At 58.0% G+C, this 56233-nt stretch carries 58 protein-coding genes, 1 tRNA gene, 1 pseudogene and 1 riboswitch (1 of these 61 cut by a window edge); of the genes and pseudogenes, 35 read left to right on the top strand and 25 right to left on the bottom strand.

All coding sequences use genetic code 11. The annotated features are described in order from the left end of the window. From LRK71_RS14885 to LRK71_RS14875, 3 genes are all read right to left on the bottom strand, one after another. On the bottom strand, nucleotides 1-1843 hold the 5' portion of the coding sequence (locus tag LRK71_RS14885; RefSeq protein ID WP_232404615.1) for a bifunctional diguanylate cyclase/phosphodiesterase. It extends 218 nt beyond the left edge of the window; 1843 of the gene's 2061 nt are visible here — the first part of the coding sequence; the start codon lies at nucleotides 1841-1843; the stop codon falls past the left edge of the window. A gap of 307 nt (nucleotides 1844-2150) precedes the next feature. After that, nucleotides 2151-3602: a cryptochrome/photolyase family protein gene (locus tag LRK71_RS14880; protein WP_232404614.1), complete on the bottom strand. Its 1452-nt coding sequence runs from the start codon at nucleotides 3600-3602 to the stop codon at nucleotides 2151-2153. Nucleotides 3603-3933: 331 nt separating this feature from the next. Beyond that, nucleotides 3934-4392, bottom strand: a complete 459-nt coding sequence (locus LRK71_RS14875; protein WP_232404613.1) for an Lrp/AsnC family transcriptional regulator — start codon at nucleotides 4390-4392, stop codon at nucleotides 3934-3936. Between the two features lie 114 nt (nucleotides 4393-4506). Here LRK71_RS14875 and LRK71_RS14870 point away from each other — a divergent pair, with 114 nt between their 5' ends. From LRK71_RS14870 to LRK71_RS14850, 5 genes are all read left to right on the top strand, one after another. Further along, nucleotides 4507-5709, top strand: a complete 1203-nt coding sequence (locus LRK71_RS14870) for a methionine gamma-lyase (RefSeq protein ID WP_232404612.1) — start codon at nucleotides 4507-4509, stop codon at nucleotides 5707-5709. Nucleotides 5710-5730: 21 nt separating this feature from the next. After that, a complete protein-coding gene (locus LRK71_RS14865) occupies nucleotides 5731-8133 on the top strand; it encodes a thiamine pyrophosphate-binding protein (protein WP_232404611.1) in 2403 nt (800 codons plus the stop codon). 270 nt (nucleotides 8134-8403) lie between these two features. Continuing rightward, nucleotides 8404-8605, top strand: a riboswitch (cobalamin riboswitch). A 112-nt stretch (nucleotides 8606-8717) separates the two neighbouring features. Next, entirely contained in the window at nucleotides 8718-9941 is a 1224-nt protein-coding gene (locus LRK71_RS14860) for an aromatic ring-hydroxylating oxygenase subunit alpha (RefSeq protein WP_232404610.1), read from the top strand. A 5-nt stretch (nucleotides 9942-9946) separates the two neighbouring features. Next, nucleotides 9947-11026, top strand: coding sequence for an FAD-binding oxidoreductase (locus LRK71_RS14855; protein WP_232404609.1), 1080 nt, complete (start codon nucleotides 9947-9949; stop codon nucleotides 11024-11026). A gap of 118 nt (nucleotides 11027-11144) precedes the next feature. Then, complete coding sequence (locus LRK71_RS14850; RefSeq protein WP_232404608.1) at nucleotides 11145-11471, top strand: hypothetical protein; 327 nt, start codon at nucleotides 11145-11147, stop codon at nucleotides 11469-11471. A 76-nt stretch (nucleotides 11472-11547) separates the two neighbouring features. Here the strand turns inward: LRK71_RS14850 and LRK71_RS14845 are convergent, their stop codons facing one another. The 8 genes and pseudogenes from LRK71_RS14845 to LRK71_RS14815 all read right to left on the bottom strand — a co-directional run. Beyond that, complete coding sequence (locus LRK71_RS14845; protein ID WP_232404607.1) at nucleotides 11548-11991, bottom strand: c-type cytochrome; 444 nt, start codon at nucleotides 11989-11991, stop codon at nucleotides 11548-11550. 199 nt (nucleotides 11992-12190) lie between these two features. Continuing rightward, nucleotides 12191-12475: a copper-binding protein gene (locus LRK71_RS20575; protein WP_408636014.1), complete on the bottom strand. Its 285-nt coding sequence runs from the start codon at nucleotides 12473-12475 to the stop codon at nucleotides 12191-12193. A gap of 26 nt (nucleotides 12476-12501) precedes the next feature. Continuing rightward, on the bottom strand, nucleotides 12502-12975 hold the full coding sequence (locus LRK71_RS20570; RefSeq protein WP_408636013.1) for a cupredoxin domain-containing protein: 474 nt from the start codon (nucleotides 12973-12975) through the stop codon (nucleotides 12502-12504). 37 nt (nucleotides 12976-13012) lie between these two features. Continuing rightward, the gene (locus LRK71_RS14835; protein ID WP_232404606.1) at nucleotides 13013-14371 is read right to left on the bottom strand and encodes a multicopper oxidase family protein; all 1359 of its coding nucleotides are present in this window, start codon (nucleotides 14369-14371) and stop codon (nucleotides 13013-13015) included. Between the two features lie 12 nt (nucleotides 14372-14383). Continuing rightward, nucleotides 14384-15844, bottom strand: coding sequence for a TolC family protein (locus tag LRK71_RS14830; RefSeq protein ID WP_232404605.1), 1461 nt, complete (start codon nucleotides 15842-15844; stop codon nucleotides 14384-14386). Further along, complete coding sequence (locus LRK71_RS14825; RefSeq protein WP_232404604.1) at nucleotides 15841-16068, bottom strand: hypothetical protein; 228 nt, start codon at nucleotides 16066-16068, stop codon at nucleotides 15841-15843. Before LRK71_RS14825 ends, LRK71_RS14830 begins: the two co-directional genes overlap by 4 nt. A gap of 413 nt (nucleotides 16069-16481) precedes the next feature. Further along, a complete protein-coding gene (locus LRK71_RS14820; RefSeq protein ID WP_232404603.1) occupies nucleotides 16482-17135 on the bottom strand; it encodes a hypothetical protein in 654 nt (217 codons plus the stop codon). Between the two features lie 203 nt (nucleotides 17136-17338). Further along, nucleotides 17339-17613, bottom strand: a pseudogene (locus LRK71_RS14815) (transposase); the annotation flags it as partial. A 317-nt stretch (nucleotides 17614-17930) separates the two neighbouring features. Between LRK71_RS14815 and LRK71_RS14810 the strand changes: the two are divergent. The 17 genes from LRK71_RS14810 (at nucleotide 17931) to LRK71_RS14735 (ending at nucleotide 32199) form a co-directional block, all read left to right on the top strand. Beyond that, nucleotides 17931-19169, top strand: coding sequence for a DUF2254 domain-containing protein (locus LRK71_RS14810; protein WP_232404602.1), 1239 nt, complete (start codon nucleotides 17931-17933; stop codon nucleotides 19167-19169). Nucleotides 19170-19185: 16 nt separating this feature from the next. Continuing rightward, entirely contained in the window at nucleotides 19186-19848 is a 663-nt protein-coding gene (locus tag LRK71_RS14805; RefSeq protein WP_232404601.1) for a hypothetical protein, read from the top strand. Nucleotides 19849-20008: 160 nt separating this feature from the next. Continuing rightward, nucleotides 20009-20764 carry a phage portal protein family protein gene (locus LRK71_RS14800; protein WP_232404600.1) on the top strand — a complete coding sequence of 252 codons (756 nt, stop codon included), beginning with the start codon at nucleotides 20009-20011 and terminating at the stop codon, nucleotides 20762-20764. After that, nucleotides 20697-21062 (top strand): GNAT family N-acetyltransferase, encoded by a 366-nt coding sequence (locus tag LRK71_RS14795; RefSeq protein ID WP_232404599.1) that lies wholly within the window; start codon nucleotides 20697-20699, stop codon nucleotides 21060-21062. The genes LRK71_RS14800 and LRK71_RS14795 overlap by 68 nt, the downstream gene beginning before the upstream one ends. A 204-nt stretch (nucleotides 21063-21266) precedes the next feature. After that, complete coding sequence (locus LRK71_RS20565) at nucleotides 21267-21524, top strand: Com family DNA-binding transcriptional regulator (protein WP_408636012.1); 258 nt, start codon at nucleotides 21267-21269, stop codon at nucleotides 21522-21524. Further along, nucleotides 21448-21630, top strand: coding sequence for a hypothetical protein (locus LRK71_RS14790; RefSeq protein ID WP_232404598.1), 183 nt, complete (start codon nucleotides 21448-21450; stop codon nucleotides 21628-21630). The genes LRK71_RS20565 and LRK71_RS14790 overlap by 77 nt, the downstream gene beginning before the upstream one ends. Next, nucleotides 21627-22703 carry a GNAT family N-acetyltransferase gene (locus tag LRK71_RS14785; protein ID WP_232404597.1) on the top strand — a complete coding sequence of 359 codons (1077 nt, stop codon included), beginning with the start codon at nucleotides 21627-21629 and terminating at the stop codon, nucleotides 22701-22703. Before LRK71_RS14790 ends, LRK71_RS14785 begins: the two co-directional genes overlap by 4 nt. Then, complete coding sequence (locus LRK71_RS14780; RefSeq protein WP_232404596.1) at nucleotides 22690-23253, top strand: formyltransferase family protein; 564 nt, start codon at nucleotides 22690-22692, stop codon at nucleotides 23251-23253. The genes LRK71_RS14785 and LRK71_RS14780 overlap by 14 nt, the downstream gene beginning before the upstream one ends. Before the next feature lie 81 nt (nucleotides 23254-23334). Then, nucleotides 23335-23964 (top strand): hypothetical protein, encoded by a 630-nt coding sequence (locus tag LRK71_RS14775; protein ID WP_232404595.1) that lies wholly within the window; start codon nucleotides 23335-23337, stop codon nucleotides 23962-23964. 305 nt (nucleotides 23965-24269) lie between these two features. Continuing rightward, complete coding sequence (locus LRK71_RS14770; protein WP_232404594.1) at nucleotides 24270-26003, top strand: ABC transporter substrate-binding protein; 1734 nt, start codon at nucleotides 24270-24272, stop codon at nucleotides 26001-26003. Between the two features lie 180 nt (nucleotides 26004-26183). Continuing rightward, nucleotides 26184-27275, top strand: coding sequence for an ABC transporter ATP-binding protein (locus LRK71_RS14765; protein WP_232404593.1), 1092 nt, complete (start codon nucleotides 26184-26186; stop codon nucleotides 27273-27275). A gap of 9 nt (nucleotides 27276-27284) precedes the next feature. Next, complete coding sequence (locus tag LRK71_RS14760) at nucleotides 27285-28379, top strand: ABC transporter ATP-binding protein (protein WP_232404592.1); 1095 nt, start codon at nucleotides 27285-27287, stop codon at nucleotides 28377-28379. Further along, nucleotides 28376-29239 (top strand): carbohydrate ABC transporter permease, encoded by an 864-nt coding sequence (locus LRK71_RS14755; RefSeq protein ID WP_232404591.1) that lies wholly within the window; start codon nucleotides 28376-28378, stop codon nucleotides 29237-29239. Before LRK71_RS14760 ends, LRK71_RS14755 begins: the two co-directional genes overlap by 4 nt. Before the next feature lie 13 nt (nucleotides 29240-29252). Then, nucleotides 29253-30050, top strand: coding sequence for a carbohydrate ABC transporter permease (locus LRK71_RS14750; protein WP_232404590.1), 798 nt, complete (start codon nucleotides 29253-29255; stop codon nucleotides 30048-30050). Further along, on the top strand, nucleotides 30050-30328 hold the full coding sequence (locus tag LRK71_RS14745; protein ID WP_232404589.1) for a DUF2160 domain-containing protein: 279 nt from the start codon (nucleotides 30050-30052) through the stop codon (nucleotides 30326-30328). Before LRK71_RS14750 ends, LRK71_RS14745 begins: the two co-directional genes overlap by 1 nt. Nucleotides 30329-30653: 325 nt before the next feature. Then, nucleotides 30654-31049: a BlaI/MecI/CopY family transcriptional regulator gene (locus LRK71_RS14740; RefSeq protein ID WP_232404588.1), complete on the top strand. Its 396-nt coding sequence runs from the start codon at nucleotides 30654-30656 to the stop codon at nucleotides 31047-31049. Next, complete coding sequence (locus tag LRK71_RS14735; protein WP_232404587.1) at nucleotides 31039-32199, top strand: M56 family metallopeptidase; 1161 nt, start codon at nucleotides 31039-31041, stop codon at nucleotides 32197-32199. Before LRK71_RS14740 ends, LRK71_RS14735 begins: the two co-directional genes overlap by 11 nt. Before the next feature lie 128 nt (nucleotides 32200-32327). Here the strand turns inward: LRK71_RS14735 and LRK71_RS14730 are convergent, their stop codons facing one another. From LRK71_RS14730 to LRK71_RS14720, 3 genes are all read right to left on the bottom strand, one after another. Next, nucleotides 32328-34625, bottom strand: a complete 2298-nt coding sequence (locus LRK71_RS14730; protein WP_232404586.1) for a methyl-accepting chemotaxis protein — start codon at nucleotides 34623-34625, stop codon at nucleotides 32328-32330. 374 nt (nucleotides 34626-34999) lie between these two features. After that, nucleotides 35000-35932: a 4-hydroxyproline epimerase gene (locus tag LRK71_RS14725; protein WP_232404585.1), complete on the bottom strand. Its 933-nt coding sequence runs from the start codon at nucleotides 35930-35932 to the stop codon at nucleotides 35000-35002. 2 nt (nucleotides 35933-35934) lie between these two features. Further along, nucleotides 35935-36885 (bottom strand): dihydrodipicolinate synthase family protein, encoded by a 951-nt coding sequence (locus LRK71_RS14720; RefSeq protein ID WP_232404584.1) that lies wholly within the window; start codon nucleotides 36883-36885, stop codon nucleotides 35935-35937. A gap of 225 nt (nucleotides 36886-37110) precedes the next feature. Here LRK71_RS14720 and LRK71_RS14715 point away from each other — a divergent pair, with 225 nt between their 5' ends. Further along, entirely contained in the window at nucleotides 37111-37773 is a 663-nt protein-coding gene (locus LRK71_RS14715) for a GntR family transcriptional regulator (protein ID WP_232404583.1), read from the top strand. Between the two features lie 202 nt (nucleotides 37774-37975). Here LRK71_RS14715 and LRK71_RS14710 read toward each other — a convergent pair whose 3' ends face one another. Beyond that, entirely contained in the window at nucleotides 37976-38182 is a 207-nt protein-coding gene (locus LRK71_RS14710; RefSeq protein WP_232404582.1) for a cold-shock protein, read from the bottom strand. Nucleotides 38183-38512: 330 nt separating this feature from the next. Between LRK71_RS14710 and LRK71_RS14705 the strand changes: the two genes are divergently transcribed. Then, the gene (locus LRK71_RS14705; RefSeq protein ID WP_232404581.1) at nucleotides 38513-39541 is read left to right on the top strand and encodes a glycosyltransferase; all 1029 of its coding nucleotides are present in this window, start codon (nucleotides 38513-38515) and stop codon (nucleotides 39539-39541) included. 164 nt (nucleotides 39542-39705) lie between these two features. Beyond that, the gene (locus tag LRK71_RS14700) at nucleotides 39706-40023 is read left to right on the top strand and encodes an excinuclease ABC subunit A (protein WP_232404580.1); all 318 of its coding nucleotides are present in this window, start codon (nucleotides 39706-39708) and stop codon (nucleotides 40021-40023) included. A 194-nt stretch (nucleotides 40024-40217) separates the two neighbouring features. Here LRK71_RS14700 and LRK71_RS14695 read toward each other — a convergent pair whose 3' ends face one another. The 6 genes from LRK71_RS14695 to ytfQ form a co-directional block, all read right to left on the bottom strand. Continuing rightward, nucleotides 40218-40499, bottom strand: coding sequence for a hypothetical protein (locus LRK71_RS14695; protein ID WP_232404579.1), 282 nt, complete (start codon nucleotides 40497-40499; stop codon nucleotides 40218-40220). A gap of 205 nt (nucleotides 40500-40704) precedes the next feature. Continuing rightward, nucleotides 40705-41430, bottom strand: coding sequence for a FadR/GntR family transcriptional regulator (locus LRK71_RS14690; protein WP_232404578.1), 726 nt, complete (start codon nucleotides 41428-41430; stop codon nucleotides 40705-40707). Beyond that, on the bottom strand, nucleotides 41427-42419 hold the full coding sequence (gene yjfF / locus LRK71_RS14685) for a galactofuranose ABC transporter, permease protein YjfF (RefSeq protein WP_232404577.1): 993 nt from the start codon (nucleotides 42417-42419) through the stop codon (nucleotides 41427-41429). The genes LRK71_RS14690 and yjfF overlap by 4 nt, the downstream gene beginning before the upstream one ends. Beyond that, nucleotides 42416-43450: an ABC transporter permease gene (locus tag LRK71_RS14680; RefSeq protein ID WP_232404576.1), complete on the bottom strand. Its 1035-nt coding sequence runs from the start codon at nucleotides 43448-43450 to the stop codon at nucleotides 42416-42418. Before LRK71_RS14680 ends, yjfF begins: the two co-directional genes overlap by 4 nt. Then, nucleotides 43447-44964, bottom strand: a complete 1518-nt coding sequence (locus LRK71_RS14675) for a sugar ABC transporter ATP-binding protein (protein WP_232404575.1) — start codon at nucleotides 44962-44964, stop codon at nucleotides 43447-43449. The genes LRK71_RS14680 and LRK71_RS14675 overlap by 4 nt, the downstream gene beginning before the upstream one ends. A 99-nt stretch (nucleotides 44965-45063) precedes the next feature. Beyond that, complete coding sequence (ytfQ, locus tag LRK71_RS14670) at nucleotides 45064-46017, bottom strand: galactofuranose ABC transporter, galactofuranose-binding protein YtfQ (RefSeq protein ID WP_232404574.1); 954 nt, start codon at nucleotides 46015-46017, stop codon at nucleotides 45064-45066. A 475-nt stretch (nucleotides 46018-46492) separates the two neighbouring features. Here ytfQ and LRK71_RS14665 point away from each other — a divergent pair, with 475 nt between their 5' ends. Further along, nucleotides 46493-46981 carry a DUF6841 family protein gene (locus LRK71_RS14665; protein WP_232404573.1) on the top strand — a complete coding sequence of 163 codons (489 nt, stop codon included), beginning with the start codon at nucleotides 46493-46495 and terminating at the stop codon, nucleotides 46979-46981. Nucleotides 46982-46997: 16 nt separating this feature from the next. Here LRK71_RS14665 and LRK71_RS14660 read toward each other — a convergent pair whose 3' ends face one another. After that, nucleotides 46998-47411 (bottom strand): Rrf2 family transcriptional regulator, encoded by a 414-nt coding sequence (locus tag LRK71_RS14660; RefSeq protein ID WP_232404572.1) that lies wholly within the window; start codon nucleotides 47409-47411, stop codon nucleotides 46998-47000. A gap of 197 nt (nucleotides 47412-47608) precedes the next feature. Between LRK71_RS14660 and LRK71_RS14655 the strand changes: the two genes are divergently transcribed. The 6 genes from LRK71_RS14655 to LRK71_RS14630 are packed head-to-tail and all read left to right on the top strand — an operon-like array spanning nucleotide 47609 to nucleotide 52303. After that, nucleotides 47609-48142 (top strand): DUF2478 domain-containing protein, encoded by a 534-nt coding sequence (locus LRK71_RS14655; RefSeq protein WP_232404571.1) that lies wholly within the window; start codon nucleotides 47609-47611, stop codon nucleotides 48140-48142. Then, nucleotides 48143-48631 carry a hemerythrin domain-containing protein gene (locus LRK71_RS14650; protein WP_232404570.1) on the top strand — a complete coding sequence of 163 codons (489 nt, stop codon included), beginning with the start codon at nucleotides 48143-48145 and terminating at the stop codon, nucleotides 48629-48631. Between the two features lie 28 nt (nucleotides 48632-48659). Continuing rightward, on the top strand, nucleotides 48660-49181 hold the full coding sequence (gene ubiT / locus LRK71_RS14645) for a ubiquinone anaerobic biosynthesis accessory factor UbiT (protein WP_232404754.1): 522 nt from the start codon (nucleotides 48660-48662) through the stop codon (nucleotides 49179-49181). Next, nucleotides 49178-50176 carry a ubiquinone anaerobic biosynthesis protein UbiU gene (gene ubiU / locus LRK71_RS14640; RefSeq protein WP_232404569.1) on the top strand — a complete coding sequence of 333 codons (999 nt, stop codon included), beginning with the start codon at nucleotides 49178-49180 and terminating at the stop codon, nucleotides 50174-50176. The genes ubiT and ubiU overlap by 4 nt, the downstream gene beginning before the upstream one ends. Continuing rightward, entirely contained in the window at nucleotides 50173-51093 is a 921-nt protein-coding gene (gene ubiV, locus LRK71_RS14635; RefSeq protein ID WP_232404568.1) for a ubiquinone anaerobic biosynthesis protein UbiV, read from the top strand. The genes ubiU and ubiV overlap by 4 nt, the downstream gene beginning before the upstream one ends. A gap of 19 nt (nucleotides 51094-51112) precedes the next feature. Beyond that, nucleotides 51113-52303 carry an NnrS family protein gene (locus LRK71_RS14630; RefSeq protein ID WP_232404567.1) on the top strand — a complete coding sequence of 397 codons (1191 nt, stop codon included), beginning with the start codon at nucleotides 51113-51115 and terminating at the stop codon, nucleotides 52301-52303. A gap of 558 nt (nucleotides 52304-52861) precedes the next feature. Here the strand turns inward: LRK71_RS14630 and LRK71_RS14625 are convergent. Both LRK71_RS14625 and LRK71_RS14620 read right to left on the bottom strand, forming a co-directional pair. Next, on the bottom strand, nucleotides 52862-53389 hold the full coding sequence (locus tag LRK71_RS14625; RefSeq protein WP_232404566.1) for a hypothetical protein: 528 nt from the start codon (nucleotides 53387-53389) through the stop codon (nucleotides 52862-52864). A gap of 10 nt (nucleotides 53390-53399) precedes the next feature. Continuing rightward, a complete protein-coding gene (locus LRK71_RS14620) occupies nucleotides 53400-53726 on the bottom strand; it encodes a helix-turn-helix domain-containing protein (RefSeq protein ID WP_232404565.1) in 327 nt (108 codons plus the stop codon). A 124-nt stretch (nucleotides 53727-53850) separates the two neighbouring features. On the opposite strand from LRK71_RS14620, the gene LRK71_RS14615 reads away from it, so the two are divergent. From LRK71_RS14615 to LRK71_RS14605, 3 genes are all read left to right on the top strand, one after another. Then, the gene (locus tag LRK71_RS14615; protein WP_232404753.1) at nucleotides 53851-55077 is read left to right on the top strand and encodes a metallophosphoesterase family protein; all 1227 of its coding nucleotides are present in this window, start codon (nucleotides 53851-53853) and stop codon (nucleotides 55075-55077) included. After that, on the top strand, nucleotides 55077-55373 hold the full coding sequence (locus LRK71_RS14610) for an AAA family ATPase (protein WP_232404564.1): 297 nt from the start codon (nucleotides 55077-55079) through the stop codon (nucleotides 55371-55373). Before LRK71_RS14615 ends, LRK71_RS14610 begins: the two co-directional genes overlap by 1 nt. A gap of 385 nt (nucleotides 55374-55758) precedes the next feature. Then, nucleotides 55759-55947: a hypothetical protein gene (locus tag LRK71_RS14605; protein ID WP_232404563.1), complete on the top strand. Its 189-nt coding sequence runs from the start codon at nucleotides 55759-55761 to the stop codon at nucleotides 55945-55947. A 166-nt stretch (nucleotides 55948-56113) separates the two neighbouring features. On the opposite strand, the gene LRK71_RS14600 is transcribed toward LRK71_RS14605, so the two are convergent. Next, a tRNA-Met gene (locus LRK71_RS14600) sits at nucleotides 56114-56190 on the bottom strand. Nucleotides 56191-56233: the final 43 nt, after the last annotated feature.

Below are 56233 nucleotides of genomic sequence, written 5' to 3'. Positions count from 1 at the left end.
GTTCATTCTGATGCACACCACGCACAAAGCTCTGATCAATCTTGATCTTGTCGAAGGGGAAGGTCTGCAAGGTTGCAAGAGAAGAATACCCGGTGCCGAAATCGTCCATCGCAATGCGCACACCATAGTTTTTCAGCTGATGCATCACCTTCAAGGTATGAACCTTGTCGTCGATGATGCTGGATTCGGTGATTTCCAGCTCCAGCCTTTCCGGTGCCAAACCGGTCTCGAACAAGACATCCATCACGTCTTCGACAAAGGAGGGCTGCACCAACTGTTGCGGCGCGACATTGACCGCCACCTGAAAGGGGCGCGTCCATCCGGCGGCTTCTTTGCAGGCCGTTTTCAGAACCCAATAGCCGATCTCGCGGATCAGCCCGGTCTCTTCGGCGATTGGGATGAACTCATCCGGTTTCACCCGGCCACGTGTGGGATGGTTCCAGCGCAACAGCACCTCAAAGCCGACTGGCTCTAGCGAATTCAGATCATTTTGAAATTGGTAGGCCAGCTCAAACTCGCCAGCAGCACAAGCACGGCGCAGATCCTGGATCAGTTGGAGTTTTTCACGGCTTTGACGAACCATTTCTTCGCTGAACTGACAGATGTCGCAGATCATATCCGCTTTCGCCCGGTACATCGCCAGGTCAGATTTATGCAAGAGGTCTAACGGGTCGCGACCATCCTTAAGACTGGTCGCGATGCCAATGGCGGCCCCCACCCGCAGCGATTGGTGCTCTAGGTCGATAGGATCAACAACAATCGAGGCGTGCAAACGTTCCGCATAGGCGTGAACCTCTTCTATCCGCCGAAACCCCAGCTTCACCGCAACAAATTCGTCGCCACCCACCCGCGCAATATATTCATCCGCGCCCTGCTGCCGGATCAGACGCCCGGACACTGCCTGCAGGACCTTGTCGCCCACAGCATGACCGTAGAGGTCGTTCACCTCTTTGAACAGGTTCAAGTCAATGGTCAAAACGGCAGCGCGCTCGGTTTCGTCCTGCTGCAAGCGACGCTGCAGCCCCGACAAAAACTGCGTCAGCCACATCCGGTTCGCCATAGAGGTGAGCGGATCATGCAGCGCGGCATGGGCCAGTTGTCTACGGGCTACGCTTTCGACATTTTGTTCAATGTTGGCCGAGGCAAATCCGAGAAGCAAAATAACCCCCGTGATCCCAAAGATCACGGTGCCCAACGTCGCATCTGAGATAACCTGCGTCGGCACATCCACCAAGGGGCTAAGCCGCACGTCAATTGCGCTCATGCCGATGAAATGCATGCCACAGATGGCGCTGACCAGCAGCCCCGTTGCAGCCGCCCAGTTTTTCACGCCTAGCTTTTGTTTGACTGCAATAGAATAGCCGCAGGCCCCCAGGCCGACCCCGAACACAACCGAGAGCACAAGATACCCCAGTGACAATTCAAGGGCCCCCGGCACCAGATAGGCCTGCATGCCGGTGTAGTGCATTGTCGAAACCGTAACCCCGAACAGCGCCCCTGCGACATAGGGCACCTGCCGCCCGGAGGTGAAGACAAGCACCACATTGACCCCGCAGACGCCCAGAATGGCAATTAGCAGCGACAGGCCCGTCACAATCGGTTCATATCCGTGCTCAAAACCCGGCTCGTAGGCTAGCATCGCAATGAAATGCGTCGACCAGATCGTCGCGCCTGCAATCATACTGGACAGCACCAGCGGCACCAGCCGCCGCCGCTCTGCAGTACCCACAAGCCGGTTGGTCAGAAGAACCGATAGACTGACCCCCACCAAACAGACAAACGCAGCCACCACGACAAGCGTGTAATTGTGCTGCTGCGTCAAACAATCCAAAATTCGGTACATAGGGGGTCTCAACCTGCCAGTTGTTGCAACCTCCACCAAAGCGACAAAAGCTTAACGAATGGCGAAGCCCCCAGGACTTCGCGGCCAATTCGGGCAGATATTCACCGCGCGGGCGCATGCTTTTCGTTAAAATCAAATACAAACCTGGTAACCTTTGCGCCCCCCCCTCTCCCGGTCGGGCACGCCCTTTTGCAACCTGAAAAACCTGCAGTGCTTGGGCTGCGCAACCTTGATCAGCAAATATAGCCACCTGCCGCAGGGAAAAACGAGCATATGCGCGACCTTTCCCAGCAGTCCGGTCAGCCCATCATGACAGAGCGTCGCCACGCCCCTCTGAGCGCGTTTTCATCTGTTCATAGGCCGCAAGAGCCCGCCGTCTTCCGCTACCAAGATCAATCATCTGTTCAGGATAGGCATCGTCCGGGGCCAGCCGCCAGCAACGCGGGCAGGCCTGGTAAAAATCCAGTGCATCGCGGCCCGGATCCTCTGACAATTCAGCCAAATATCTGTGTATATATACCTTTTTTCCATCGAACTTCTCTGCCTGTGTTTGCGGATTGAAGATCCGGAAAAACGGCGAAGCATCCGGCCCAGAACCGGCTACCCACTGCCATCCCATGGCGTTTGCGGCAGGGTCCCAATCAATCAGGCAGTCTTCGAACCACTGCTGGCCAATACGCCAGTGTTTCAGCAAATGCTTGGTCAGGTAGGATCCGGCGATCATTCTGCAGCGGTTGTGCATGTAGCCCGTCACATAGAGCTGGCGCATCGCGGCATCGACAAGCGGCACACCTGTGCGCCCCATTTTCCACCGCAAGACCGCCTCGTCCGCGTCTTCCTGCCAAGGAAAACCGCTCCAGTCCGGACGCCAGTTTGACGATATGATTTCCGGCGAGTGATAGGCAAGATGGTATGAGAACTCACGCCAGACAAGCTCTTTCAGGAAGTGTTCGGCCCCCGGTTTTCCGTCGTTCATCGCCTGCACCCCGGCATGCCAGATCGTCCGGGGGCCGATCTCTCCCCAGGCCAGGTTTTCCGAAAGACGGGAAGTCGCCTCCTCGGCGGGGAAATCCCGGCGTTCCTTGTAGCCCATGACCGGACCATCGAGGAAATGCTCAAGACGGTCTAATGCGCGGGCTTCACCGACACAGGCATGCCGCGCCAGGATATCCCCGCCACGGTTCATTGCCACCTGCAAACCCCAGCTTTCAAGCTGGTCGCTGTCCGGCCAACTGCCGGGCGATAGAACCTGTTGCGGTGCGGGCTCTGCGCGCTCTACCGGCCGATCTCGCACGGCGCGCCACATTGGGGTGTAGACCTTGAAAAACCCGCCCTGCTTGGTCTTGACGTTCCAGGGTTCAAACAGAAGATGCCCGGCAAAGCTGCGGGCGTCATATCCCGCCGAAGCCAGACTGGATTTCACCGAGGTATCGCGGGCTTTTGCATCCGGGTCATAGGCGCGCGTCCACCAAATGGCACCAGCACCGGTGTCCTTTGCCAGGGACGCCAAAACATCCGCCGCCCGCCCCCGGCGAAGGATAAGCCGCGAACCGAGGGATTTCAGCCGCTCACCAAACAGGCGCAAGGCCGCATCCAATCGCCATTTTGGGGCAGCCCCGTAGGTTTCAACCACTTCGTCCAGAATAAAAACCGGAACGATGGGGCGGCCGGATCGGACCGCCTCGGACAAGGCCACATGCTCTGCCAACCTAAGATCCCGCCTGAACCATAGGATTATCGGCGACTTGGTCTCTGACATGGCGTTTCCCTTTCTGGCCCTGGCCCTGGCACATTGGGCATGGTGCGTGGGGCATGACCCTTGTTGCTGCGCTCAGGCCTCAAAGCAATGAAACATTGCTGTGATGATGGGCGTTTTCTGTTCTGTCCCGATATTTTTTCAGGCCTCGGCATCGCCCCGCACTGCGCCTTCAACAAGTATATTCGCTATGTCCTTTTCAACGCAGAGCTTCACCTACCTGCCCGTCAGGCCCTTACAACTGCGTGGTCTTGGCCGCAGAACGCGCGTGCCGCATCTTGCTGGTTCGGGTCCTACAGATAGAATCGGACAGTGGCATTCGGCAAGACAGGGATCATAGTCTTGCCGGGAACACGGCCGTTTTCTTCACTGTTCCATAGACAAAACTGGTGTCGATCGAGGCTATGCCGCCAATGGGGTGAATGCAATTTCGAATGAAATTTTCATAGGCTTCCAGGTCAGGGACCAGCACCCGAAGCTGATAATCCATTGCCCCGGTCATGACATGGCATTCCAGAACTTCGTCGATCAGCCGGACCCGCTTTTCAAAAATCTGCACATCCGCCTGGTTGTGCCGTTCCAGTTTGATGCGCACAAAAACGGTAATGGAAAGGCCATAGGCAGCAGGATCAACATCCGCGCTATAGCCCTGGATGATCCCCTTGGTCTCCAGGTTTCTGACCCGGCGCAAACACGGCGAGGGCGACAGGTTCACCGCATTGGCGAGATCCTGGTTGGTCATGCGCCCATCACGCTGAAGGGTGCGAATGATTTGCTTGTCTTTGCTGTCCACGGGGGCCTCATATTAGCATGATATGCCAATATATATCGCCATGATGGCAATATTGGCAATCCTCTGATCTGCTTTCTGGCGTAAGATAGCTCAAAATAGGATCAGGAGTTCACAATGTCCCACCCCACTGGTTTTGCCACCCGCGCCATCCACCACGCCTACGACCCGCAAGAAAATGAGGGCGCGCTGACCCCGCCGCTGCATTTGACCTCTACCTTCGCCTTTGAAACCACCGAGGCCGGCGGCGAGATGTTCGCAGGCGAACGTCAGGGGCATATCTACAGCCGTATTTCCAACCCGACTTGCGATCTGCTGGAACGCCGCATCGCCACGCTGGAGGGGGCCGAGGCCGGGCTGGCGCTGTCGAGCGGCATGGGCGCGATTACCGCCGTATTGTGGACCCTGCTGTCACCGGGGGACGAGGTGATCGTGGACAAAACACTGTATGGCTGCACCTTCGCTTTCATGCAGCACGGCTTGGCTAAATGGGGGGTTACCATCACCCATGTGGACATGACCAACCCAGACACGCTGCGCGCTGCCATCTCTGATCGGACCCGCGTGGTCTATTTCGAAACACCGGCCAACCCGAACATGCGTTTGGTGGATATTGCCGCTACTGCCGAGATCGCCCATGCCGCAGGAGCGCAGGTGGTGGTGGACAACACCTATGCTACGCCCTACCTGACCCGCCCGATCGAACTGGGTGCGGATATTGTGGTGCATTCCGCAACCAAGTATCTTGGCGGTCATGGCGATGTCGTGGCTGGGCTGGTCGCGGGCCGCACGGAGCAGATCACCGAAATCCGGCTGGTCGGGATGAAGGACATGACTGGCGCAGTGATGGCGCCGTTCAACGCGATGCTGGTCCTGCGCGGGCTGAAAACCCTATCCCTGAGGGTGGATCGTCATTGTGAATCCGCCCAGGTTGTGGCCGACTATCTAGAAGCGCACCCGGCGGTTCGATCCGTGTCTTTCCCCGGATTGGAGAGTTTCCCGCAACACGATCTCGCCAAGCGGCAGATGGCGCAGCCCGGCGCGATGATTGCCTTTGAAGTCATCGATGGCATGGCCGGGGGCATCCGGTTCATGAACGGGTTGAAGATGATCCAGCGGGCCGTATCGTTGGGCGACGCGGAAACTCTGGTCCAGCACCCAGCCTCGATGACACATTCGACCTACACCCCCGAGGAACGTGCCGCGCATGACATCAGCGATGGGCTGATCCGCCTGTCCGTGGGGCTAGAGGACGCCGCAGATATTCTTGCCGATCTGAAGCAGGCTCTGCCGCTTCTTACGCAACACGCTGCCGAATAAGCCCTGAAAAAGGAGAGAGCCATGCACGACGATCTGACCCATTTGAAGACCATTGAACAGCGTCTGTTGTGGCTCTCTCACTGGATGATCCATCACGCCAATCACCTGCGCCCGAAGGTGGACGGGATCAAGGTCGGCGGTCATCAGGCTTCATCGGCTTCGATGGTGTCGATCATGACCGCGCTTTACTTTTCGACGTTGAAACCCGAGGACCGGGTGGCGGTAAAACCCCATGCCTCTCCGGTTTTTCATGCGCTGCAGTATCTGATGGGCAACCAAACCCAAGAAAAGATGGAGAACTTCCGGGGCTTTGGCGGGGTGCAGTCTTATCCCAGCCGGACCAAGGATATCGATGATGTCGATTTTTCCACCGGGTCGGTTGGGCTTGGGGTGGCGATCACGTCCTTTGCGTCGATCATTCAGGACTATATCAAGGCCAAACGCTGGGGCGAGAACGCACCGATGGGCCGGATGGTAGCACTGGTCGGTGATGCCGAACTGGACGAAGGCAACATCTACGAGGCGCTACAGGAAGGCTGGAAGAACGATCTGCGCAACACCTGGTGGATCATCGACTATAACCGCCAGTCTCTGGACGGGATCGTGCGCGAAGGGCTGTTTGAGCGGGTCGAGAAAATCTTCGATGCCTTTGGTTGGGATGTGGTGCGGGTAAAGCACGGTGCCTTGCAGCGGGCAGCCTTTGAAGAACCGGGCGGCGACCGCCTGCGCGATTGGATTGATGCCTGCCCGAACCAGGAATACGCAGCGCTGACCTTCATGGGCGGCGCCGTCTGGCGCAAACGGCTGATGGAGGATCTGGGCGACCAAGGCGCGGTCTCGGCGCTGATCGAACGGCGCGATGATGCGGCGCTGGCGGCGCTGATGGAAAACCTCGGCGGCAACTGCGTCGAAACGATGGCGCAGACCTTTCAGGCCATCGACCATGACTGCCCGACCTGTTTTCTTGCCTATACCATCAAAGGCTGGGGCACCCCGATTGCCGGGCACAAGGACAACCACGGCGGGCTGATGAACACCAGTCAGTTCGCCCAGTGGCAGCAGCATATGGGGGTGGCCGAAGGGGAAGAATGGGACCCCATGGCCACCGTCGAGGATCCCGAGGCCTTGCAAGAGTTCCTGTCCCAGGTGGCCTTCTTTGCGCAGGGCAGGCGCCGCTTTCAGGATATCAAACTGGCTGTACCCAGCCTTAAAATTGACTCCGCACGCGATACCTCGACACAGATGGCCTTTGGCAAGATCCTTGATGATCTGTCCAAAGGTGACAGCCCGCTGGCCGAACGGATCGTGACCACCTCGCCCGATGTGACCGGCACGACAAACCTTGGCCCCTGGGTGAACCGGCGCAAACTATTTGGCCGGGCAGAACAGGCCGACGCCTTCATCGAACACCGCATCCCCTCGACCGCGAAATGGGAATTCACGCCGCAGGGACAGCATATCGAACTGGGCATCGCAGAAATGAACCTGATGCTGCTATTGGGGGCGGCGGGCCTGTCACATTCGCTGTTCGGCAAGCGCCTGATCCCTATTGGCACGGTCTATGACCCTTTTGTCGCCCGTGGGCTCGATGCGCTGAACTATGCCTGCTATCAGGATGCCCGTTTTGTTCTGGTGGGGACGCCGTCAGGCATTACTCTGGCACCTGAAGGGGGTGCCCACCAGTCGGTCGGCACGCCGCTGATCGGGATGAGTCAGGACGGTCTGGCCGCCTTTGAACCTGCTTTTGCGGATGAATTGGCGGTGATCATGCAATGGGCCTTTGACTACCTTCAGCGTGATGGCGAGGGCGACCCGGATGAGCGCACCTGGCTGCGCGACGAAACCGGCGGCTCTGTTTATCTGCGCCTGTCCACCAATCCGATCGAACAGCCCGGAAAGCGGGTCGACGATGATTTCCGCCAGGGGGCCATTGATGGCGCCTACTGGCTGCGCAGGCCGGGGCCGAATTGCGATGTTGTGATTGCCTACCAAGGTGTCGTCGCGCCCGAAGCGATCAAAGCTGCAGGGATGATTGGCGAGGCCCGACGGGATGTGGGTGTTCTCGCCGTTACCTCGGCTGACCGGTTGAATGCGGGCTGGACTGCGGCGCAACGGGCGCGGTCGCGCGGCACTGTAGATGCGCAGTCTCATATCGAAACCCTCATGTCCGCCCTGCCGCCGCATTGTAAAATCATCACCGTGATCGACGGTCACCCGGCGACCCTGTCCTGGCTGGGGTCGGTTGCGGGGCACCAGACCATTCCGCTGGGTGTGGAACACTTTGGTCAAACCGGCACGATTGGCGATCTCTATGGTCATCATGGCATTGATGCCGCCGCCATTGTCGAAAAGGTCAATGGGCTGACCACGGGCAGAAACATACGCCAAAACGCGTCTGGCTTGCCCCTCCGCAGCGCCATGTAGAAGGATCGGCCGCACCAACAGCAGGGGCAATAGCGGGGTTCATCCGGGATGAGAAATCTTCGACTACCCCCCTATCGGCATTCCCAACGCCCGCAGCATCGACACCGCATTCGTTTCAAAGGGCATCATCCCCCGCTTTTTGGGCAAGGCAGGTCCTGCTAAGGCGGGCCCTGCTTTGGAGCTTGCGGCGGCCGTGTTGCAGCTTTTGCGTGACAGTACGGTTTTGGACTGAAAGAAGTCGTTCGCAACTCAGAAATCCAGCACCTGCGATCTAATCTGTTCAGGCAAGGTGCTGCCGTCCCGCGCGGGACGGCAGAGAATTGGGAAGTCGGTGAAAACCCGACACTGCCCCCGCAACGGTAAGGAAGATATGGTTCGGCTATCACCACTGGGACGAGGATCCCGGGAAGGTGCCGTTACCCGGTGAAAACCTCTTCCAAGTCCGGAAACCAGCCTTGCAGATATGTCAAACCGCGGGTGGCGGTGGGGGCACGGATCTCGGACGTGTTCCTCGCACGCCTCCGGACTGTTCTCCCATTCCATCTGCCCAAGCAAGGCCGCGGGGCGCGGCAGGAGAGCCAGAAGTGAACACTATTCAAAGCCTATTAGCCCGCCGAAACCCGAAACATGCCTTGGAACAGGCATTCTACACCGACCCCGAAATCTTTCAGGCCGACCTGGAAAACATCCACTACCGCGATTGGCTGTTTGCAATTGCAGCCTGCGAATTGGGGAAACCCGGCGACTATGTCACCTATAATGTGGGGGCTTATCGCGTGGTTATCGTGCGGGGCGCGGACAATCAGATCCGGGCCTTCCATAACACCTGCCGCCACCGTGGTTCTATCATATGCAAGGCGGCAAAGGGGAACGCCCCCAAATTGGTCTGCCCTTATCACCAATGGACCTATGAGCTTGATGGCTCTCTGCTCTGGGCCCGCGACATGGGGCCTGATTTTGATCCCAAGCAGCACGGTTTGAAAACGGTGCATTGCCGCGAGTTGGCCGGGCTTGTCTATATCTGCCTGGCTAATGAGGCCCCTGATTTTGATAGCTTTGCTGAAGTTGCTCGCCCCTATCTAGAACCGCATGATCTGGGAAATGCCAAGGTGGCCTTCGAGAGCTCAATCGTTGAAAACGGCAACTGGAAACTGGTTTGGGAAAATAACCGCGAATGTTACCATTGCGGCGGCAATCACCCGGCACTTTGCCGGACTTTCCCGGATGACCCTGCTGTAACCGGTGTCGAAGATGGCAACACACCAGCGCATTTGCAGGCGCATTTTGATCGTTGTGAAGCCGCGGGACTGCCCTCTCACTTTCACCTAAATGGTGACGGACAGTACCGGCTGGCACGCATGCCGCTAAAGCAAGGTGCCGAAAGCTATACGATGAATGGCAAAGCAGCTGTGCGTCGCGGGCTGGGGCGCGCCCCCTTTGCCGATGCCGGAGCATTGCTGAAATTTCACTATCCCACAACCTGGAACCATTTCCTTGCGGACCATTCTATTGTCTTCCGCGTCACGCCGATCAGCGCGACAGAAACTGAGGTGACCACAAAATGGCTGGTCCACAAAGACGCGATCGAAGGTGTCGACTATGATCTGAAACGCCTGACAGAGGTCTGGATCGCCACAAATGATGAAGACCGGGAGGTTGTCGAAGACAATCAACAGGGCATCAACAGCCCAGCCTATGCGCCCGGCCCCTATTCCGGAACGCAAGAAACCGGCGTGCTACAGTTTGTAGAGTGGTATTGCACCACATTGGCAGATCGCTTGGCACCTGATGCCGTGGCGGCGGAGTAACCGAGATGAAAGACCACTATTCAGCCGCAGGCGTTTGGGAAGATGGGGAAACACTGGAATGTGTTTCGGTGGTGCCTGAGGCGCCAAATACCGCAAGCTTCAGTTTTCGCGCGCCTTCCGGGGCGCTCTTCACCTATGAACCCGGACAGTTTCTGACGCTCGAAATCCCGGCTCCGGGGCAGCCGGGTGGTGTTGTGCATCGCACCTACACAATTTCCTCCTCTCCGTCGCGGCCGCGTTCGATCACCATCACTGCCAAGGCGCAAGAGGACAGCATCGGAACGCGCTGGATGCTGGATAATTTGCAACCCGGAATGCGCATGAAAGCGATTGGCCCGGCAGGATTGTTCAGCAATTCCAACAGTAAGGCCCGCAAGTATCTGTTCGTTTCCGCAGGTTCTGGCATCACCCCCATGATGTCGATGACCACCTGCATGTGGGATGAGGGCCAGGATCTGGATGTTGTCTTCATCAATTGTGCCAAACGCCCATCTGAAATCATCTTTCGCCAGCGCCTGGAATGGATGGCAAGCCGCACACCGGGGCTTGATCTCAAGTTCGTGGTGGAAGAACCCGACCCTTACAAACCCTGGACAGGCTACCAGGGACAGTTCAACCAGTTGATGCTGGGCCTGATGGCACCGGATTATCTCGACCGAGAGGTCTACTGTTGTGGGCCAGAACCTTTCATGACTGCCGTGCGCGAGGCACTCGCAGGACTGGGGTTCGATATGGAAAACTACCACCAAGAGAGCTTTGGCGCCCCTGTTGAAACTGAGGCGGACCAGCCCGATCTGGATGACGTCGTGCTTGACGATGATACCAATGCTGAGATCCATTTTGCCACCTCTGACGTAACAGCCAAAGTCGCAGAAACGGATACGGTCTTGGCGGCTGCACGCAATGTTGGCCTGAATATCCCGTCGGGCTGTACATTTGGTGTCTGCGGAACCTGCAAGGTCAAGAAATCCTCAGGCGAGGTCCATATGGTGCACAATGGCGGAATTTCCGAGGATGACATTGCAGCAGGATACATTCTCGCCTGCTGTTCCAACCCAATCGGAAGAGTTGAAATCGAAGTCTGAAAAACCAAAGGGGGTGCCGATCGGCGCCCCCTAGCCAAGGACGGAAACATTATCTTTGGGTCGAGGCAGGCGCTGGTGGCGACGCAGGTCTTAGGACTGCAAACCGCATCGCTGCCCTATGTCTCTGGAATGTCCAGATCAGGCGACTCCATCACAGTATCGTTCTCTCTGCCTGACGGCGGCTCTCTATAGCCCAGCCCCCACCGCGCTGTCGTCGTGGTTTGTCCGCGAGGCCGACAGCGGGGAATATACCGGAGCCGGTTTCACTGCGCAGATTGTTGGTGATGCAATTGAGCTGATCAAAGACAGCGGAACGTGGCGGGATGTGACCTGGGTACAATATATGGGAGCTAACGGCGCTTCCCGCCCATCGGGTGACGGGGCGCTAGAGGACGCCATTGTCAACGGCCTGCTGGTCGAAACCTGGGCACCCGCGCAGCCGTGACCCTCTGCCCCTCCAAAGACACATAAAAGGGCCGTTTAAGGCCCCTTTCTAGGGGGCAACAAGCAATGGCTGGAACCTAGTCAATTCCGTTGGCACGTTGTAGTTCTCGTATATAGCGGATGACGCTTTTGATATCTCCGCCTGTCAGCCCCTCTTGTTTGGGCATATTACCAAAATTCCAATGGTGCGCCTGCACCCCGTATTGAACCGCGCGTATAAAGGCTGCGTCAGCGTGGTGTGAGGGTTCGTAGATCTTGTGGATCAATGGTGGTCCCAAAGTGTTTCGGCCCGCAGCGTTCTGACCGTGGCAGTCGGCACAGGTCGCGTCAAATATCCGTTTTCCCACCTGCGCGGTTTCTGTAAACTCATTGGCAATCCTGACGCTGACAATCGGCCCCCCAGAAACCTGGGCGGATGAGGATAATGATGAATTGCTGTTTTCATCTATGTCGTTTCGCAGAGCGTATATTGTGGCCGCCCCAATGACTGCGACTACTGCAATTAGTATGGAGGTCTTCATTTTCGCCTCTTTCCTTTGTTTCCACCCGATCTCTAAGGTGGCTAAATAATTGGCTTATAAGGTGAACTTCAGGCCATAAGATGCTCGCCCGCAGAAAGAATGGGCTGCATTCTTTGGGGAAGACAGGCGCCGTTTTTAGGGCAAGCCGCTAGTAAAACTGGCAAAAATGGGAGGTCCCGAAAGGCCCCCCATAGGCTGTTTATCTCAGCTCCGTCACGGTGAGCTTGCCTTTGATCCGTTCAGCAACGAACTCAATATCTTGTCCAGCTTCGAGCTGTTCAAGCATGCCATCTTCGGCCAATCTGAACACCATAGTCATTGCGGGCATGTCCAGATCCACCAACTCTTCGTGAATAATTGTAACCTTGCCGGACTTCGGATCGACCTTTTTCACGATACCCTTGGTGAAGGTCCCTGCCATTCCACTGGCAGCAAAACCAACGCTTAGCACGAGCGCAGTAGCGATTAACTTGATGGTTTGCATGAGTTGCTTTCCTTGTATCGTTATCTTCATTTCACAACCACTGGGCCATGCATGCCTGACTCATAGTGACCAGGGATAAGGCAGGCGAATTCAAAGGTCCCGGCGTTGGAAAATGTCCAGACAACCTCACCTTGTGCACCAGCATCAAGCCGTACGGAATTTGGATCGTCGTGTTCCATATCCATTTTGGCCATCATTTCTTTGTGCAAGACGTTTCGCTGGGCCGTATCCAGGACAAACTCATGCTCCAGTTCACCAGCGTTAGTGATTGTGAATTTGATCGTCTCCCCCGTGGAAAAAGAGAAGGTGCGAGGCTCAAACAGCATTTCGCCATCGTCTGTCTCTTTCATCGAGACGCTGATTTCACGATCAACATGATGTACATCGCCCAGCTTGCCGACTTCCATTTCATCGCCATGCCCTCCGCCATGCGTACCAGATGCCAAGGCAGGTCCTGCAAAGAAAGCGGCGATAGCTAGTGTAGAAAGGATCGTTTTCATTAGTAGTTCCTCATTGTGTATATAGTTACCTAAGGCATTAGCCTTTGGTGGTTGGCTTCGGGGTGATCTGTGTTTGTGCGGAGTCAGCACGAGTAAAATCCGGCAATTCTCCGGTCCATTCGTAGGCCTGGGTGCCAGGCGGATTTTGGTACCAGCCGGGGTCGCTGTAATCATCTGGCCTAATTCCGTCACGCACCTTCACAACCGAGAACATGCCGCCCATTTCCAAGGGACCATGGGGGCCCCAGCCAGCCATCATCGGGACGGTATTGTCCGGTAGGGGCATCGACATTTCCCCCATGTCGGCCATGCCAGCCGTGCCCATGGGCATGTATTCTGGTTGCAATGCGCGAATTTGGCGGGTCAGCTTGCCTTTGTCGGCACCAATGAAGGTCGGAACATCGTGGCCCATTGCATTCATGGTGTGATGAGATTTGTGGCAATGTATGGCCCAGTCGCCGAGGTGGTCCGCGACAAATTCATAAGCACGCATAGCGCCAACAGGGATATCGATCGACACCTCCGGCCATTGGGCACTCTCAGGCACCCAGCCGCCGTCCGTGCAAGTAACTTTAAAGTCGTAGCCATGCATGTGGATGGGATGATTGGTCATGGTTAAATTACCGACCCGCACCCTAACCTTGTCACCTTTGTTGACAACCAGCGGATCAATATCGGGGAAGATCCGGCTGTTCCATGTCCACAGGTTGAAATCGGCCATGGTCATGATGCGCGGAACAAATGTGCCGGGATCAATGTCAAAGGCATTGAGCATGATCAGGAAATCGCGATCTACCCGCATGAAATCGGGGTCTTTGGGATGCACAATGAACATTCCCATCATGCCCATGGCCATTTGCACCATTTCATCCGCATGTGGATGATACATAAAGGTGCCAGATTTGGTCAGATCGAACTCGTAGATAAAGGTCTTGCCGGGGGGAATGCCGGGATGGCTGAGCCCGCCCACACCGTCCATACCTGACGGAAGGATCAGCCCGTGCCAATGCACGGAAGTATGTTCTGGTAGCTTATTGGTGACGTAGATGCGAACCCGATCCCCTTCTACTGCTTCGATAGTGGGGCCAGTGGATTGGCCGTTGTAGCCCCACAAATGCGCCGTCATGCCATCGGCCAGCTCTCTTTCAACCGGCTCAGCAACTAAGTGGAATTCCTTCACCCCATTGTTCATACGAAACGGGAGTGTCCAACCGTTGAGTGTTACCACAGGGTTGTAGTCAAGCCCCGTTGAAGGGGCTTTGGGGGGCTGTGTTGCCGCCGTGTCCATTAAGGCGGCTTCTGGAAGACCCATGTTGGATGTTTTGCCCCAGGCCTGGGACGAAACAAGTGCAGCACCTGCGGCACCGGCACCCAGTATTTGACGTCTGTTCATCATTTTTTTGATCCTTTAATGGGCCGCATCGCCGCCACCGGCGATCTCTGCACCCGCGCTCATAACGTTCGAGCCTGCACCGCCGCCATAAATCGCTGCATTCACATTTTCCTGTGCCAGCCAGAAATCACGCTTGGCATTTGCAGCCTCAAGAGCGCTGGCCGACTGGTCGCGCAGGTCTGTGAGCAATTCGAATGTGTTGGTGATCATGCCGTTATAGCTAAGCAGTCCCTCTTCCTCGATGGCTTTGCGCAGAGGCAGAACGACATCGCGGTAGTGTTGTGCGATTTCGAACGAAGCGTGATAAGCCAGTTCTGCGCTGCGCGCTTCAGAGCGTACATTTATTGCCCGTTCGGCCAGCCGGTTGGCTGCCTGCATGTAAGACAATTCTGCCTTGCGCATACGAGCTTCACCCTGATCAAAGATCGGAATGGCGAACTCCAACTCCAGTTGCGGTCGAGTGTCCGTATCGGTGACCCCGTCATCACTTTCGCGCTCTGCCTCAAATCCTGCAATTAGCTCCAGGTCTGTTACCAGCCTGGTCTGATCTGTAAGGCCAAAGGCGCGTGCCTGTGCCTCAAGCCCCACTTGTGCAACCTTCAGATCGACACGGTTCTTTAAAGCGGCGGCCTCGATTGACGCGACCCTGGCCAATGATCTAGGCAGTATCGGCAAGGCATCGGGCACATAGTACCGCGCATCCCCGCCCCAAAGCCCCATCAGCCGGGTCAACTCTTCCTTGGCCAAAGCGGCCTCAAGCTTCGCGCGCGCGACTTGCCCGGCCAGTTCGGCCTGAAAAGCAAATTTCCGCGCCTGTCCGGCCTTATTTAATGCCCCGGTTTTGCCAAGCTGACTGGCCAGTTCGGCACCTGCATCGGCCGTCTCTTGAGCTTTTCGAAGATAACTCAATCGCTCGAAGGCAGCGACGGAATTGATCCAGGCCCGACGGGTTTCACTTGCCAAGACCAGCGTTTCTTGCACAGCAGTGAGCTGCGCCTGTTGGAACTGTGTTTCCGCAACTGCAATGCGTTGTTTTCTGGTCTTAGTGTCAAGAAGATTGATGGCAATAGTGGATTCCAGCGCCCGATATAGGCCAAGTTCTGGGGCACCAATCCCAAAGATCCCAACTGAAACAACGGGATTTTCGGGCGTCATTTGCTGCCATACCTCTGCCGCTGATAATCCAGCGCTGGCGTAGGCTGCTTGCAGTCGCTTGTTGTTCAAAAGTGCGGCCTGAACAGCAGTATCAGCCGAGATTGTTTTTCCCAGTACCAGCCCACGAACCTCTTGGCTCAAGGCTTCATTTTGGGCCTGGGTCCGAGCAAAGGAGGTCCGCTTGCCAATCGCGTTTTCCGTTTGATCCGCGATGGCTTGAAAACCAAGAGTTTCATCGGTGTACTTTTCTGGGACAACCGTGGAGCAGGCGGCCAACGCCGAGGCGCCCACCAGAATGGTGGGCCAAATTATACGTTTCAATTGCCAACCTCCGATTGCGCGTCATTTACCTGACGCCAAGAGGTCGGCTCGGTAGGTTCGTAGGGCGAGAAGCCAGAAAATGGAGATTGATAGCCCAGATCCCGATAGGGGCCAGACTGAACTGCGGCACGTTTAAGTGCCTCGGCTTCGGGAAGTGCAGCAGGCGTGGTCGCGCATGCACCTAGCAACAGGGCACTTACCCCCGCCAGAAATGGAATTTTCATTTGTTTTTCCTGAGAAGTGTCAGCGGAAACCCAACGCCTAGACGTGGGGTTGCTTCAAGAACCGCACGAGCGGCTCAGTCACTCAGGATTTTGGAGGGCGCAAGCGCGTTATCAGGTCCAACGAAGGAAGTTTGGCATCTGCCACAACCCAGCGTACCTCAAACTGCACGAAATCATGACAGGGCTGCAATGACAAAACATCCATTGCCACACAAGCCCCCGCACAACAGTTCACGGTTTCAGATGGGAGCGTTTTGCTCCCTTCTTTGCCATGATGAGAAGTATGTGGTGCATCTTTCAAACTGGCACCAGTCATAAGCATCGTTTCAGTATTATGATGATCGGAAACTGAATGCGCAGCGGATGGCAACGACAGACCGAATACAAGGATAGCTGCGATTGCAGCAGCAACCCTAACCAGCCGAAGTATTGATGCCAATCGTATCATAGGTGCATTTCATACGAGCGGCCCCTCTAGCGTCAAGATCCGATTTATGCGGTCTCAGCATTAACTTGTACGTCCCTGTTTTCGAAAGCCTTTTTCTGGCGGTTTCTTGCCCCATGCATAAACCTTCCCGCGCTGGAACATGTGGAAATGCCAGAAGTACATGAGAATCAAAGACTAAATGGGTTATCTCAAACTGATGCGACCGACCTCGGGCAGCTCGACGGGACCTGGACCTTAGGCTCCAGGATCTATGGGGGCAATAGCCACCATCTATGGGGGCAATAGCCACCGCCGGACCTCGCAAAACGCGGATCAATCCCTCAATGGTTGTATCGGTATTTGGATCACCAAACCGCTGCAGATATACTAGAGTATCCTCCAGCAGGCTCACTTTTTGCAGCAACAGGAACACGTGATGCCGCTCCGGTTGCCGGGTGATACTGTCAAAAAACTCAACATGCGCCTCGCGGTCATAGAGTGGAGGAAGCACGATATCGCCCTCTTCTTCATAGCCTGATATGCCGTAGGCATCTGCACGGCGGGCGAGATCTTCCAGCGCTTGCTTGTACCATTCAATGGGCACGTGCAGTCCGGCAGAGAATGCTTGTGAATCGGGCATATCTACCCCACAAATTTCATCGATGCTGGCTCCGCCTGCTCAGTGTTGTGCCAAGAGGTTTTCAACGCTTCTGATCAGTTCGTCGTTATACGCGCTAGTGCGGAATTGATCATAGAGAGCTTGCGCCCCGTCCCGGTCATGTTCCGCATTCAGACCTAGAAGAATATGCTCGGCCAGGAACAGGCCCGCATTCCCCCAACCGGATACCTCACTTTGCATCCCTGGCGAAGTACGCGGTGGCCTTTTATAAGATGTCACGCTCCTCGGTCACGCGGGCCAGTTCTTTCTTAAGACGCCTGACCTCAGCTTCTTGATCTGTCTGCCTCTGTGGCTTCGAGAATTGTGCCATCCAAGTGTACAGAGATTTGGTGCTGATCCCGAGCCGCTCAGCCACTTCCTTGACCGAATAACCACGCTCCGTGACCTGAGCTACCGCGTCGATCTTGAACTCATCTGAATAGCGAATTTGCCCTGACATGTGCATCGTCCTTTGCTTCCAAAATTACCAAGCAAAGCGTCTACAAATCTAGGGGCACCTCAGTTGGAGATTATGCCTCTGGTAGTGCACCTTAGCAGGATGGAAGAACTGATCAGGTTGTGAAAGCACGCACAGGTTCACTCTTGCTCAAAAAGACCAAAAAAACATACCTAGCGACTTCATACAAATTGCGTGATACCAATCGGACACAGATCCAGAAAAGGTGTATTATCGTATAATTGCCATGAGGCAGATCGCGAAATGGCGGAAGAACAATTGATCTTGGTTTCAGCCCAAAGTGGCTATTTGGGATTTCGATGACGTCTAAAATTGGTTGGCACTTTCTTCGGCATCTTCGCAAGGTATGGGTTCGCGTTGTGTCGTTCGCGCTACTTGCCGTGGTCTCGGCGATCATCGCACAAGCGATAGCGCCGCTGATCCCATCCGCTTGGGCGGTAAAGATAGGCACTGACTCGGTTGATCTGGTGTTAAATATCCTTGCGACGACGATGCTGGCGGTGACGACCTTCTCCTTATCAATCGCGACATCCGCGTTCGCTGCAGCAGCAAGTACGGCAACGCCACGCGCTACAGCGCTTCTTCAAGAAGATCCGACCGCACAAAATGTCCTTGCGACATTCCTTGGCGCGTTCCTTTTTGGCCTTGTTGGGATCATAGCTCTTCAAGCTGGCTATTACACAGACAAAGGTAGGCTTGTTCTGTTCGTGACGACAGCGTTTGTCATCGCGGCGGTCGTCGTGGCACTGTTGCGGTGGATAAGTCATCTAATGACGTTCGGCCGCATGGGCGACACACTAGACCGGGTGGAAGCCGCCGCCGTTACATCGCTTGAGCGCAGACTCAAGACTCCGTTTCTTGGCGGTCGGCCAATCGAAGGCTCAATTCCTAGCGATAGCTTGCCTGTTTTTTCGGATCGGACCGGTTACATACAGCATGTTGACCTTGGTCAACTCCAGGCATGTGCTGACGATCTGAAAATCGAAGTCTGGCTGTCGGTTTTACCGGGTGCGTTCGTGCACGAGGCAAGTGTACTCTGCCATGTCACACGACAAGTAGATGCTGATGCTTTGCAGCAACTTCGGTCAGCCTTTACGGACGGAGCCGAACGCAATTTTGATCAAGATCCCCGTTTCGGACTGATCGTCATGGCCGAGATCGCTTCGCGCGCTCTTTCGCCAGCGATCAATGATCCCGGCACTGCCATCAGTGTTGTCGGACGTCTGGTCCGCATTCTTGCGCAATGGAAAGACAACCCGGTGGCGGATATCGAACACGAGTCGGTCTTTGTACCACCGCTTCAGCCTGCGGACCTCATCGATGATGCGTTTCGACCAATCGTTCGCGACAGCGCCGAGATTTATGAAGTTCATGTCCGGATCCAGAAAGCGCTACGCGCCTTAGCTGTGATCTCTCCGAAAGTATTCGGCACTCCAACAAGTGCCATGGTGGCAGAAGCAATGTCACGAGCGGAAGAAAACCTCACCTCAGACGAATATAGGCTGCTCTCACAAGTCAATTCAGTTGCTTTGAGGTAAATGCAGAAGGCCTAGGTTGAACCTTGCCCGCAGTGAGCTGCAATCCGAAATAGACGGGCAGTCAGCCTCTATTGCCACCCTATCCGCCGCCGTGGTGGACTTGGAAGGCAACGCGGCGGCGACATACTCCCTGCGGGCTTTAGCCGGAACCAGCGGTGCTGAACTGGAGCTGGTCGCCACAGATGCGCCAGAGGGGGCGGCCAGCCTTGCTCGCCTTTCCGCAGACAACATTCTGCTGGAAGGGTCTGTGTTGGTTGATCACCTAGCCGCTGATGTGTTGAGCGCCAACAACATCACGGCAGGCACAATGTCGGTTGCCCGGATTGAGGTTGACGAGCTTCTATCTATCGACGCGCAGGCGGCTGGTTTTTCCATGGATAAGATCACGCCGTTCCACGATGTAGACGGCCTGTATATGGGGCGAACAGTTGTTCCTGGCGGCGCCACCGGGTTTGGTTTCGCCATGTCGCGTTACAACACTGTGAGCGGGCTGTCCGAGAGCATTTCCGGCACCTCGCAGTATGGCCTGCAAATCAAGAATGCACAGTTCTATCGTGACCTAGCCTCCCAGCCCACAGCCTATACTTCCACCACCAGCAAAACAGTGAATTTGGCTGCTTCGGTGAAAACGGTTCAATTGAGCCTGATCGGCGGCGGCGGTGGGGGCGCTGCGCCTTGAGGCGAAGGACGCTGTTTTGGCTGCTACCACCGCCTCTGAAATCGATTCCGCCCTGGTCGCCCTCAAGACAGGATTGGCGGCCTACGCATGACCACCTTTATCAAGGGGCACGTCGCCGCGATGCGCCAAAAAGCCATTGCAGCTCTGAATATGCAATTGGATGGCAGAAGGACTGGGGCGCGCTGCGCGCTACCCCGGCCTGGTCGATCTGGACACGCAGATGGTTTTGGCGGTGGATGCCCTGGGCAAGGGCTATAGCTTCACCGAAATCATCTGGGACGCCTCCGAGGGGCAGTGGGAGCCACAGCGGCTGGAATGGCGGGATCCGCGCTGGTTCCGCTTTGCCACGCATGATCTGGCCACGCCGATGATGCTGGACGACAACAACCAGCCGCAACCCCTGCCCGCCTTCAAATTCGTCTTTGCCCGGCTCAAGGCCAAATCCGGCCTGCCCCTGCGCGGCGGCATTGCCCGCACCGCAGCCTGGTCCTGGATGTTCAAGGCCTTCACCCAGCGCGACTGGGCTATTTTCACCCAGACCTACGGCCAGCCGCTTCGAATTGGCAAATACGGGCCGGGCACATCAGAGGAAGACCGCGCCAAGCTGTTTCGGGCGGTCGCCAATATCGCAGGCGACTGTGCCGCCATCGTACCCGAAAGCATGATGATAGAATTTGTTGAGGCACAGAACCTTGGCGCCTCAACCGATCACTATGACCACCTTTATCAAGGGGCACGTCGCCGCGATGCGCCAAAAAGCCATTGCAGCTCTGAATATGCAGGATTGGATGGCAGAAGGACTGGGGCGCGCTGCGCGCTACCCCGGCCTGGTCGATCTGGACACGCAGATGGTTTTGGCGGTGGACGAGCGCAACTGTCTGATCGGCAGCTATATGGTCTTTCCGTCCCTCAATGACCCCTGGGTGAAAGAGCAGGCCGAAGCGGGAAACCTCCCGTTTGATGCCGCCAAGGCCTTCACGCCTATCATGGTCTGGGTCCACAAAAGCCGCCGTGGTGAGGGCATCGGTGCCACATTGTCCCGCGAAGCGCAGGAGCTGGCCGGGGCATCCGGCCTAAATATCCTGCTGGTTTATGGCCAGGCAACAGATGCCATTTGGGACTTCACCGGACGCATGAGCGACAAGCCGAAAGTGATCAAAGGCTTGGTCTATAATGGCCTGCCGGTGCGCTATTCACCTGTCGGGCCTGCCTGAAGCACAAAACAACTTGCGGGTTTTTCCGGCCCCTTGGCCATTGCTAATCAGGGGATGCACCCGGTCGCCGTGATTGGGGGCCGAGGGGCGCGCCAACGCCCCCCGACACGGGGCCATAATTAAAACGCTGACCCCGCCGACCAGCATAAGCTTCATGGCCGCCCCACCCCTCGCGAGGGTGCGGTCTCAATGGAGTGATTCCCCTTGTTCCTGCAAGAGCAGCGTTGCGGCGAGTGCCGCAAATTGTTATTTAAATTCGAGCCTCAAGCCCTTTCCGGGCTGCTGGCAATCAAGTGCCCAAGATGCAAGGCACATAATGTTTTGAGGCCCCCGAGCCCTTCCCCCAAGCGCCCGCCTGATGAGCGCAAAGGACAGGAGGGCCAAAATGCCCAAATCCCAACAAATCGATCTCCCGCCGTTGCCCCAGGGCGCCCCCGGAAAACCCAAGGGGAACCGCTATAAACCGCAGTTCGGCATCATTGTCTTGGCCGAGGACGAACCCGCCCAGGCCGTGCTCTTTGAGGCGCTGAAGGCACAGGGGCACCGCTGCAAGGTGGTGAACACATGAAGGTTGAAATCCACCACCCCGCCCCCATCCCTGCAACCTACCGTGCCGCCCGCGTGTCCAGCATGTTCAATGTGGAAGGCGACGCGGACTTTCGCCTGAGCATTGACGCGGATCTTGCCGCGCAGCCCTGGCAGGTCGGGCTGATCGTCGGCCCATCCGGCACCGGCAAGACCTCTCTCGCCCGTGCCCTGTTCGGCAAACGCTTTGACCGCGCCCCGCGCTGGCCCAAGGACGCGGCCCTGATCGACGCCATCGCGCCCGAGGCGGAGATGGATCAGGTCACCGCCACCCTGGCCGCTGTGGGGCTGGGCACCGTGCCAAGCTGGCTGCGCCCCTTCCATTGCCTGTCCAATGGCGAACAGTTCCGTGCCGGGCTGGCACGGCTTCTGTGCGAGCGCCCTAAATTGGCTGTCCTGGATGAGTTCACTTCGACCATCGACCGACGGGTGGCCCAGATCGGGGCCGCCGCCTTTGCCAAGGGATGGCGCCGGGGGGCGGGCCAGTTTGTCGGGGTCACCTGCCACGAAGATGTGGTGCCCTGGTTGCAGCCGGATTGGGTCATCGACACCCGCTCGGCCGAGTTTAAATGGAGGCGTCTTCGACGTGCCCCCAGCCTCACAATGGACATTCACAAGACCGATGGTTCCTACTGGCCCCTGTTTGAGCCGCATCACTACCTGAAGCTGCCGCGCATGGTGGCGGCCGACTACTATGTCGGCTTTGTCGATGGCCAGCCCGTAGCGCATATCGCCTTCAGCCCGCGCCCCGGTCTGACCGAGGCGCGGGCCTGCCGCCTGGTGATCATGCCGGAATGGCAAGGGGCGGGTCTCGGCTTGCGCTTTCTCAATGAGCTGGCGGCGCTGTGGCGGCGTGGGGTAAACCGCTACGACAAGCCCCTGCCGACGCTGTTCCATACCTCCCACCCCGGACTGGCTGCTGCGCTACGCAACCAGCCCCAGTGGCACCAAACCTCGGCGGTGCTGTGGTGTAAGGCGACACGCAAGAAAGGAATAGTCGGCAAACTCGGGGGACATTTCCGGGCTGTGCAGGGGTTTCGGTATGTCGAAGAATAGCCCCCGCCGCATTGCCGTGATCGGCTGTTCCTGGCTCGCCGCCGAGATGTTGGTGCGCCTCACCGAAGCGGGCTTTGAGGCCTGCCTGATTACCGAACCGGGGGAACGCACAGCCATCGCCGCCGCTGACTGCCTTGGCCTGCGCTACACAGTCAAGGACCGCCGCGTGCCCCTTATCGGTGCGGATCTGCCCTGGAGCCCCGATCTGATCCTCTCCGCCCATTCCTTCCGCATCCTGCCCAGCTGGTTCATCCGCCTGGCCCGGTTGGGGGCCATCGGCTATCACCCCTCGCTGCTGCCCGACTACCCAGGCCGCCACGCGATCCGCGATTGCCTGGCCGATGGCCAGCGCATGACCGGGGGCACGGTCTACTGGCTCACCGATCAGGTCGACGGTGGGCCGGTGGTTATCGCGGGCGGGCAGAGGCTCCAAGGGCGCATCCAGATCTTGCCGGGGGAAACGGCCCTGCAGCTTTGGAAACGGGCCTTGGCACCGCTGGGGGCGGATCTGCTGGTCCAAGGGGCGGGGGCGGTTACCCATCCCCCATAGGCGCAAAACGACTTGCGGGTTTTTCTAGAAATCCCGGTTTTTAAACTGGGCTTACAGAATCCTAAAAAGGGAGGGCGCGCCATGCCCCCAAACAGTCTGGCCGCAGTCGCGGCGGAAATCACCGCTAAACAGGGCCGTTGCAAAATTCTGCGGTTTCAGGATCTCGGCGGCAGCCTGACCCCGCCCAGCGGTGATCCACTGGACTGGTGGGAACCCGAAAACCTGACCCACCGCGCCGAATTGCACGGCATCAAGGCAAGCGCCGGCACTTTCTTTGACGCCATTACCGCCTGGACCGCAACTGCCCATAAGGCTGGCACCCGCAACCGCCGCGCCACGGATGGCAGGCCCGACTGCCCCTACAACGGCCAGAGACCGGCATCCAGCACTCCCGACACACCCGCAGCTTGGCGCAGCACAGAAAGAAATCACTCACGGGAACTGCTTCGCCCCATCAAGACAACAGAAGGCTCCATGCCCGCGCCGCGCTTCAATGACAGGATCATCACGGACGGGCTGCCTGACGGGTGGTTCATCCAGGATAGGATTTGCCAGAACGAGGCATTGCTGTGCCGACGATCTGACTTCGCGTTTGGCGGGTCACTTTGCATCTGCACCAGACCGCGCGCCCTGCCGACAGATGAATGGCTCACAACCGCGCGGACCATCGCGCATGGCTTCGAGACGGAAAACGCCTGTAGGCGCACCTGACCGTTCAAGACGCATAAAGGGGCCGTTTAAGGCCCCTTTACACGCCCCCGGTTTAAACGCCGCCTAGAGGCCCCACGCCCCCGCGCTTGGCCTCTAGACGGCCCAAAACCGTTTGCTGCAGATATCTATGTCCAAGTGTGAAAAGCCGCACTCCACCATAGTGCATTCGGAAAAACCATTATATTTCAGCACAATAAAACAAACTAAAAAATTAGTTTGACAACTGTGTCGCCAACATGAAAGCTAAATAGCAGTCAGATGCGAAAGAACGTAGCTGGCCTTACAGACTTTTAGGGAGGGAAAAGATGCGCAGGTATCTTTTGTCCGCAGCAGCGGTATGCGCCGTGGCTGCGGGACAGGCGGTTTATGCCGATGAAGCAGCCGCACTTAAATGGATCGATGAGGAGTTTCAGCCCTCGGTCCTGACCAAAGACGAACAGATGAGCGAGATGCAGTGGTTCATGACCGCCGCGGAGCCCTTCAAAGGTATGGAGATCAACGTGCTCTCCGAGGGCATCCCGACGCATTCTTACGAGTCGGAAGTTCTGACCAAAGCCTTTGAAGAAATCACCGGGATCAAGGTTAATCACCAGATCCTCGGCGAAGGCGAAGTGGTGCAGGCGGTTCAGACCCAGATGCAGACACAGCGTAATCTGTATGATGCCTATGTCAATGACTCGGATCTGATCGGCACCCACTCGCGACTGCAGCTGGCCCATAACCTGACGGATATGATGGCGGGTGATTTCAAGTCAGTGACCAACCCCGGCCTAGACCTTGACGATTTCATGGGCACCCAGTTCACCACCGGTCCCGATGGTGATCTGTATCAGCTGCCTGACCAGCAATTTGCCAACCTCTACTGGTTTCGCAAAGACTGGTTTGACCGCGCCGACCTGCAAGAGGCCTTCAAGGCAAAATATGGCTATGACCTGGGCGTTCCAGTCAACTGGTCTGCCTATGAGGACATCGCCGAATTCTTTAGCGAAGACGTGAAAGAAATCGACGGCACAGCGATCTATGGTCATATGGATTACGGCAAACGTGCGCCTGATCTTGGCTGGCGAATGACGGATGCCTGGCTGTCCATGGCAGGCGCGGGTTCCAAAGGTGAACCAAACGGCGTACCAATCGACGAATGGGGCATCCGCATGGAAGCCGGCACCTGTAACCCGGTTGGCGCATCTGTCACCCGTGGCGGTGCTGCAAACGGTCCGGCAGCGGTTTATGCGATCCGCAAATGGGACGAATGGCTGCGCAAATACGCACCTCCCGGTGCGGCGTCTTATGACTTTTATCAGTCGCTGCCAGCCTTGGCGCAGGGCAATGTTGCCCAGCAGATCTTTTGGTACACCGCCTTTACCGCCGATATGGTAAAGCCGCAGTCCGAAGGCAACAACACCGTCGACGAAGCTGGCAAGCCGCTGTGGCGGATGGCGCCGAGCCCACATGGCCCCTACTGGGAAGAAGGCCAGAAGGTTGGCTATCAGGATGTTGGCTCCTGGACCTTCCTCAAGTCGACCCCGCTGGAGCGTTCGCAGGCAGCCTGGCTTTATGCTCAGTTTGTTGTGTCCAAAACTGTCGACGTGAAGAAGTCCCATGTGGGTCTGACCTTCATTCGTGACAGCTCGGTCAACCACGAGAGCTTCTCGGAGCGGGCTGAAAACCTGGGTGGGCTGGTAGAATTCTACCGTTCGCCAGATCGTGTGGCCTGGTCGCCAACTGGTGTGAACGTGCCCGACTATCCAAAGCTGGCCCAGATCTGGTGGCAACAGATTGGTGACGTGAACTCCGGTGCCTTTACCCCACAGGAAGCCATGAACCGTCTCGCCCAGGAAATGGACATCACCATGGCCCGGATGCAGCGTGCAGATGAGCAGGCAGAAATCTACGGCGGCTGCGGCCCACGTCTGAACGAGGAAAAAGACGCCGAATGGTGGTATGCCAATGGCGGCGCCAAGCCACCGCTGGAGAACGAAAAACCTGCAGGTCAGACCGTCAACTATGACGATCTGGTCGCCCGCTGGGCCTCGCAGTAACGGCTCCTCCCCGTCGGGCCGGATCCCCTTCGGTATCTGGCCCGATACCTGCCCCGGAGCCTTGCCTTGGCAAAGTTTCGGGGTTCTTTCTCCCCTTATGCGGACACAGAGACCTGCCCCACGCCGGCCCTGATCAAGGGGCAAGCGGTGCGGTCGCAGCTGCCGGAAAGTCAAATAACGATGGCACTTGAACTAAGAAACGTGACCAAGCGCGTCGGCGCGATTGAGCATATCAAGGACACCTCGCTGGTGCTTGAGCCGGGTCACTTCAACGTCCTTTTGGGCGCCACCGGGTCGGGCAAGACCTCATTGATCAAACTGATGGCCGGGCTGGACCCGATGGCCAGCGGACAGGTGCTGATGGAGGGAGAGGATATCTCCCGGCTTAGCACGCAGAAGCGCAACATCAGTCTGGTGCACCAGTTTTTCATCAATTACCCGCATATGACGGTCTACGAGAACATCGCGTCGCCACTGAAAGTGGCTGGAATGGCAAAATCCGAGATCGAAGATCGGGTGGCCGAGGCCGCCGCGATCCTGCAGCTCAAACCGATGCTGCACCGCCGCCCGCATGAATTATCCGGTGGCCAGCAGCAGCGCTGCGCCCTGGCCCGCGCCATCGCCAAGGAAAGCCGAGCGGTTTTCCTGGATGAACCGCTGGCCAACCTTGACTACAAACTGCGCGAAGAGCTGCGCGACCAGCTGCCCGAGCTTTTTGCCGGGCGCGGTGCCGTGGTGGTCTATGCCACCTCGGAACCGGAAGAGGCACTGCTGTTGGGCGGGCGCACCGCCTTGATGCGCGACGGGCGCGTCAGCCAATTTGGCACAACTGCTAAAATCTACCGCGACCCCGGCAATCTGGATGCGGCGCGGGTGTTTTCGGACCCGCCGATCAATACCGCAACGGTGACCAAAGAAGGCACCACCGCCCGTTTGGGCCCCGATGTGCAGTGGCAACTGGACGGCGCTGCTGCGGGTCTGCGCGATGGCAGCTATTCCATCGCCATCCGGCCCTATCACGTCCTACCCAGCGCCAGCGAAAAGGCCTCTGTGCGCCTTGATGGCCGGGTACAGGTGACCGAGCTGTCAGGCTCGGAAAGTTCTGCGCATTTCGATCTTGGCCTTGGCGGCACCGCAGGCGGCGAAGCCCAGGCCAACTGGGTATCCCTCTCGGCGGGGGTTCACCCCTACAAGATTGGCGAAATGCATGATTTCTATATGGACCCTTCGGCGTGCTACTTCTTTGCACCCGATGGCTCCCGCGCAGCCTGAGGCTCAAGAATGGCAAAAATTACACTCTCAAAGCTGCGACACAGCTATATGCCCGCCCCCCAATCCCCGTCAGACTATGCGCTGAAGGAGATTGATCTGGACTGGAGCGACGGCGGAGCCTATGCGCTGCTTGGCCCCTCGGGCTGTGGCAAATCCACCCTGCTCAACATCATTTCGGGGCTGCTGGTGCCCTCGGAGGGCCAGATCCTGTTTGACGGAAAAGATGTCACCGGCCTGCCGCCAGATCAGCGCAACATTGCCCAAGTGTTCCAGTTCCCGGTGATCTACGACACCATGACGGTCTACGACAACCTCGCCTTTCCCCTGCGCAACCGTGGCCGTGATGAGGACACTGTGCGCGACCGGGTGATGGCCATTGCCGAGATGCTCGAAGTCACTGGAATGTTGGGTCAGAAGGCCGCAGGTCTTTCGCCCGACAACAAGCAAAAGATCTCGATGGGGCGCGGATTGGTGCGCGAAGACGTCAATGTGGTAATGTTTGACGAGCCGCTGACGGTGATCGACCCGCATCTGAAATGGAAGCTGCGCTCAAAGCTGAAAGAACTGCATCAGCGCGTGCAGGCCACGATGATCTATGTGACCCACGACCAGACCGAGGCGCTCACCTTTGCCGATCAGGTGGTGGTGATGCAAGACGGCGAAGTGGTGCAGATCGGCACGCCGGTTGAACTGTTTGAACGCCCGGCTCATACTTTTGTCGGCCATTTCATCGGCTCACCGGGCATGAATATCCTGCCCTGCAGCCTGCAGTCCGGCACCGCCCTGTTTGGGGATCAGGCCATTGCCCTTGAAGGCCCAATTCCTGGTCAACCCGAGGGCAAGACCGAAGTGGGCATCCGCCCCGAATTTGTCAGCCTCGCCAACAGCGGCCTGCCTGCAACCGTTACCAAGGTCTCTGATGTCGGACGCCACACCGTGGTGGAATGCAGTGCCAACGGCACCCGTATCAATGCAATCGTCGAGGGAGCGGGGCCTGAAAAGGGTGCTGCCGTACATCTTGATTTTCGCCGGGATCAAACCCGGCTCTACGTAGAGGGCTGGTTGGCCAGTACCCCCGAAACTGCAGCGGAGACGGTGCGATGAAAACCGAAAACCAAAAAGCCTGGTTCTTTGTGCTGCCCGTTCTGGTGTTGGTCGCCTTCAACGCGCTGATCCCGATGATGACGGTGGTAAACTACTCAGTACAGGAAACCTTTGGCGACAATGTCTTTTTCTGGCAGGGCCTCGACTGGTTCGAACAGATCCTGCGCTCTGACCGCTTTCATGCGGCGCTGGGGCGTCAGTTCCTGTTCACCTTTCTGATCCTGATCATCGAGGTGCCGCTGGGCATTATCATCGCCCTGTCGATGCCGCGCAAAGGGTTTTGGGTGCCGGTCTGTCTGGTTACCATGGCGCTGCCGATGCTGATCCCCTGGAATGTAGTTGGCGCGATGTGGAATATCTTTACCCTGCCGGACATTGGCCTCTTGGGGTATTTCCTCAATCACGTGCTAGGCATTTCTTATGACATGACCCAGAACCCCCTGGCGGCCTGGGTGACCATCGTCACCATGGATGTCTGGCACTGGACCTCGCTGGTGGTGCTCTTGGCCTATGCAGGCCTGGTGTCGATCCCGGATGCCTATTATCAGGCGGCCAAGATCGACGGAGCCTCCAACTGGGCAGTGTTCCGGTTCATCCAGCTGCCCAAGATGAAAACCGTCCTCACCATCGCCATCCTGTTGCGCTTTATGGACAGTTTCAACATCTACACCGAGCCATTTGTGCTCACCGGTGGTGGCCCTGGCAACTCCACCACGCTGTTGTCGATTGATCTGGTGAAAATCGCCCTGGGCCAGTTTGACCTTGGCCCCGCCGCCGCCATGTCGCTCATCTATTTCGCAATCACGCTTCTGGTCTCTTGGCTGTTCTACACGCTGATGACCAAAGACGACCTGAATTAAGGAGGATCGACAGATGCAAAAACGATCCATTATCCCGATTGTCTATATCCTCTTCCTGATGCTGCCGATCTACTGGTTGGTCGCGATGAGCTTCAAGACAACAAATGAAATCCTCTCGGGCTTCTCGCTGTTCCCGCAAACCTTCACCCTGGAGAACTATGTCACCATCTTCACCGATCCGACCTGGTACTGGGGCTATATCAACTCGATCCTCTACGTCAGCATCAACACGGTGATCTCGGTCGCCGTGGCCCTGCCTGCGGCCTATGCGTTTTCGCGCTACCGCTTTCTAGGCGACAAGCAGCTGTTCTTCTGGCTGCTGACCAACCGGATGGCCCCCGCAGCGGTCTTTGCCCTGCCCTTCTTTCAGCTCTATTCCGCTGTGGGGATCTTTGACACGCACCTCGCGGTGGCCCTGGCGCATTGCCTGTTCAACATCCCGCTCGCAGTCTGGATCCTCGAAGGCTTCATGGGCGGCATCCCCAAGGAGCTGGACGAAACCGCCTATGTGGACGGCTATTCCTTTCCCCGCTTCTTTGGCACCATCTTCATTCCCTCGATCAAGGCAGGCGTCGGCGTTGCCGCCTTCTTCTGCTTCATGTTCTCCTGGGTTGAACTGCTCTTGGCCAAAACCCTGACAGCCGTGGCGGCAAAACCCATCGCCGCGACCATGACCAAAACCGCATCAAGTGCCGGCTACGAATTGGGCCTCTTGGCGGCGGCGGGCACATTGACAATCATTCCGGGCGCCATCGTCATCTGGTTCGTCCGCAACTATATCGCAAAAGGTTTTGCGATGGGGAGGGTATAATGCTTTCTTGGATGGCCTGGACCTGGCCGACAGCCTTGGTCTTTATCGGTATTTTCTCTGCCATTGGCGTGCTTGTCCTGCTGGAAATCCGCACCCCCGGCGGGGATACACGCAAAGGTGTGCTGGGTCTCACCACCACCCGAGGCGATCGGCTTTTCATCACCCTTTTGGGCACCAGCTATATCTTTCTGGCCTGGCTGGGACTGGTGGGCATGCCACTCTGGTGGCCGCTGGGCCTCTCGATTGCCTGGGGGATTTTCACCTTCAAAAAGGTCTGATCACTGCCGTAACCGGCGGGTCAAGGGGGCCAAAGGCCCCGCGTCAGCGGCTTGCCCTTGACGCGCCCCCTTCAGATAATTGCAAAGGGTCTGAACGGCACACCTGCCCGTTCAGACCCTCTCAGCAGATTGACCATGATATCCCTGAACGCCTCTTCCGGTTTGGAAACGACAGTTCTCCACAAACAGGATAAAGCGCGCGGAAGCGCACAATTTGACATCCCTCGGCGCTGAACCAGCCAGCTGCTAAAGAAATAGTTTTCAATAAACACCGCCATCGCCTATCATCACGCAAAGACCAAAAATGGACCGGACACCAGACCATATGCGAAAGAAACAGGACCATTCGCTGCTGACCGAGGTTGAGCTAGAATTCATGACTGTCGTCTGGGCCACGGGCGGCGGCACTGTGCGCGATATCCTGGCGGTGCTGAACACGGCCCAGGAACGCGCCTATACCTCGGTGGCGACCGTATTGAAGATCATGGAACAAAAGGGTTTTCTGACCAGCGAGAGGGCAGACCGCTCGCTGATCTATCGCCCCGCCATTCCCAAAGCAGAGTATCAAAAAACCTCTCTGAAAAACCTTTCGAGCAAGCTGTTCAACGGCGCGCCTGCGGCTCTGGTCGCCCGCCTTGTTGATGATGAGGAAGTTACCGACGACATGCTCGTTGAGATGCGGGCGCTGCTGAACGAAAGGTTGGGGGACAATGGAAACTGACGCGCTGATCAATGGATATCTGGATCTGAATCTTCTGGTGCTTGCGGGTACCCTGCTTTGGCTTTCAGCGCGAAAACTCTTGTCCCTTACCAGGCTGGCGCATGCCTTTCAGGCGCAGCTGCGGCTGATGAATGCGCTGACGCTGCTGCTGGCGCTGTCGCCGCTATTGATGTTTGCCTTCACCCGGCTGGTAATGGCCCATCCCCCCAATATCTCCGATCTGCTGGTCTCGCAGTTTTTGCAAGGCAACGTCAGCATGAGCGCCGCCAGCTTCGAGAGCCTGCTGGGCCTGCGTGAGGACACTGTGCGGGTGTTGACCAGCCAACAATTGCTCTGGACCCGGCTGGTTGCCGCCGCACTTGCCATGGGCGGGCTGGTCTGCGCCATCCATGTGGTCATCTCGGTGATGCGTCTGCGCCGCGCCCTGGACCGGGCATTCCTGTGGAAAAGCATTGGCAAAACCCGGATCCTGGTCTCGGATGAGACCCCGGTGGCCTATTCCACCCGTGGGCTGATCAACCGCTACGTGGTGCTGCCCTCTACCCTGCTGACCGCGCCGCAGGATCTCAAGCTGACCCTGGCGCATGAGCTACAGCATTTCCGCCAGCGCGACATCGAATGCGAGTTCCTGCTGGAACTGCTTCGCCCGGCGCTGTTTTGGAATCCTGCTTTTTTCCTCTGGCGTCGTGAAGTGCGCCATCTGCGTGAATTTGCCTGTGATCAGGCGCTGATGGCGCGGCCAGGTCTGGATCTGCGCGCCTATTGCGAATGCCTGATCCGTGCCTGCGCCGAGGCTGCAAGGGAGCGGGTCTTCTTTACCCGCCGCAGCCCTGCTGTGGCCCTTGTGGATCGCCGCGAAACCCGGCGCAGTTCCACCCTGCAGCAGCGGATCATAGCGGTCACCACCAACGCCCCACATGGCGAAGCGGGCCTTGGCTGGGCGCTGGTCTCGGGCATGATGATCACTGCGGTGCTGGCCACCGCCATGCTGATACAGCGCCCCGGCGACTGGAGCCATGACCGGTTGATGCTCTCGACCATCGTCAACCTAGAGCGCATGGCCTCGCGCACCACTGCGCCACGCGCTGACGGCACGCCCTCGGCCACGGCGATCTTGCAGCGCAGCTTCATGCCTACCGCCTCTCCCTGACGCGGCCTCTCTCGGTCGCCACCTTTTCTGATACAGACAAAGGGAGCGCCATCGGCCCTGCCCGCCCATTGTTTGGTCTCCGACTCCTGTTTGCGCCCCTTGCCGTTTGCAGTGGTCTTGGCGAGCATCTAGGCTGATTGCTGCTGATCCGCTGCATCCTCCCAATCTGTGGGATCTTGCCAGCCAGCGGCCTGCGCCCCTGTGTCATCTACTGACAGGCCGCCCTGCCCCAGATCAAAACGGCCGACGATGCTGGACAGGCTGGTCGCTTCTTGTTGCAACAACTGGCTAGATGCAGAGGCCTCTTCCGCCATGGCGGCGTTCTGCTGGGTGACCCCATCCATGGTCTCCATCGAACCATTGATATCCTCCAGACCCTTGGATTGTTTGCGCACCCCATCGGCGATCTCGCTCACCAGACCGGAAACCTCGCCCACCTTGCCAATGATCCCCGACAAGGCCTCTCCGGCCTGACCCACCATATCGACGCCATTGGCCACATGGGCCTCGCTGGCCGAGGTCAGCTGCTGGATTTCCCCAGCCGCCGTTGAGGTCCGCAGCGCCAGGGCGCGCACCTCAGAGGCCACCACAGCAAACCCTGCCCCGGAAGCGCCCGCGCGCGCGGCCTCAACCCCGGCATTCAGCGCCAACAGGTTGGTCTGAAAGGCGATATCGTCGATCATGTTGATGATTTTGGAAATCTCGCTAGAGGTCTGCTGGATCTGATCCATTGCCCCTACCGCTGCCGTCACAACCTCGGTGCTGCCTTCAGCCTCGGACCGGGTTCGGCCCATGGCCGTGTCCATCTGCGCAGCCTGCTCTGCGGTGGTGCGGATATTGGCGGTCAGATCACGCAGCGCCGTGGCTGTTTGTTCCAGCGTAGAGGCCTGGCTTTCGGTGCGATGCGCCATTTCATCTGCTGCGGCACTTTGCTCTTGCGAGAACCTGCCAACATTCTCAGAGGCGCCGACAACTTCGCCCATGGAAACGCGCAGGTTGACCAAGCTATGGTTGAAGTTCTCGCGCAGCGTTTCATAGCTATCCGCAAAGGGGGTGCGAATATCGCAGGCAAGATTGCCGGCCTGAAGCTGCGATAGCGCTCGGCTCATTTCTTCGACCACAGCAGCAGTTTGCCGGGCGGTCTGTACCTCGCGGGCGGCGGCCTCGTCCGCCTGCTTCAGCTTATCGCGGAAACTGTCCAGGCTGCGGGCCAGATCGCCCAGCTCATCGCCGCGCGATTTTCCGGTAATGTCAATGTGATAGTCATCCTCGGCCAGGGCATTCGTCGCCTGGCGCAGGGCCAGAATGGGCGTTGTCACACGGCGTGCCGCAACAAAGGACACGACAATCGCAATCAACACAGAGCCGCCAATCACCGCCATGGCAATCAGGCGAATTTGGTTCAGCTCTGCAAAGGCGGTTGCCTCGTCGGTTTCCAGAACCAGCGACCAGGTAAAGCCTGGCAGGTCAAGCGGCATCACCAGGGCGGTTGCTGTGCCCCCCGCCATGGCCGGAACCCCATCAAAGCGTGCCGTCTCTCTGGTACGGGCCGCCTGGGTTTGCGGCAGATCCGGCAATGCATCCAACACGCCGAACTGATCCCCCAGCGATGAAGGGCTGCGCGCCAGCCCATCCGGGCTGACCAAATAAATGTTCTGATGCCCCTGATCTTCCAGATTTTTGGTCAAGGCCTGAACCACTCCAGCACTGCCCAGACGAACGGCGATCACGCCAACAGTCTTTTGCCGCTTGTTCACCACCGGGGTCGCCAGAAATGCAGAGGGCACATCGCCGCCCGGCCCGTAGAGGGTAAAGTCGGAATTCACCACTTGGCCCGGCTCGGCGACCAGGGCCTCGGCAAACAGCTGCCCCAACCCGGTTTCGGCCAATTCCCCAGTGGCAAAGCTATTGGCATAGTCATCCAGCTTGTTGACCGAATAGATCAGTAGCCCCGCCTCATCAAAAAGATAGAGATCTTCATAGCCGTTCAGGTCAACCGTGCGCTGAAAGGTCGGGTGATAGCTGGCATGCGACTGGCTGTAATAGGATCCATCACCCGGATCGACAAGCTGCGCCCGTTGATCAACCGGATTAGGGTTGTCACTGCCGTAGACCCGCTTGAGATAGGCAATCGGGTCCGGCTCTTCGATCATGCCGATCACACGGGTGAAATTGCTGACTGCGCGGAAAACCGTTGGCTGGGCCGCTTGGCTCGCCAAGTTGGAATGGGCCGAAGAGATCAGGAAATCCAGCGCCTGCGCGCCGGCCTTGGCCTCGATCTCATGCGCCGTATAGATATTCTTACGAATACTCTTCTCGGCCATCGAATAGACCAGAAAGGCAACAGTAACGAGAAAGGTCGCTGTCAGCGCCACCATGATCATCGGCAATTTTGCCGTAAGTGGTAGTTTTTGTATCTTAATCATCACCGGGTCCTTATCGGGGTTGGCCGTCTTGCCCTTAGTTCGCCAGCACTACTGGCCTTGCCACATATAAGATGGGCACCCTGGATGGTGCCTCAGAAAGCCTTACAAAAGATTGATCGCGGCCCTTTCGCGCGCAAAACGCACAGATCCACCCTGGGCCTCGCCGGGTTTTGCCCCGACTGGAACAGATCAAAGCCCCCAGGGCGCAGACTGCAGAACATAGCGCGGCGGGATCGACAGTGGGCCCTTTGGATCCAGCAATCAAAGCAGTACTTGCCAAGGCTTTGCAGGCGCAGGGCCGCACTGATGCCAATGAACCGATACCAGCGATATTGCTGCCCGGTTCAGCCGGAGCAGGCTTTGTGCCGACTTGCTTATGCCGGAATCCCACTGCGATAGGGGTCTTGCGTGGCAAAAATCAAACGGACCTCTGCCGTGACATAGGCGTCACCCGCGATGGAGGGGATCACCTGCCCTGCCCCATCAAGATGATAGTGCAGGGTGTAGCAACTGCCTATGACGCTTTCCTGCACCCAGGGCGTATCGGGCGCCAGCAGGTCATCTGCAGCCAGGCAGGCCAGTTTGGCGGAACTTCCCGTACCGCAGGGCGAACGATCATAAGCCCCACTAGGGCATAGCACAAAGTTACGCCCATGAGCCTGGGGCGACAGGGCAGCACCACAGAATTCCACATGGTCAATCCGCGCCCCCTGCGCGCCAGTTACCCCGGCACGGTCCAGCGCAGCACGAATGGCAAGCGCCGCCCCGGTCAATCGCCCCACCTGTGCGGGCTGCAGGGGGGCCGGACAATCGGCAGTCAAAAAGAACCAATTGCCGCCCCAGGCGACATCGCCAGTCACCCTGCCCTGACCTGGCACATCAACGTGGATATCCTTGGCATGGCGATAGCTGGCCACATTTTGCACCACCGCCCGGTTGGGCGAGATCAGCTCTGCCAGGATCACCCCAACCGGGGTTTCAATCTTATGCTGCCCCAGCCCGATACGCCCCAGATGATACAGGCTGACAAGCAAGCCAATGGTTGCATGGCCGCACATGCCCAAAGGGCCAGCCAGGTTGAAATAGATCACCGCAGCCACACAGGCCGGATCCTCTGGCGGCAAGAGCAGCGCGCCCACCATGGCATCATGCCCGCGCGGCTCTGCCAAGACCGCAGCACAGAAATCCGCATGACAGGCTGCCAGTTGCGCCGCCCGCTCTGCCAGGGGGCCAGTGCCAAGGTCTGGCCCACCGGTCAGGATCAGGCGTGTTGGCTCTCCACCAGTGTGGCTGTCAATGACCCGCATGGTCAGACCGGGGCGTCAGACTTGGCAGACCAGGCCTGATACCAGGCCTTGAACAGGCTATACTGCGCCTCGACATAGTGGCGCTGACTGTCGGTCAGGGCATCACTCTTGTTGAAGTGTAGCGCATATTCGCAATCACCATTCAACACCATGAGATGCTTGTAGTAGAGCACCAGATCAGGCCCCTCATCAAAGGAGGACAGAACGCCAAGTGCCTCTTCCAGCTGTTTAGCCCGCACCCGCGCGCCTGCGTCACCTGCGGCAGCCTTCTGACACAGGTCTACCAGATGCAGCACTTCGCGCGGCAGAGCATTGCCGATCCCGGTGATCGCGCCCGCCGCACCGCAGTTCACAAAGCCATGATAAACCGTGGTATCAACCCCAATCATCAGGGTCACATTCCCATCACGCGAGGTGATGTTTTCCGCTGCATAGCGCAGGTCGTCCGCGCCGCCAAATTCCTTGAAACCAACCAGATTGGGGTGCTGGGCGCGCAGATCAAAGAACAGATCAGCGCGGGTAGCAAAGCCATAATAGGGGCTGTTGTAGATCACCGCTGGCAGGTCGGGCGCGGCGTCCAGAACCGCCTTGAAATGGGCCCGCTGGGCGCTGATCGAGGGGCCGCGAGACAGAACCCGCGGAATGACCATCAAGCCCTGGGCACCAACCTCGGCGGCATGGGCCGCATGGGTTGCTGCCAATCTGCTGTTCACCGCTCCGGTCCCTACGATGGTCGGCACACCCGCTGCCACCAGACGAGCCACGCCCTCCATCCGTTCAGCATCGGTGAGCAGAGGCCAATCCCCCATCGACCCGCAATAAACCACCGCCGTCATGCCTGCCGCGATCAGCTCTTGGCCCTTACGTACCAAGGCATCAAAATCCGGGCCACGATCAGCCGTGCAGGGGGTCATCAGGGCCGGAATGCAACCGGAGAAGATATCTGTTGTCATGGTCTTTTCCTTACGAGGGGGGCAGCCAGCGGCTGACAAAGTGACAGGCAATGTGACCGGCGCAGACCCTACGGCCCTAAGGGCAATCCCCTGGGTATCCGCAAGGCCGTGAGGCGTGGCACCTGTCAGTCTTCTATTTCATATTGGATCCAATTTGCAATATATTTTGTGTCATAACTTTCATCCCTCGGGGAAAAACGGTATGAATACGAAAGGAGGACCCCCATGAAGTTGAATTCCGTCGACATTTCAAAGACCGCTTCGGCGTCTTCGATCGTCTTTGATGCCCTGCGCAAGGCGATCATCGAAGGGGACGTCAAAGAAGGGGAACCCCTGCGCCAGGATGAAATTGCCCGGCTATTCAACACCAGCCGGATCCCCGTGCGCGAGGCGATTTCACGGCTGGAAGAACAAGGGCTTGTCAAGACCCAGCGCTACAAGGGGGCCGTTGTCTCTGGGCTGTCGCAGACTGAGGCCGAAGAAATTTTTGATTTCCGCGCCCTGATAGAGCCAGAGGTGATCCGCCGGGCCGTGCCTTTGATGTCGCAGGAAACGCTAGAACGTGCCCGCGAATCCTGGACGGCCTTTTCCACCTCTTCCGAGCCAATGCGCTGGGGAGAGCTGAACCGGGATTTTCATGCCACGCTCTACCGGGCCAGCGGTCTACAGTACCATCTGGACATCATCGACAATGCGATGGACCGGGTGGATCGCTATCTGCGGGCGCAATTGGTCATGTCCAACGGCTTGCAGCGGGCCAACGAGGAACATATCGCCATCTGGGAAGCCTGCGTGAACGGCAATGCCGCCCAGGCGGCCGATTTGACACGGCAGCATATCACGGGTGCGCGTGAATCCCTGATGCAGAACATCAACGGTCTGCGCTAGCGCCAGTCGCGTTGCGTATTTGATTTGGCATGTTTTAGATGCTCTGAACCGGCCCCCACTTTTGCGCAACATGCGCTAATCACCGCCCCCTGCCCGCAGTGCCTACAGTGCCTGCAAGCGTGGCAAAACACAAAACGCGCCCCCGTTTCCGGGGCCGCGTTCACAAAACACAGTCTGGCGGCCTTAATAGCCTGCCGGGTCTTTAGAGCAACGCCAGATTCACAGCGGCTTCACGACCATCCCGGCCGGGTTCGATATCGAAGCTGACTTTCTGATTGTCAGCCAGCCCGGTCAGGCCAGAGCGTTCAACTGCCGAAATATGCACAAACACATCCTTGGAGCCGCCATCGGGGGCGATAAATCCAAAGCCTTTGGTAGCGTTAAACCATTTCACGGTGCCAGTGGCCATTTCCGTATTCTCCCTTTTGATTTGCTGCCCGCGGGAATGCGACAGCCCGGCGTTGTCTGGTCTGTAATCGAAGACTGAACGCCGTAAATTAGGAGACAGTAGGTCGACATAGAGATACACAAGCCCTAAAAATATGCGACTGCTTTTTTCATCTTGCAAGAGCAGAGGCGCTCTCGCACCAGGGTATTGGCAAATTTTTGCGCACCCCCGCGACCTGCGAGGCCTGCATCGCCCCCAGTGGATAAACCGCCCGGCATGTTCTATGACACGCCCAGTATTGTTCAGGCTGTATTGACCAGCACGGATCTGCAACGAGTGAAAGACAAAATCATGCCGCAACAAAAAGACACTGCGCTCGACCAAATGGCCGCCCCTGCGGGAACATCTCCGAGCCCTGAGGCAGAGTTGGTTTCGATGTTTGTCATGTCCTATAATCAGGCCGACTATATCGAGGCAACGGTGAAATCCGCCTTTGCCCAGACCTACGCAAACCTTGAGATCATCCTGTCGGATGACGGTTCAACCGACGGCACCTTTGAAATCATGCAGCGCCTGGCCCAAGACTATCAGGGCCCGCACCAGGTGCGACTGAACCTGAACCCAACAAACCTGGGCTTTATTGGCCATCTCAACAAGATCTTTGACCTTAGTCGTGGTGTTCTGATCGTCTACGCCCCCGGCGATGACATTTCGCACCCCGAGCGTTGCAGTACACTCTATCATGCCTTTGCACGAGACCGGCCGCTTTTGGTGCATTCGGACGTCAACAACATGGATCAACACGGCACGCTGACCGGGTCCACGACATCACGCCAGAAGATCCTTGCCGATATGACGCTGGAAGATACTGCTGGCTCGCTGGCGCTTGGCATCGGCGCGACCTGCGCCTGGCACCCCGACATTCGGCGGCTCTTTGGTCCGATTGAAGGGGAAGCAACCTTTGATGATCTAATCTTCTTCTTCCGCGCGACGCTGATGGACCGGATTATCCATGTGCCAGAACCACTGGTCGATTACCGCCTGGGTGTGGGGCTCTCTCAGCTAAAGGCAAGAACCTTTCAGCAAGGTGTCGCGCAGGAACGAAAGAACTGGCAGCGGGCCTATGAAACCTATCGCCAACGCCTGAAGGACTGTCAGAAGATGCGTCCCGACCAGACCCGCGTGATCAAGCTGCTGCAGAATAAGATGGAAACCGCCCGGTATCAGCTGGAACTGTTCAACAGCCCTTTTCGAGCCGCGTGCAAGGCGCTGCTGTCGCTACGAAAGTTCAAGGCCCTGCTCTCTATGGTGAACCGGTTGCGCAAAATGACCCCCAAGCGACAGAAAAGAAATCTCGTACGTGTGCAAGAAAACATGTGAACCTACGCCAAGATACCCAGCAGTTGATCTGCTGTCGCTTGCCAACGTAACAAAGTCGCCTATCGCTAAATAGGCTAGGCGGACCCTTGCTGCTTTGCCGCCCGGAGCTTGGCAAAGCGCAAAGTTATCGCCAAGCTCAACCCCAACAACTACAGGAGATTGCGATGCGCAAACTTATCCAGTTATCAATGGCAATGCTGCTCTGCGTTGCGCCCGTTGCAGTGTTAGCAGGCGGACCAAAAGGCTGCCCCCCTGGCCTGGCCCGAAAGAACAACGGCTGCCTGCCTCCTGGCCATGCCAAGAGGATATTTGGGCGCGGAGACTACCTCCAGGGCGACTATACGCTGATCAGAAAACCCGGCCGATATGGCTTAGAACCAGGGAAGACCTACTATCGGCTTGGCGATTATATCTACCAAGTAGACCGCGACACCAAAGAAGTGCTTGATCTGATCGGTGCTGTTGCCGCGATATTGGATTGAGCCGTCAGGCTGCGCCTGACACGACGCGCGATTGACTCAGGATGCAGGGGTGCAACTGCCCAAAGCGATCAGAAATGGTGGGCGTGATCTTTTGCAGCCTCCAAGCAATCAAGCCCTACCAATTTGATTTCACATGTTTTAGTTGCTCAATACTGGTGCCCGCTTTTGTGCAACATGCTCTAGATTTCCACAGATCAAAGATCGTCGATATCGGGGACAGTCCCATGCCTTACGAGAAAGGTTGGGGGGCTGACCTCGCCCGAGCCTGCGTCCTCGGTAACCATATAAGCATCTGCACCGATACAGTTTCCTCTCTGAAACTCTCGATCTGCCCTGTCCTGCGCTTGCGATTCTGAAGAATACTGCAATTGCTTGTCGATTTTCAGGCTGACTTGCCCATCGGCACCTGCCTTTTTTTCAACGTATGTCTGGCAGATATAGTGCGTCTTGTCGGGGTTTGCCGTTGTGTCTGTCATTGCGCCGTCCTTGGCTGAGTGTGAGTAGTGACATGTGTTCGTCTGCGAGCTGCAGACATCGGCCCATCATTTCTTTATGATTGGTAACGCCCCCCTCCGCGACCCCTATATATAAAGCAGGCTTGGCCAAAACGACAGGCACACAGCCCCAAACCGATCCCCCGTCAGGCGGGACACTCACACGGCTTCATGACCAGCCGGGTGCTTACTCGCAGCGCGGCTGGGTGCGGGCAAAACTTTCGCTGATCACCGCTGTCATGGCATCACGCGCGTTCGCGGCTTCACCGCAGGCGATAGCCAGGGCAATTTTGCGGTGTTTGACGGCGACCTCCACCTTGCTCTGCGGAAAGGCGTCGTTAGCTTCTGTCATGAACAGGGAATAGAGGGCGGTCTGCACCATATCGCCCAGAGAATGCAGGAACCGGTTCCGCGACAGCTTCAGAATTTGCTTGTGAAACTCATAATCCGCCACAGCAAAAGAGGCCCGGTCGGTGGCGTGTTCCATGTCATCACACAACTGCGACAGGCGGGCGCTATCCACCGAATTGGCCATGGTCGCCGCCTTGGCCGCAGCCGCCGGTTCAAAGATCATGCGGATCTCGAACAGTTCTTCATAGAATTTCACCGGGTTTTTCTGAGCCGCGTGCCACATCAGAACGTCTTCGTCGAACATGTTCCAATCATCGGATTTGCGCACATGGGTGCCAACCTTGGCCTTGGACTGGATCACCCCCTTTGCAATCAACGTCTTCTTGGCCTCGCGCACAACAGTGCGCGAAACGCCAAACATCTCGCAAAGATCTGGGTCCAGCGGAATCATCGTGCCTTCGGGGTATTCGCCAGCAACGATTGCGCGCCCCAGCTGATCAACGACAAATGTCGTATGGTTCGTGGCGCGCTCCTCTCGCCCACCGGAGTGGACAAAGCTCATGATGGCGTGACGAAGCCAGTCGCTACTTTTCTGCGTGCTGTCGATGCCCAAGTCAGTCCCTTTTGCAGAAGAATGAATGCAAACAGCAAACCCCCGATGACGATCTTTGTCCACCAGCTGGAGAGCGTGCCGTCAAATACGATGTAGGTTTGGATCAACCCCATAATCAAGATGCCAAAGAATGTTCCCGCGACAAAACCAAAGCCTCCGGTCAAAAGCGTGCCGCCGATGACAACTGCCGCGATGGCATCCAGCTCTACCCCCACCGTTGCCAAAGAATAACCCGCAGAAGTGTAGAGAGAAAAGACAATTCCGGCCAGCCCGGCCAGCCCCCCCGAGATGGCGTAGATGCCAATCGTGGTCGATGCAACCGGCACCCCCATCAACCGCGATGTCGCGCTGCCACCGCCCAGTGCATAGACATTCTGGCCAAAGCGCGTGCGATGCGCGACCATGATACCGACAAGGAAGGTCACGATCATGACGCCACCGATCAACCGAAAGCGGCCGCCGCTGGCTGTCTTCCAATAGACCTGCTGCAATGCATCATAAAACTCATGGGTGATCGGCACCGAATCCGTGGACAAGACATAGGCCGCCCCCCGCGCAAGAAACATTCCAGCAAGGGTGACGATAAAGGGTGGCATTTCCAGATAGTGGATGATCGATCCCATTGCAGCGCCAAAGGCCGAGGTGATGACCAGCACCAGAGCAAAAGCCATCAGCGGATGCAGGGTGGTGTCGCGTAGGACCACGGCCAGAAAAACCCCAGTGAAGGCGATGACAGATCCCACGGACAGATCAATACCGCCCGACAGGATCACAAAGGTCATTCCAACCGCCACAATTCCTAGGAAAGCGTTGTCAGTCAGCAGGTTCGCCACCACCCGCAACGACAACATCGACGGATACTGCCAGGCACAAAGCGCATAGGCCAGAACGAAGGTCGCCAAGGTGACAATCAGCGGAAGATGAGTAGAGCGGATCATCGCAGGTTCTCCTTCAAAGGGGGGAGTTGTTTGGGGTGAGGCTGCGGCGCAGAGGCGCGCAGGATGTACAAAAGATGCCCAACTTTAGGTGACTGGATGACAAGAATGGCAATGATCAGCAGGGCCTTGATAATCAGATTGAACTCTGGCGGCATGCCCGACAGCAGGATCAAAGAGTTGACAGACTGGATGATCATCGCCCCTAGCAATGACGCCACGATGGAAAATCGTCCGCCCAGCAGGCTGTTTCCACCAATCACCACCGCAAGAATCGCATCCAGCTCTAGCCAGAGCCCGGCATTGTTGGCATCCGCGCCCTGAATGTCGGCCGCAACGATAACCCCTGCAATCGCCGCGCCGATGCCCGAAACGACATAGACGCAGACCAGCAGCACACGGCTGTTGATCCCGGCAAGACGCGAAGACGCTTCATTGATGCCGATGGCCTCGATCAACATGCCAAGCGCTGTGCGCCGCACAAAAACGGCCACGAACAGCCCAAGCGTCAGCCAGATCAGCACCGGTGTGGGAACGCCCAGCACCGTGCCCGCGCCCAGATGGATTAGGCCGGGATCCAGGAATGTCAGGATTGTACCTTCGGTAATCAACTGGGCAATGCCGCGACCTGCGACCATCAGAACCAGTGTGGCCACAATCGGCTGGATACGCAGAAAGGCCACCAAAAAGCCGTTCCACAGCCCACAGAGCGCCCCCACCGACAGCGCGCCGAGCACGGCCACAAGCCAGTGGTTTCCCTCGACAACCAACGAGGCGGCGGTTGCACCCGCAATCGCCATGACTGCCCCCACCGAAAGATCAATCCCCTTGGTCGCGATGACCAGGGTCATACCAAGGCACAGCAGAGCCGTCGGCGCGCCACGGTTCAAGACGTCGATCAGATTGCCAAACAGGCGGCCGTTCTTCATTTCGACATCAAAAAAGTCGGGAAACACCAACACATTCAACCCCAGAACGATGGCCAGAATGATCAGTTGCGGGGTGATACGGCGCAAGAATGCATTGCGGGTCATACGGCGGCCTCCACCTGGGGGTCGGCCGCGATGGCGCGAATAATATTGTCCGATGTGATCTCTTCGCCCACCAGTTCTTTGACCTGTGTGCGGTCGCGCAAGACGATGACACGATTTGAATAGGCCACCAGTTCTTCCATTTCAGACGAGGCCACCAGCAGGGCCATACCGTCCTGCTGCAGGCGCCCGATCAGCGCGATTATTTCAGCATGAGCACCGATGTCGATGCCCCGTGTCGGTTCGTCCAGGATCAAAAAGTTGGGATCGGTGGCCAGCCACCGCGCCAGCAGCGCCTTTTGTTGATTTCCCCCCGACAACAGCCGGATCGGCATATCGAGGTTGGCCAGCCGAATGTCCAGCGTGCGGACGTAATGCTCGGCGATCGCCTCGATCTTCTTGCGCCGCACTTTGCGCATCCAGCCCTGGCGCGCCTGCAACGCCAGGATGATGTTATCCCGCACGCTCAATTCGCCAACGATCCCGTCGGTTTTGCGGTCTTCCGGACAGAGAGCAAAACCCTGCGCCACCGCATCGCGCGGATTGCGCAGCTGTATTTCTTTGCCACGAAACGTCAGCTTGCCCTGGTCTGCCTTTACCGCGCCAAAAATCAGATTTGCAGTCTCGGTACGCCCCGAACCCAGCAATCCTGCCAGCCCGACCACCTCCCCCTCATTCAGGGAGAGATCAAACCTGTTCAGCATCCCGGTTTTCTGCAAACCCTCGATCTGCAACAGCGTGTTGCCCCCGGCCTTTGGTTTTGGCGCGCGGACCTGCGCGGCCAGTTGGCGGCCCAACATAAGGGTGATGACATCGTTGCGGCTGGTCGTCGCCAGATCAACCCGCCCGACAACCTGTCCATTGCGCAGCACCGTTGCACTGTCGCAGATGTCAAAAACCTGATCCAGAAAATGCGTGATAAACACCACGGCCAGCCTCCGGTCCTTCAGCCGCCGGATCACTGAAAACAACAGTTGCACCTCCTCGTGGTCAAGGCTGGCTGTCGGCTCATCCAGAATCAGCACCTTGCCCGACATCTCGACCGCACGGGCAATGGCAACGACCTGTTGCACCGCTACAGAATAGGTCGACAGGGGCTGCGCCGGGTCAATCTGGATACCATAATCGCGCAGGGTGTCGCGGGCCTGGGTATTCATGCGGCGGCGATCCACAAAGGGGCCGCGCATCGGCTGCCGCCCCAGATAGAGGTTTTCGGCCACCGTTAGGTTGGGCAGCAGGTTCACCTCTTGATAAACAGTGCCGATGCCCAGGCGCTGGCTGTGGTGCGTCAAGGTCGGATCGACCTCTTTTCCCTGCAGCAATACCCTGCCGCTGTCGCGGCGGTAAACCCCCGTCAGGCATTTGATTAGGGTTGATTTCCCGGCGCCATTTTCGCCCAGCAGAGCGTGGATTTCGCCCCCGTGCAAAGTCAGATCTACATTATCCAAAGCAACAGTGCCGGGAAAGAATTTGGAAATACCCTTCGCCTGAAGCATCGGGCGGCGTTCATCAGTCATCGAATAGTCCTCGGGCTCGCAGCGATGGATGACACCGCGCAGGTATATGCGTGGTGTCATCCGATGTGAAAGGGGCAGACCTGTAAAGGCCCTATCCGGTCAGTAGCCCAGACCGTTCTTCTCTTCGTAGATCGCCTGATTGTCATCTGCTGCCGTATAAAGGCGCGACTCCGTCTGGATCCACTTGGGTGGCACGGTGCCATCTGTTTTATAGGCCATCAGCGCGTCAAGCGCCGGACCAGCCATGTTTGGCGTCAACTCGATGGTCGCGTTCATTTCGCCATTTGCGATGGCAAGATGGGCATCAGGCACACCATCAATCGCCACGATCTTGATATCCTCACCGGGGTTCAGACCGGCCTCTTTGATAGCCTGGATCGCGCCCACAGCCATGTCATCGTTATGGGCATAAAGCGCACAGATGTTTTCGCCTCCCTCCGCCTTGAGAAAGCTCTCCATCACGACCTTGCCCTGCGAGCGGGTGAAATCCCCGGTTTGCGAGCGCACGATCTTCAGGTTGTCATTTCCGGCGATGGCCTTCTCGAAACCTGCCTTCCGGTCGATTGCCGGTGAAGACCCCGTGGTGCCCTGCAGTTCGACAATTCGGCACTCGGCCCCCGCCTGTTCGTCAACCAGCCACCGCCCCGCGACTTCGCCTTCGTGCACCAAATCGGATGTCACCGCCGTCAGATAGAGATCATCCGGTGCGTCAACCGTGCGGTCCAGCAAAACAACAGGAATTTCAGCTTCCTTGGCCTCTTCCAGAACCTCATCCCACCCGGTGGCGACAACCGGCGCAATCAGGATCGCGTCAACACCCTGGGCAACAAAGGACCGCAGGGCAGAGATCTGGTTTTCCTGTTTTTGCTGAGCATCGGCAAATTTCAAGGTAATGCCGCGGGCTTCGGCTTGCTGTTTGGTGACCGTGGTTTCAGCAGCACGCCAACCGGATTCGGACCCGATTTGCGAAAAGCCAATGGTCATATCCTGTGCCAAAGCAGCAAAGGGCGACAGCGCAACGACACTGGCAAGCAGTATGGATTTAATAGACATGTGTTCCTCCCAAAACATTATGCCCGACCATTAAGTATTACTTTAATACTTTTGTAAAGTTATATGTGCGAAACCAGCGGCAGCCTGTGGTTCAGCCCTCTCTATCCTTGGGGGGCGTGCCACGGATAACCAAACCAGACCGCAGAAATACCCAGCCCGGTTTCACTAGCCCCCGATTCCGCAATCCGCGCTGCAGCGCTCAACCGAAGGGCAAAACTATAGGAAAAGATCGATCTGGGGCTGGGCCAACCGATATCACGACATTCCCCCAGACCACCGCAGTGGGAATTGCGGTGTTTCTCGTCCGAACAGGCTTTCAACCGAAGACAACTGATCAGCGCCCTGCCTGTATTCCGCCGCTCTTGCGTAGCCAGAGGTGGAATGAGAACTCAAAATTCAATAAAGGGTATGAAATGCAGGCATCATTGTTCAAGCTACGAGCCGTACTATCGGAATGGTTTTGCAGGTTTCGCCCATGTCTCAAACAGACGCACATCGGATTGCGCAGGATTTCTTGGACCGCCATGGAGAGGCCACGATGTCGGGCGATATAGAGCGCACTCTGGCGTGGTGCGATATTCCCTGCACCCTCGAAACCATGGAACGCAAAATCATCGTAGAAAGCAACGAAGAGATGCGGGCTATTTGTGTCGCCTTCATTCAACGCCTAAAGACACAGCAGTTGACACATTTGGCTCGCCGCTGCCTTGAGGCAGACTTTGTCGATGACGACACGCTCACAGCAACCTACGAATCCCGCTATGTCAGCGAGGGGGCGCGCTTGGCAGAGGGACCCTACTTCGGGTTTGTCCTTCTGCGGCGCAGAGAGACCGGGTGGAAAATCAGCTCCATGCAGTTTGCTGCCGCTGCGGACACCACGGTCAATGCAACGCTAAGGGATAAGGACCCGACCGCAGAACGCCCCGGCCCAGTAACGACTGGCGCGGATCTACCTGAAGCCTGATTGCACCGGCAATGTGTCAGGCGTTTTCCGGGCGGTAGATGCAATCGGCAAGCGTACCCCTGTTCAGATCGGCAACAAAGGCTGCTTCGGCCTGGGCCAGCCGCGCCTTCAATCGGCAATGCGGCGTCAAGGTGCAGGCGCTGCCACTAATCGCGAAACATTCTACCAGAGCCTGATCGGCCTCAAGCCGGGCAATCACATCCCCCAGCCGAATGTCTTCGGCGGGATGCGCAAGGGTCGCGCCGCCGCCGCCGCCACGACGGGTTTGCAGATACCCCGCCCCCGCAAGAGCCGAGATCACCTTGGCCAGATGATTGCGAGAGACGCGGAATTCGTCGGCCAGTTCAGCCGTGGTGAACGGCCGGTCGGGATCGCCCGCCATCCGCATCAACACGCGCAAGCCAAAATCGGTAAAAGAGGTGAGGCGCAAGGTCGCAGTCCTGATTTGGTAATTGATATGCCTATTCAGCGGGTGGTATGCGCATCTTAACTACCAATTCGCTACGGCTCACGCAAGGCCGGGCGACCAGCCCCAGAAAGATCCTGCGATGAACGACCTCTCCGCCCGCCAGGCCCCGCTGGAAACCGACATGCTCTTTCCGCAGTTTGAACAGAACTGAGACAATCATGCGGCTTGCAGGGATAACAGGGCAGACGCGCGGCGCGGCAGAGGTTTTGCTGACCGCCGTTGCCGAACGCCTGACCAACGACGGAGTCCGGCTGGTGGGCGCGCTGTGCCCGGCTATTCCGGACGGTGGATCAGGTCATTGCAACAGCGACCTTTGGCTGCTGCCTAGGGGCCCGCTGATGCGGATCACCCAGGATCTGGGCCAAGGCTCGACCGCCTGCCGAATGGATGCCTCAGCCTTCGAAGAGGCGGTTGGGCAGATCACCTCCCGGCTGCAAGCAGGCGCGGTGGACCTGGTGCTGCTCAATAAGTTTGGCCTGCAAGAGGCCGAGGGGCGTGGGCTACGGCCGCTGATCGCCGAAGCGCTGGACAAGGGCGTGCCAGTCCTGACCGGCGTCCCCGAGACCCACCGGGCGAGCTTTGCACAATTCGCCGGAGGCATGGACACCCACCTGCCCCCGGAAGAAGATGCGATCCTCGCCTGGTGCCGCAGGGCTATCGCCCCCAACGCGACCCAGACAAAGGAGCTGTGAATGCACAACCCTGCAACCGATGCCCCGACAGACGCCCAGACCGAGGCACTGATCTCGCATATCCGCACCCGCTATCACGATACGCACCGGCGAGAACTCCCGGATCTGATCAGGCTTGCCCGCAAGGTCGAGACCACCCATGCCACAGATCCCAACACGCCACATGGCCTCACCCATGCGCTTGAGGCGATGATTGCAGAGCTTGAGGCGCATATGCGCGAAGAGGAAGAGATCATCTTTCCCGCCGTCCGCACCGGGTCTGCCGGGCGTGCAGCGGCGGCCATTCCCGGTCTGCGCAACGCCCATGACGCGCATGAGGCAGCGCTGAATCAGATCGCGGCGATCACCCATGGTTTCCGACTGCCCCTCAACGCCTGCCGGAGTTGGCGGCGCCTTTATGACGGGCTCGGCAAGCTGGTCGAAGATCTGGACGAACATATTTACCTCGAGAACGAGGTGCTGTTCCCGCGCCTCGGAATGCAGGCATAACTGCCGAACGAAAGGACCGAAATTGAGCATGATCAGCGAAACGCCGCGGCCGCTGCGGCCCGGCGAAGGGGCGGTGGCGCGCTTGTCCTGCCTGGCACTTCAGCCGATCCTGTCGCGTGTCGTGCGCCGGATCGCAAAGCAGCATTCCTCACTCTTTGCGCGGCTTGGGCCGCACCAGACAACAGATTTCCTTATCGATCCGGTGGAACTGCCCTTCGCGCTGCATCTGCGCCCGGACCCGCAAGCGCTGGTGTTCCGCGCCGTGCCGCGCCATGCGGCACCGCAGGCAGGCGCAGTGATCCGTGGCCGTTTCCTGTTGCTGCTGGAATTGGTCGATGCCGAAGAGGACGGCGACGCGGCCTTCTTCTCGCGCGATCTGGAGGTTTCGGGCGATACCGAGGCGGTGGTGCGGCTCAGGAATGCGCTCGACGATATGGAGGGCTCGCTGGCCGAGGAAACCGCCGGAATGTTCGGCCCGCCAGGCCGGGCGATCCTGGCGCGGCTCAGGCGGGCCTATCTCAACACCAGCACAGGAGAAGAGGACGCATGAGCCTTGCCGAACTAATCTGCCCGGCGGGAACCCCTGCCGCACTGCGCACGGCTGTCGATGCCGGTGCCGATGCCGTCTATTGCGGGTTCCAGGACGCCACCAACGCGCGCAACTTTCCGGGGTTGAATTTCACCCCCGATGAACTTGCCGCCTCTGTCGTCTATGCGCATGCAAAGGGCACCAAGGTTCTGTTGGCCCTGAACACCTATCCGCCTGCGGGGAAGGTCGATCTGTGGCGCCAGGCTGCCGACACCGGGGCGCGGCTGGGGGTCGATGCCTTTATCGTCGCGGATATGGGCGTAGCCGACTATATCGCCCGCACCCACCCACAGGTCCGCCTGCACCTGTCAGTCCAGGCCGCGGCCTCCAGCCCCGAGGCGATCCGGTATTACTGCGAGAGTTTTGGCGTCAAGAGGGTGGTGCTGCCCCGCATCCTGACGATCCCGGAAATCCGCCAGATCCGCAAGGAAATCCCCTGTGAGATCGAAACCTTCATCTTTGGAAATCATGGGCTGATGGTAGAGGGCCGGTGCAGCCTGACCAACTATCTGACGGGACAATCGACCAACATGGATGGGGTCTGCTCGCCCGCGTCCGACGTCGAATATGCCCGCCACGCCGATGGCTCGATGGCCTCGCAGCTTGCGGGTTTCACCATCGACCAGTTTGGCCCAGACGAAAAGGCAGGCTATCCGACGATCTGCAAGGGGCGCTATACCGCCCCCCACCGGCCCCAGGGCTACTACGCCTTTGAAGAACCGGTGAGCCTGAACCTGTCGCGGCTCTTGCCCGAACTTATCGAAGCAGGGGTGCATGCTTTCAAGATTGAGGGGCGACAGCGCTCTAAAAGCTATGTGCGCGGCGTGGTGCGGGCCTTTCGGGCCGCAGTGGACGACATCAAGGCCGGACGAGAGGCGAATATCGCCGACCTTGTCGCGCTGACCGAGGGGCAGAAGCAGACCCAGGGTGCCTTCGAGACGAAGAAATGGAGATGACCCAGATGACAAAACTGACGCTCGGCCCCGTCGCCTATCACTGGTCCGCCGAGATGCGCCGCGATTTCTATGCCCGCATCGCGGACGAGGCCCCGGTGGACGAGGTCTATCTTGGCGAGGTGATCTGTTCCAAGCGCGCCCCCTTCCACGAACCCGACCTGCCCGCCACGATCGAGCGGCTGCAGCGGGCTGGCAAGCTGGTGGTCCTCTCTACCCTGGCCGAGGTGATGCTGAAGCGAGAGCGCAAGGCAACCGAGGATCTGGCCGCGATGGAGGCGCCCGAGATCGAGATCAACAATGCTGCGGGGTTGTTTGCGCGGGGCAAACGCCCGCACCGGATCGGGCCCTTCATGAACGCCTATAACGAGGCGACAATCGCATGGATGGCCCGGCAGGGGGCAACCCATGTCTGCCTGCCCAGCGAAATGCCTGCCCCGGCCATCGCCGCCGCCGCGCAGGCCGCGCGCCATCTCGGCCTCGGTGTAGAAGTCCAGGCCTTTGGCCGCGCCTCGCTTGCGGTTTCGGCGCGCTGCTACCACGCCCGCGCCCATGGCCGCACCAAGGACAACTGCCAGTTCGTCTGCGAAGAGGACGCCGACGGGATGCCGCTGCGCACTCGTGACGATCAGCCAATCCTGCGGGTAAACGGCATCCAGACCCAATCCGAGAGCTATATCGATCTTCTGCCCGAAACGACGCGGCTGGTGGCAGAGGGTGTCACCCATCTGCGTCTGATGCCGCAGGCGGTGGACATGGTTGCCGTGGCACAGCTGTTCCGCGATGTGCTGGACGGCAAGATGCCAGTGGATGAGGCCGATCGTCAGCTGGCAGAACTGAGCGGTGACACTGGCCTGAGCAACGGTTTCTATCATGGCGCGGCAGGATATCGTCGCATCGCCATGGCCGCGCCGGTGTGACTGCGACAGCGGCAAGCCGATGGCTGCACCACACTCTGCCCTGTTTCTGGCGGGCGGCACCTGGGCGATTGTAGCCGTCGCGCTGGTCAGCTGGAACACAGGGTTCGAAATCCCTCAGTCGCCCCTGGGCAGTTTGGTCGCCTGGCACGCACATGAAATGGTCTTTGGCTTCGCCGCCGCCATGTTTGCCGGCTACGCCTTAACCGCGATGACAAGCTGGCGCGACAAACCAACCCTGTCGCGGCTCGCGCTAACGGTCTTGCTATCGCTCTGGTGTCTGGCCCGAATAATCGCCGCGGGCCTGTTGGGGAGCGCACCTGCGCTGGTTGCCGGCGGCGCATCGGCATTCATGGTCGCGGTGGCCTGGCTGCTGCTGCGCGCCGCCTTCGATGCCGCATCTTCAAAAGGAGCGGTGATTGGGCTGTTTGCACTGGCGATGGCCGGGGCACAGATCGCAACTCTCAGCGGGGCAATTCCGTCACGGATCCCGGTCTTGGGCTTCGCCGCGCTTTTGTCGGTGATTGGCGGCCGGATGGTGGCCGCCTTCACCTGGAACCGGGTGGCTGGTAGCCGCGATGTGGGTCAGCGCTTCAAGGTTGCCCGGCTGGCCAGTGTCCCCGCTGCTGGCGCAATTCTGCTGGCACTGGCACTAGAAACCCTGGGAGCGCCTTGGCAGGCGCTCCTTCCATGCCTTCTGCTCGCAGCCGCTGCCGAAGCCCTGCGGCTGCTCCTCTGGCTATCGGCACAGACCCTCAAGGACGGTTTGTTGGGCCTGCTGCACATGGGCTATGCTTGGCTGCCTCTCGGCCTTTTTTTGGCCGTGCTTAGCACTATTCCGGGCGCTATTTTGGCAAAAAGCGATACGATACATGCCCTGGCCGCAGGTGCCATTGCGGGGTCTATCTATGCCGTGGCCGCGCGCGCCGTCGCGCGGCGGGCCGATCGGCTATGCCCTTCCCTTATCGACATAGGCGGCGGCGTCCTCCTGTCAGCTGCGGCTGCGCTGCGGGTCTTCGCACAAATTGACACCGTATGGTATGCAGCCGCTCCCGCCATTTGGTGTACGGCCTGGGCCGCCTTTGTTCTGCGGCAGGGCACAGCAGCCCTACAGCCGCTCCCTCGGCCGGTGTTCAGTGGAAAGAAATGCCCCACATGCGGTATCCCTGATCAAAAGCAGCACAAGACAACCGTGAAATACTACAAGCGCTGAGACACACCATGTCCCATCTACCCGCCTATAAAACCAAACTGGCCCGAGCACCGCTACCATCGATATTACCCGCGCTTACAAAACGCAGATAGCAAGTGGTAAAACACATCCGGGTTCTTTCATTCTAACCTGCTGAATATCGCCAAATGCACGGAACGCGCAGAAATCTGGATCAGCCGACAGCTGAGCGCCCAACAACACCAGCCAAGCCGGGCACCGCCCGGCCCCAAAACACTTTGGGCTGGCTTCCGCCACCCGCTGAAGCGCCGACAGCGGTCCAGGCCCCGTGATCGACACGTTGCGATGCCGCAAGCTCGGTACAAGCGGATGTTTTTGAAAAACTCGTTGGTTTTGGCGGCGTGCCCGCGACTAATGGTCTGATTATTCGCGTCAAACTGTGGGAATTATTCTGCCCCAATCTTCGCCCAGCTCAACGAGGTAGATGCTGAACTGACCCAAGCACGGGCCAAACGGGACGCCGCTGCCCCAGAGCCCATCCTCTTGCCCCAGGACCTCCCTGCTCTTTACCGCGCGCATATTGACGATCTGGTGGGCACCCTATCGGACGAGGGCGTCTCTGGACGTGCCAGCCAAGAACTCCACCAAATCATTGATACTGTGGTGGTGTGGGGCGTTCAGGATATTGTCCCGCTTAGAGACTGCCTTGTTTGCATGCGGCCGCCGATCAAGAAGGTCGCCAGTAGCGAACTTCTCCGCCCAGAGCGGACCATGAAACTTCACATGCCCGAATTCGTGGGTAAGCGTCGTGCGGTAACGATTCTCTCGCCTGTCATCGCCCGAGATGTGCTCCGAGATCGAAACTTTTGGCCCCTTTTCGGGAAAGAACTCGGTAACGCCCTCGACGTCGTCACCGTAGGCCCTGAGGTCGGCATAACAGTCGAGTTCAGCGTCATGGTTCTCGATGAGGACAGTGAGATCGTCGGTCAACACCGGATACTCGACCTTACCGTGCCGTTTCAGCAGGAGTTCCCGGATCAGGCGCTCGCAGTCGCCATCGAGCTCTTTCTCTGTGAAAAAGGGGCGCTTGGCAAAGCGTCCAGTGTTGTCTGGGATCATCTTCACCATGCGTGCCTCTCTACTCTTTTAGCGTACGTCTGAAACTCATGAATGCGGCAACGACCCTGTCTGGGTCGGAGGTATCGGTCCGCAGGTCATCTGGCAGTCGACCCGCGAGCGCGAAGAGATAGTCTTCAGGTATGTTCAGGATCCCTGAGAACTGGCGGATCAAATGCCCTGAGCTTGGACTGCGCCGGTCGTGCTCGATGTCGTTGAGGTATTGCGGTGATATCGCCCCTGTATCCTCTTCCTTCATCACTCGTGCGGCGAGTTCCTTCTGGCTTAGTCCCAGAGCCTTCCGGGCCTTCGAGATCGCTTGGCCGAAGGTCACGCTTTCGGCAGACATGAACGGTCCATCGCTTCTTCTCCCTGTCAATCCGCTTGTTCGCGGATTTGCGAACTGTTACGCATAAATCTGCAATGAATCAACAAAGAAGCAGGATCTGACGTCCGAGAAAGAAAGCAAGTTGATGACCAAGATCCTTCACACAGCAGACATTCATCTGGACTCACCGTTGCGATCGCTGGCGTTGCGTGACCCGGATTTAAGAGATCAGGTCCACACTGCCACAAGATCAGCGTTCACCCGCATCATCGACACCGCCATTGCCGAGAGCGTCAACGCGCTTCTGATAGCAGGCGACCTTTTTGACGGTGCCGAACGCAGCGCACGAACAGCAGCATACCTGACTGGACAATTGGACCGCCTTCGTGATGGCGGAATCCGTGTGTTCTACATCAGAGGCAACCATGACGCAGAGAACCCACTGACGGGGGAACTCAACCTGCCCGAAAATGTTCATATTTTCAATGGACGTGGCGGCAAGGTCCAGTTGTCAGAAGATGTCTGGATCCATGGCGTGAGCTTCGCCAATCGTCACGCCCCCGAGAGCCTCCTGCCCAAATTTCCGGCTCCTGTTAGTGGGGCCATCAATATCGCGATGCTTCACACTTCGTTGGCCGGAGCTGGGGGACATGACCCCTACGCCCCCTGTACGGTGAGCGACCTAGTTGCGGCCGGGTTTGACTATTGGGCCCTCGGACATGTGCATCGCAGACAAGTCCACGCGGAATCGCCATGGATCGTAATGCCGGGAACGCCACAAGGTCGCGATATCGGTGAGCCCGGGCCGAAATCTGCCACGCTTCTGACCATCGGCGAGACAATAGAAGTCGCGGAAGTGCCAACCTCTTTGGTGGAGTTCCTTCACGTTCCAATCGATGCCACCAAAACCGAGAACGACGACGGCTTGCGCGATCTGCTTCGTCAAGTATTGCGCGAAACAGCGAACAGTCTCACCTCAGGTAGCGGCGTTATCCGCCTTTCTTTGACAGGGAGCACACCGCGCCGCTGGCAAATTCTGCGCGATCAAGACGTCTGGGAGGAAGCGGCATCCCAATTTGCCCGCGAGACAGGTAGCCTATGGCTGGACAAACTGGTGTTCGACCTATCGGACGTTACCGAAACAGGCAGCAGTGCGACTGACGAATTGGCAGCAATAATGGCGACTATTCGTCAAGAACCTGGGTTTGTCGAAACATCGCGGGCCGAGCTAGAAGCCATCCTTGCCGAACTGGCCGCACAGCGGCGTGGTGAGCTTTTGCCAGATGAGCACGCCGTGGATGTGCTCGCGCGCCGTCTTTCTGAGGCTGGTGCACAGCGCATCCTGGCGCGCATGAAGGGGGCAAGCTCCTGATGCGGGTCCAAAAACTTTCCTTCGACTTTTTCGGGCGATTCACCGACAAATCCTTCGATTTTGGAAAAGCAGACGGTCCTTCAGATTTTCACATCATTTACGGGCCCAACGAGGCTGGCAAAACTACAACCATGGAAGGCTATCTGCGCCTGCTTTACGGCTTTCCGCTGCGAGAGCCGTATGGGTTTCAGCATCAACGGGCCAACCTGCAGATCTCTGGCCTTATCGAAATCGATGGAGAGTCTTACTGTCAGCCACCGGGCAAGAGTCCGCGCCCTGGAGGAACAACTCGCTAAGGCAACAAACGAGAAGATCCGCGTGATGAAGCAGAGTGAACTTTCCCGGGCCAACGCTGATTTCGACCGGCGCGTTACGGAGTTGCGGGAAGCCGGAAATACTGGCGATGTTCGAACTACGCCTGTGCTCTTCGGAACCGTTATAGTAGGAGCCGAGTAATACGCATGGCTATCGATCACGACGCCCCACACCTCGATGAATCCGAAAAGCAATCCATAATCGATCGGGTGCGCTCCGAGCGCGTGGACCTTGCGCGGGTGCTCAAGAAGCATACCGGGATCAGGCGGATCGTTGAGGAGCTCTATCCGGACAGCGCACACTTCATCTTTGAGCTTCTTCAGAATGCCGAGGACAGGGGTCACCGTATATTGGGAGCACCTCGGCATGCTCTCGGACCCTAGCTACGCAAAAAGGTGGGTCAAGAAGCTGGAGTGGTACAAGATCATGGGGTTGGAGCCTAACGGGCCTGAGAACGCCAAGGGCGAGCGGCTCGTCACTTCAGAGAACCGGATTGATGGCGCAATCGACTCCGCCCAGATCCGGCAGCAGGTGCGCGATGTGTTCGAGCTTTAGCTCGAACGATATGGGGAGCCTCCGTAATGAGTTTCATCGGATTCTTTGTATTTTCGCTTTATTACTAATGACTTCGCACCCTTTTGCTTCCGTAGTGCTTCCAAAATTTCAAACGCAAAAAGCCGCCCGTTAGGGCGGCTTTTAAGCGACTGTTAAGTCGAGTTTTTGGTTGCGGGAGTAGGATTTGAACCTACGACCTTCAGGTTATGAGCCTGACGAGCTACCGGGCTGCTCCATCCCGCGACGGTTGTTGTATCTTTTGGCTTGCTACGATTGAGTGATTTAG

The sequence above is a fragment of the Pseudophaeobacter flagellatus genome, from assembly GCF_021228235.1.
GTDB classification, from domain to species: domain Bacteria; phylum Pseudomonadota; class Alphaproteobacteria; order Rhodobacterales; family Rhodobacteraceae; genus Pseudophaeobacter; species Pseudophaeobacter flagellatus.
Note: the sequence above shows the minus strand (reverse complement) of the source record. Positions and strands in the feature narration are given on the sequence as shown.

Bases quoted from the DNA above. Each gene is read 5' to 3' on its own strand.
- LRK71_RS14810 (WP_232404602.1), top strand. From the start codon at position 17,931: ATGACGTCTAAAATTGGTTGGCACTTTCTTCGGCATCTTCGCAAGGTA.
- LRK71_RS14870 (WP_232404612.1), top strand. From the start codon at position 4,507: ATGTCCCACCCCACTGGTTTTGCCACCCGCGCCATCCACCACGCCTAC.
- LRK71_RS14615 (WP_232404753.1), top strand. From the start codon at position 53,851: ATGACCAAGATCCTTCACACAGCAGACATTCATCTGGACTCACCGTTG.
- LRK71_RS14705 (WP_232404581.1), top strand. From the start codon at position 38,513: ATGCCGCAACAAAAAGACACTGCGCTCGACCAAATGGCCGCCCCTGCG.
- LRK71_RS14835 (WP_232404606.1), bottom strand. From the start codon at position 14,371: ATGATGAACAGACGTCAAATACTGGGTGCCGGTGCCGCAGGTGCTGCA.
- LRK71_RS14725 (WP_232404585.1), bottom strand. From the start codon at position 35,932: ATGCGGGTCATTGACAGCCACACTGGTGGAGAGCCAACACGCCTGATC.
- LRK71_RS14750 (WP_232404590.1), top strand. From the start codon at position 29,253: ATGCAAAAACGATCCATTATCCCGATTGTCTATATCCTCTTCCTGATG.
- ubiU (WP_232404569.1), top strand. From the start codon at position 49,178: ATGAGCCTTGCCGAACTAATCTGCCCGGCGGGAACCCCTGCCGCACTG.
- yjfF (WP_232404577.1), bottom strand. From the start codon at position 42,419: ATGATCCGCTCTACTCATCTTCCGCTGATTGTCACCTTGGCGACCTTC.
- LRK71_RS14745 (WP_232404589.1), top strand. From the start codon at position 30,050: ATGCTTTCTTGGATGGCCTGGACCTGGCCGACAGCCTTGGTCTTTATC.
- LRK71_RS14790 (WP_232404598.1), top strand. From the start codon at position 21,448: ATGCCCAAATCCCAACAAATCGATCTCCCGCCGTTGCCCCAGGGCGCC.
- LRK71_RS14850 (WP_232404608.1), top strand. From the start codon at position 11,145: ATGTCTCTGGAATGTCCAGATCAGGCGACTCCATCACAGTATCGTTCT.
- LRK71_RS14845 (WP_232404607.1), bottom strand. From the start codon at position 11,991: ATGAAGACCTCCATACTAATTGCAGTAGTCGCAGTCATTGGGGCGGCC.
- LRK71_RS14630 (WP_232404567.1), top strand. From the start codon at position 51,113: ATGGCTGCACCACACTCTGCCCTGTTTCTGGCGGGCGGCACCTGGGCG.
- LRK71_RS14735 (WP_232404587.1), top strand. From the start codon at position 31,039: ATGGAAACTGACGCGCTGATCAATGGATATCTGGATCTGAATCTTCTG.
- LRK71_RS14680 (WP_232404576.1), bottom strand. From the start codon at position 43,450: ATGACCCGCAATGCATTCTTGCGCCGTATCACCCCGCAACTGATCATT.
- LRK71_RS14715 (WP_232404583.1), top strand. From the start codon at position 37,111: ATGAAGTTGAATTCCGTCGACATTTCAAAGACCGCTTCGGCGTCTTCG.
- LRK71_RS14770 (WP_232404594.1), top strand. From the start codon at position 24,270: ATGCGCAGGTATCTTTTGTCCGCAGCAGCGGTATGCGCCGTGGCTGCG.
- LRK71_RS14775 (WP_232404595.1), top strand. From the start codon at position 23,335: ATGCCCCCAAACAGTCTGGCCGCAGTCGCGGCGGAAATCACCGCTAAA.
- LRK71_RS14865 (WP_232404611.1), top strand. From the start codon at position 5,731: ATGCACGACGATCTGACCCATTTGAAGACCATTGAACAGCGTCTGTTG.
- LRK71_RS14610 (WP_232404564.1), top strand. From the start codon at position 55,077: ATGCGGGTCCAAAAACTTTCCTTCGACTTTTTCGGGCGATTCACCGAC.
- LRK71_RS14675 (WP_232404575.1), bottom strand. From the start codon at position 44,964: ATGACTGATGAACGCCGCCCGATGCTTCAGGCGAAGGGTATTTCCAAA.
- LRK71_RS14625 (WP_232404566.1), bottom strand. From the start codon at position 53,389: ATGGTGAAGATGATCCCAGACAACACTGGACGCTTTGCCAAGCGCCCC.
- LRK71_RS14605 (WP_232404563.1), top strand. From the start codon at position 55,759: ATGCTCTCGGACCCTAGCTACGCAAAAAGGTGGGTCAAGAAGCTGGAG.
- LRK71_RS14740 (WP_232404588.1), top strand. From the start codon at position 30,654: ATGCGAAAGAAACAGGACCATTCGCTGCTGACCGAGGTTGAGCTAGAA.
- ytfQ (WP_232404574.1), bottom strand. From the start codon at position 46,017: ATGTCTATTAAATCCATACTGCTTGCCAGTGTCGTTGCGCTGTCGCCC.
- LRK71_RS14785 (WP_232404597.1), top strand. From the start codon at position 21,627: ATGAAGGTTGAAATCCACCACCCCGCCCCCATCCCTGCAACCTACCGT.
- LRK71_RS14650 (WP_232404570.1), top strand. From the start codon at position 48,143: ATGCACAACCCTGCAACCGATGCCCCGACAGACGCCCAGACCGAGGCA.
- LRK71_RS20570 (WP_408636013.1), bottom strand. From the start codon at position 12,975: ATGAAAACGATCCTTTCTACACTAGCTATCGCCGCTTTCTTTGCAGGA.
- LRK71_RS14800 (WP_232404600.1), top strand. From the start codon at position 20,009: ATGGCAGAAGGACTGGGGCGCGCTGCGCGCTACCCCGGCCTGGTCGAT.
- LRK71_RS14695 (WP_232404579.1), bottom strand. From the start codon at position 40,499: ATGACAGACACAACGGCAAACCCCGACAAGACGCACTATATCTGCCAG.
- LRK71_RS14755 (WP_232404591.1), top strand. From the start codon at position 28,376: ATGAAAACCGAAAACCAAAAAGCCTGGTTCTTTGTGCTGCCCGTTCTG.
- LRK71_RS14855 (WP_232404609.1), top strand. From the start codon at position 9,947: ATGAAAGACCACTATTCAGCCGCAGGCGTTTGGGAAGATGGGGAAACA.
- LRK71_RS14690 (WP_232404578.1), bottom strand. From the start codon at position 41,430: ATGAGCTTTGTCCACTCCGGTGGGCGAGAGGAGCGCGCCACGAACCAT.
- LRK71_RS14825 (WP_232404604.1), bottom strand. From the start codon at position 16,068: ATGAAAATTCCATTTCTGGCGGGGGTAAGTGCCCTGTTGCTAGGTGCA.
- LRK71_RS14880 (WP_232404614.1), bottom strand. From the start codon at position 3,602: ATGTCAGAGACCAAGTCGCCGATAATCCTATGGTTCAGGCGGGATCTT.
- ubiV (WP_232404568.1), top strand. From the start codon at position 50,173: ATGACCCAGATGACAAAACTGACGCTCGGCCCCGTCGCCTATCACTGG.
- LRK71_RS14710 (WP_232404582.1), bottom strand. From the start codon at position 38,182: ATGGCCACTGGCACCGTGAAATGGTTTAACGCTACCAAAGGCTTTGGA.
- LRK71_RS14665 (WP_232404573.1), top strand. From the start codon at position 46,493: ATGTCTCAAACAGACGCACATCGGATTGCGCAGGATTTCTTGGACCGC.
- LRK71_RS14720 (WP_232404584.1), bottom strand. From the start codon at position 36,885: ATGACAACAGATATCTTCTCCGGTTGCATTCCGGCCCTGATGACCCCC.
- LRK71_RS14620 (WP_232404565.1), bottom strand. From the start codon at position 53,726: ATGTCTGCCGAAAGCGTGACCTTCGGCCAAGCGATCTCGAAGGCCCGG.
- LRK71_RS14655 (WP_232404571.1), top strand. From the start codon at position 47,609: ATGCGGCTTGCAGGGATAACAGGGCAGACGCGCGGCGCGGCAGAGGTT.
- LRK71_RS14760 (WP_232404592.1), top strand. From the start codon at position 27,285: ATGGCAAAAATTACACTCTCAAAGCTGCGACACAGCTATATGCCCGCC.
- LRK71_RS14780 (WP_232404596.1), top strand. From the start codon at position 22,690: ATGTCGAAGAATAGCCCCCGCCGCATTGCCGTGATCGGCTGTTCCTGG.
- ubiT (WP_232404754.1), top strand. From the start codon at position 48,660: ATGATCAGCGAAACGCCGCGGCCGCTGCGGCCCGGCGAAGGGGCGGTG.
- LRK71_RS14765 (WP_232404593.1), top strand. From the start codon at position 26,184: ATGGCACTTGAACTAAGAAACGTGACCAAGCGCGTCGGCGCGATTGAG.
- LRK71_RS14730 (WP_232404586.1), bottom strand. From the start codon at position 34,625: ATGATTAAGATACAAAAACTACCACTTACGGCAAAATTGCCGATGATC.
- LRK71_RS14700 (WP_232404580.1), top strand. From the start codon at position 39,706: ATGCGCAAACTTATCCAGTTATCAATGGCAATGCTGCTCTGCGTTGCG.
- LRK71_RS14820 (WP_232404603.1), bottom strand. From the start codon at position 17,135: ATGCCCGATTCACAAGCATTCTCTGCCGGACTGCACGTGCCCATTGAA.
- LRK71_RS14795 (WP_232404599.1), top strand. From the start codon at position 20,697: ATGGTTTTGGCGGTGGACGAGCGCAACTGTCTGATCGGCAGCTATATG.
- LRK71_RS20575 (WP_408636014.1), bottom strand. From the start codon at position 12,475: ATGCAAACCATCAAGTTAATCGCTACTGCGCTCGTGCTAAGCGTTGGT.